A 57,671-nucleotide genomic window follows, 5' to 3' on the forward strand; every position below is an offset into this window, starting at 1 on the left:
TTCAATTACTTTTCCAAATGCAGTATAAGCGCCATCTAAGTGAGGAGCTGCCTTATGCATGATAAAAAACTGTGAGCCTGCGGAATCCGGGTGCATTGCTCTTGCCATGGAAAGAACTCCCTCTGAATGCTTTAATGTATTGGAAATACCATTCTGGCTGAATTCTCCTTTAATGGAATATCCGGGACCGCCGGTTCCGGTTCCCTGGGGGCATCCGCCCTGAATCATAAAGCCGTTGATCACTCTGTGGAAAATCAGTCCGTCATAGTAGCCTTTTTTAACAAGACTGATAAAATTATTCACTGTATTCGGTGCGATTTCCGGGTAAAGCTCTGCTTTTATCACATCACCGTTCTCCATTGTAATTGTAATAACAGGATTTTTCATGTTTTTTCCCTTTCTTGTATAAAGTTTAACATATGTGTGTATTTTATCAAATCCTTAAGTTTTTGTCTAGCTGTTCATACTTTGTTTCAAATTCATTCAAAAAGCTTTTACACAAACAACATGATTTCTTCACGTTTCATGGATATAATAAAAATGTAATTAAATAAGCTTATAAGATTTTTTTCATAATACATGAGCTGATAAGATTATTATCAGCTCTCCTCCCTTTTTTTATCACTAATATTGAAGGAACTGCCGTCAGACAGTTCCTTTTTTGTATCTGCAGCATTTATCCCAGATTCACCGGCTGTATAATGCCCGTATTTTTATCAAAAAGCCCAGCAGCACACACCTGAAGACTGTCATAGGTTTTAAAATAATACTCACAGGATGCTGTATTCATAAATGCAGTATACTTTGTATAATCATAAGAACCACTGCCTGTCACCACTGCCCCTTTAGGAATCGTCACGCCTTCCATGATGTGAAAGCAGGATACTACTGCCTCCCTCCGGTTTAGCGGCATCGGGAGAAAAGATTTGAAATACGCGGTCCGCACGAAACGGTCCGGAGAGGTATAACCTCCCGGAAGTGCCCTGGTTCCACCTGCCTGGCCAAATGGAGTAAGCCTCACACCACTCCAGCACGCTTTATCCATCTGATGTGGAGACGCCTCCATATAATTCCTTAAATTGGTCATATGCCATGGGAAGTCCGGACTGTTTGCCAGAACGCCAACAGGATTATTGATAACTGCAATCCCTGCCTCTGTCTGCTCAACTACTGCACAGTCACCAGTCCGGTCAACTGCAATCCAGTGGAGAGGTGCCGCGGTGCCGGTAACAGGGTCCTCCATTCCAATTATGGTTACCTGATTAACCAGTTTTTTTAAATCTTTTACAGAGGTACAGGCTCCCAATATATAATGAAGGAATTCAAAAGAAGCAACCGGAGTTGGATCCTTTGGGGTTATCCGATCTTTATATTTTGCATACCCAGCAAAATAAAGAGCTGCAGCAGCAAATCCTCTCTCATTTACTCCGTCGAAAAAGCCCAAAAGCCCATCTGTCTCCTGACCAATCCCAATAAATCGGTAATAATCCCTCATCTGAATTCCGGTCAGCGCATTGGTCCATAGATAGTCTGAAGGGACTATAAAAAGGTGTGGTTCGATTTCATATGAAAAATCCATATTCCTGCCGAAAAACACTTCTCCCTCTTTCGTCTGTAATGTCATAGCCGTGCACATAAATTTTCCCCTGGTTTTGGTTATTAAAATATATATATGGCTTACAGGCTGATTTATGATGGTACGGCCCTGATTGCTTCTTTTAATTCGTCAATACGCTCCACTGGTTTTAAACAGGTCCCATTTTTACAGAGGTAAAACTGGCTTTTTACGGAATCTGCAGGGTAGTCTTTTGTAAATGGAGCAATGAGTGACAACCGTTCTTCGTTCTCCGGAGTTTTGAGTATAAGATCAATTCCCGCTAAAACCTCTTTTTTTAAGCTGAGAAGTTCTCTCTCTATTCCCCTTTCCGGAGATACTGCAACAATCTGTGCGGCTGGATAGAGAACCATCTGAAATGCCAGCAGGCAAAAACAGTGGTTTGCAGGGCTGCGTTCTGCTTCTTTTCCCAGCCAACTTAGCTGCTTATTTAAAATCTCCTGCCATTTTATCTCACCGGTTAAGTGGTAAAGCTTACCAATAACATAAGCAGCAACGGAATTTCCAGATGGCAGTGCTCCGTCATAAAGCTCCTTGGGTCGGCTGATCAGCTTTTCCCCGTCATGTGCATACATATAGAGTCCTCCATTTTTATCATCAAAAAAAAGAGGAATCATCTTCTCACAGATTTTTACCGCTTTTTCAAGGTATGAAACCTCAAAACATGCCTGGTACATCTCTAAAAGACCAAATGCATAAAATGCATAATCATCCAGCTGCCCATCATGTCCGGCTTCTTTGTCCCGGTAACGGATAAACAGCCTGCCGTCCTTGTCTGTGAGCTTTTCTTCTATAAAAATCTGGGCATTTCTGGCAGCCTGTAAATATTCGTCCTCTTCAAGAAGCTGATACGCTTTTGCCATGCCTGCAATCATAAGTCCATTCCAGGAGGTCAGAATTTTATCATCCTTATGAAGTACGGTTCTTAGCAGCCGGTAATCATAGAGTATACTGCACAGCCTGCTTATTTTCTCACCCTTTTTCTCGTATTCTTCATTTTGTATAAGATTTGGAATGTTTTTTCCTTCAAAATTGCCCTCTGCTGTAACTCCAAACCACTGGCAGAAGAATGGCGCATCTTCTTTTAATACTTTTATGATTTCATCTTTTCCAAATACATAAAACTTTCCTTCCACGCCTTCACTGTCAGCATCCTCTCCGCAATAAAATCCCCCTTCTTTATCTACAAGAGATTCCATTACATAACCGAGAATTCCTCTGGCTGCTTCTTTGTAAAATGACTCACCGGTAAGCCCGTAAGCTTCCAGATAGGCATAAGAAAGAAGTGCATTGTCATACAGCATTTTTTCAAAATGGGGAACCAGCCATTTTTCATCGGTGGAATAACGGGAAAAACCGCCGCCAATATGATCATAGATCCCACCCCTGTACATATGTCTTAAGGTTGATTCACATATCGTGCGAACTGTCTGGTCCTGTTCAAAAAAGGAATGACGCAACAGAAATATCAGATTATGAGCCATGGGGAATTTGGGTGCACCGCCAAAACCGCCCCAGGTTTCATCATAGGAGCTCTTCAGCTGTTGTACCGCAGTGAAAAACAGTTTTCTGTCGGGTTTAAAATCATCTGACCCGCTGTCTTTTTCTTCATTTAAGTAGCGTGTGATTTCCTCTCCTGCCTGAAATACCTTATTCCTGTCATTATGCCATAGCCCGCTAATGGCATTTAAGACCTCTATCAGCCCGGTATTCCCCCATCTTGTATGTTTGGGTAAATAAGTGGCAGCATAAAAGGGCTTCTGGTCCGGAGTCATAATGATGGTAAGCGGCCAGCCGCCTGATCCTGTGAGTGCCTGACAAACCGACATATATACAGAATCAATATCAGGACGTTCCTCACGGTCCACTTTAATTGAAACATAATTTTCATTTAAAACGTCGGCTGCCTCCTGATCTTCAAAGGATTCGTGAGCCATGACATGGCACCAGTGACAGGTAGAATAGCCGATAGATAAGAATATGGGTTTTTCTTCTTTCTTTGCTTTTGTAAATGCCTCTTCACACCACGGATACCAGTTAACCGGATTGTATGCGTGCTGTAGAAGATATGGACTTTTTTCATGTATTAATCTATTGTGTATCTTGATAGTTGTCATAGTGCTTCACCTCCTTAAATAAAAATACAACCTTATTATACCCAAACAAAAAGAGGCTATGTAAGCACATAGCCCTGTTATTCAGAAATCGCCATGGTTTTCACTTATATAAGCTAATAAGGTCATTCACGCATATTTCTTCATTTGTAATTTCAATTATATTATTGCTTAAGAATCCATCCAATGATTGGATTGTTTTATCGGTAATTGAGATTTTCCATTTTTTGCTTAAATCTTTTTTAAAACTAATATAAATTTCATTTTTTATTGGTTCATATACTATTGAACACAGAGTATTCTCCTGACTAGTTTTACTTAAAACTTCAAAGGCTTCATTTATTCCAAAGCTATGAATATTATTATCAATATATTCATGAGCACAAATATATCGATCTGCACCTATACCATACACTTTATTATATTTTACTTCCTTAAAATCCCCATTTGGAAAATTAGTCATAATAATAAAATCCTTATGAATTGGCGTTACTATATTTGTTTCATTACCTTCTTCCAGAATAAATGCATCACCAGTTTTATCAGCGATAATAGTATGTAGCCCTAAATCGGGGAATAATGGATTTCTAGGATACGAGAGTACTCTTTTATTAAGAATTTCAAAAAATTCAGATGCTTTTCTTGTTTTCTTTAGCGCCTCATCAAAAGAGTCAAAAGCAAACCAATCATTTTCGTCACAATTTGATTTAAAACCAGGACTATATTCTACTGCTTGAGTACAGATAAAAAGACCCTCACTATTAAAACCAGCGATATCCCTGTATTTGTTATCCATTAAGCTTGAAAAGTAAAATAAGTTTATATCATTATAACTATAGACTTTTAGTTTTAAATCAATATCATCAGTATCGAAATTCATACCGTAAATAGCCTTTTCTTTACTGTATACTGCAAAACTTGTACACATTTTGGAACCTCCTCTTAATATGTAATTTTGTCATAATATGCTTAGAGTACCATTGGCTTCACCACTTTCTTAATCTTCTGTCCATATGATATCACCAGTCATCTCAATCGTTCAACCTACAACATTTTTCTGAATCAAAATTGTACCACTAGTTTTGCAGCCGATGGAAAAGAATATGAGTTTTCCCATATTATACACTACTGCGGAACTCTCACTTCCTTCATAAGAAATATAAGCGCAATTATATTAGGAACTGCCATAAGCCCATTCCAGATATCGGAAAATTCCCAGACTGTTTCAAGCTTCGCCAGGCATCCCACAAATACCGCGCACAGATAAAGAACAGTATAGATCTTTCCTCTTAATATCCGCTGCAGCAGATAGAGACAATTTCGTTTTTTCAGACTTTCTGCCAGATAGCCCGCTGCCTGCTTTCCAAGATAGTACCAGGCTATGATGGTGGCAAATGCAAACACCAGCATGGAGCCGGAGACCACATATTCTCCAAGACCGCCCAGACGTTTAGAAAAGCTGTACGCAGTGAGTGCTGCACCGTCATAACCGGATCCGGCTGCATCTCCTTCTGTCATACATAGTATGACAAATGCTGTCATGGTACAGATAATAACGGTATCAAAAAACACTTCAAACATCGCCCACATTCCCTGTTTTTCCGGTGTCGTATTCTCCGCTGCTCCGTGTAAAACCGCCATGCTGCCAAGGCCCGCTTCATTGGAAAAGACTCCGCGGGAAATGCCGTATTGAAGACTTTTGCTGATTCCAAATCCGGCAGCTCCTGAAAAAACGGAAACAGGCCGGAACGCATCCTTAAAAATAATTTGAAAAATATATGGAATTTTATCATAACAGGACATAATAACAACCATGGAAAACAACATATAAATTCCGGAAGCCAAAGGTATCATTCGTTCCGATACGAAGGCGATCCGGCTGATTCCTCCTAAAACGACGAGTAAAACCAGGCCGGTCAGTAAAATTCCGGCTAACGCAGTTGGAACCTGAAAGGAATATTTCATTGTTTCCGCAATGGAATTGGACTGGACCATACTTCCCATACCAAGTGATACCATGATGCAGAGAAAGCTGTATATCATTCCCAGTACCGGTAGCTTTAATCCTCTTTCCAGATAGACCATGGGACCGCAGATCCATGCCCCATTCTGATCCCTGTAGCGGTAGCGGATACCTAACATTGTCTCCGCATACCCTGTCATCATACCGATGCCCGCAGATACCCACATCCAGAAGATAGCTCCCGGACCTCCCGCTGTAAGTGCAGTAGCTACACCAACGATATTGCCAGTTCCTATGGTAGCTGCCAAAGCAGTGCAGGCCGTCTGAAATTTCGTTACATCTCCTTTCTCCTCATCCTCTTCTTCCTGTATACTACCGATAGTCTGTTTCCACCAATAGGTTAGTTTTCTGATTTGAAAAAAACCAGTTTTTACCGTATAAAAGATTCCGATTCCCAGAAACAGGACCAAAAGCCAGGGGCCCCATACCAGTTCATGTATGTAATGAATCATTCCTATTACTCCTTTATTGTCCTCTTTATCACATATTCCATCTGGGAGGATTGTATGAAAATTTCCATTCATTTTTATACAAATTTAATTTTACTATGATATAATCTTATTATGTGATGTACTATTTACAACAAATACGAGGTGAACAATATGCCGGGTTTTACCACCCACTACTTATTAGGTGTCAAGGCGTACAATACTATGCCGGGTACTCCGTTAAAACGAATTATTTCCAAATACCGCTGGCTCTATCAGCTCGGTCTCCAGGGTCCGGATATATTTTTCTATAATATCCCTATTCTCCGACACAGGGATTACCGCAACGTAGGCTCCTATATGCATGAAAATCATGTGAACAGCTTCTTCGTTAACAGCTTGAACCACATTGCTTCCATCGAGTCCAGGCAGCAGAGAGAACAGGCCATCGCATATATGAGTGGCTACTTCTGTCATTATATCGGAGACTCCATCTGCCACCCCTATGTATACGGAAGAATTGAATACGATATTAAGAATTCCGGAAATTATTATCATGGGCTTCATGCCATGCTGGAGAATGATATTGATGCATTATTATTAATGATCTATAAAAAGAAAAAGCCATCCCAGTTTAATCAGGCAGCTACCATCTGCTTAAATGGCCAGGAGATGCAGTTTATCTCCGGCTTTTTATCAACCTGTATTAATGATACCTACTATCCACTGAATTACCGCAATAATTATCAGGTTACCCCCCGCATGGTATCACGCTCCATCCTTGCGATGCGTTTAGGCTGCCGGACACTGGCTGACCCGAACAGCCGTAAGAAGAACAGCATTGAATTTGTGGAATCCCTGTTCCTTAAAACGCCTGTTGCATCACGGAAACTGGTTACTGATATTACCTCTGATCCTGTGATCACATTTAATCTGAATCATGAGACCTGGTGTAACCCCTGGGACCGGAGACTTGCCTCCAAAGCGTCTTTCCCTGAACTGTTTCATCAGTCTATGGCAAAATGCGGGAATGTATTTTTCCGGTTAAACGAAGAATTGACCTCTCCGGTTCCATTAAACAGCCTGGATCATAACAAACTTCTGCGAGAGCTGGGAAATTATTCCTATCACAGCGGACTTGCCGTAGATTAAAAAAAGCATGGAACATAGCGCCTGACGCGTTTTGTTCCATGCTTTTTTAACTGTTTTTACTTAGAAGCCTGTGTCTCCTCCGCTTCTGTTTCTGTTTCACTCTCATCTGCTTGCTCTGTATCGTCAGCTGCCGTTGTTTCCATCACAACCGCACCTTCTTTCGGTACAATTTTTTCGTCAGAACCTTTTGGAATATCCATATCAACCAGCCAGTACTGCTTCTTATTCATAGTATAATCCGGCATTACAATCAAATGCAGATCATATTGTTTAAAAAAACCTCCATATGAGGTCTCACTTGATCTCTCATAGCTGAAATCCTGATCAGCCGCTACATCATTCAAATATCGCACCGCTGCATTTGCAAATGTAACCGCTTCTTCCGGAGTCGTTCCTTCTTTAACAACCAATGTTAAATCAAGACTCTTTTCCTTTGGCTCCATGCTGTAGTTGACACTGAGAGCCATAGGATAGGCCTCATTATCCACAAACTCTTCATCCATATCATTTCCAATCTGAGTCCAGTCCAGTACAATTCCCTGCTGTGTTTCAAAAACAGGCTCCGCAGGACCACCTCCAGCAAGAATATGGCTCTGGGTACAGCCAGTTAAAAGTATGGCTGATACGGCAAATATCATTAGCACTTTGTTCCTCATCATAATATCCTCCTTAATGAACATCACCATTATATCCGATCCAGACTTTTTTTTGTAGTGCTTTCAGCAAAAAGTCAGAAAATCTTCACAAATTCATCAGACTTTTTGCTGGCATTAACGGCTTATTTTTCCTAAGATTCCATGTAATATATCAAATTATTTTTTTATGCCTGTACTTAATTTTAAAGTCATAATTTTATATGATTCAGCCTTGCATTTTTGTATAGTCCGTGGTATTATGTTCAATAATGAGTTTTAAATATATTTTTTGAACTTCGAAGGAGCCATAAGATGAACAACAAAGAGAATTTATCATTGATAAAGAAACTAGATATTATGACTACCCTGGTACCGTTTGCAGGGATTGTTTTATTATGCATTTTATTTCTTACATACCCCAAAGCCTCCGGAGCGGTATTAACCTCTATACGTTCCTTTCTGGGAGATGAGCTTGGCAGCTACTACCTGATTATCGGGCTGATTACGTTTTTCTGCTCCCTCTATATGGCATTTTCCCGATATGGAGCAATCAGGCTGGGAGAGTGTGAGAAACCTCTGTATTCTAATTTTAGATGGGGAGCCATGATGTTTACGGCAGGGCTTGCTGCCGATATCCTGTTCTATTCCCTTTGTGAATGGCTGCTTTATGCAGGGGAACCTCACATGAAGGAACTAGGCTCCGTACAGGACTGGGCTTCCACCTATCCTCTCTTTCACTGGGGTCCTATTCCATGGAGTTTTTATCTCGTTCTTGCTGTTGCCTTTGGTTTTATGCTTCATGTTAAAAAACGGACGAAGCAAAAATATTCTGAGGCATGCCGGCCAATCCTTGGTAAACTGGTAGACGGACCTGCTGGAAAACTGATTGATCTAATTGCTGTTTTTGCTTTGCTGGCTGGGACTGCCACTACGTTTTCCCTGGCAACGCCTCTGCTTTCCATGGCAGTCAGCCGGGTAACCGGGCTGCCCGAATCCAGATTTCTTACCATCGGAATACTGGTTATCATCTGTGCTGTATATACTGTTACGGTATATTTCGGAATGAAGGGAATTTCAAAGCTTGCTGAATCCTGTACTTATTTATTCTTCGGACTTCTGCTTTACGTTCTTATAGGCGGCGGACAGGCAAGATATACCATTGAAACAGGAATCACAGCAATTGGAAACCTTACCCAGAATTTCATCGGCCTGTCCACTTGGACTGATGCACTGCGGACTTCATCCTTTCCCCAGAACTGGACGATCTTTTACTGGGCATATTGGATGGTATGGTGTGTGGCCACTCCGTTTTTCATCGGTACCATCAGCAAGGGTCGCACGATTAAGCAGACGGTTCTGGGCGGTTATTTCTTTGGTCTTTCCGGAACCTTCACTTCCTTTATTATATTAGGAAATTACAGCCTTGCACTGCAGACGAAAGGAATCCTTGATGTCCTGGGAATCTATCAGTCAACCCAGAATCTTTATCAGACCATACTGGCAATCCTTGAAACGCTTCCTTACTATAAGATGGGCCTGGTGCTTCTGGCTGTTACCATGATTGCGTTTTATGCAACGTCCTTCGATGCACTGACACTGGTTGCTTCTTCCTATTCCTATCGGGAGCTGCCTGACAACGAAGAACCCCATAAGCACGTGAAGCTGTTTTGGGCCATTCTTCTGATGTTATTTCCAATTGCACTTATTTTCTCAGAAAATTCAATGGCAAACTTACAGACGGTATCTATAATCGCTGCGTTTCCCATCGGCATTATCATACTTCTTATTATCTTCAGCTTCTTTCGGGATGCGAAGGAATATTTAAATCAATCCTGAAAAGGGAGTGTTGCAAAATAATGGTAAATCTTTATAATCTCATATCAGGAGCAATGCAAAATTCCTCCAATATGTAGCTAAACAGATGAAACGATTCATTTATGAGAATCAAGCCTCCCATTTCTAATGGAATAAACAGTTGAAGTCTACCTTTTTTTATAATGATTATTATTTGCAACTCGGTCAACTACTTTTTTTATAAAGTTAAATATCCTTGCCCCAACATAAACACATATATAAACGATTACAAAATCCATGAGTAAATGTGATAAATCAATATTCATAGAACGGATAAATGATATTTTCATATCATCAAAATAAATATACCTATATGGAAAACCAAACGCCTTTTCATATCTATCATTAAAAGACCAATAGTAAGGAAAAAATATTGTTGAAACAATTAAGAAAATAGCAGAAACCTTTGTGTATAATTTATTCATAATCTTTGTCCTCATATAATATATTTAATAGACTCTACTAAACGTTAGCAGAGTCTATTAATTTTGTATATTCGCTTTTAAAAAGTATTGTAATCGTTAAAAGTATTTATCTCCCATTATCAGTTTCTATCAAAGGATATGTATAACCACTCTATCTGAATCTTTTCCTTTCGCTCTTGTTGTTTGCTTAATAGTCCGTTTTTGCTGTTCCAAATCATTTTTATATCTAATGTTAGAATTATTTATATCTTGCACCTTTTTATTATAAACCTTTGATAAGTAATTATAAATCTCATCATCTGACATTGAGGAATAAAAAATCAAATCCTTTTGTGAAAGAATATCTGTGCTAAATACAAGTTTAGGTTTAGTGAAACATGGCTTTATAGTCATTGTACCATCATCCGAAAATTTATAATCAGTTACACTTTTAGTCGCTGTTTCATTAAATCTCTTAATTTGGTTTTCAACTCTACGTTGTATACTCTGTTCAGAAGCAAAAGTATCTGCACCAAAATTCCATATTTCCTTGTTTGAGTTCAATATAGTGTTGCAGCAGCCATTTTCTCTATTCATAAATCTGAATTTCCGTGCTGGAGTGAGTGGGCACCTGTTTTTCCGCAGGTGGAAGTTTTTTATAATCTCCGTAAATCCAGGTAAGAACTTCATGCCACCCCTTTGGCGCCATCAATTTCGTATCTTCAAACTCCAGGTCCACGGTTTCCTCACACCATTCTTTCTTTAACGTCACATATAAATAATCAGGCTGATAATTACTGTAATAGCGCAGACCGCTTTTTCCCTTCCGGTCTTTGACAGCCGCCCAGTACTGAAGCTTTCTTAAAACGTTCATGGGAATCAGCTTACCTGTCAATGCCAGAATGCCTACGCATATTCCGTTTAACAGACTGTATTTTTTTAAATCAACCTTATATCTGTGACCCATGGCAAGACCATATATCACAGTATGAAGCAATAAAGTGACGGTTGATGACAATTTGTTTTGGGGCAGCTCATCTATGGTAAATAAATCCACCCAAAGATGATTTAATCTGCCTTCATAATACTTCATTTCATCTGTATTGTCATGGGTTCTGCTTTTCTTATAGATAATTCTGGCTGTAAAATCATAAAAGGCCTTCCCTCCCCGCAGATCCTTTGGTTCGAGAAGCTCCATATCATCCGGAAGTTCCGATCTCACTACCTGCAGAAAGGTCTGATAATCAGGACGTGTAAATGCCACATCTGCATCGTCATCCCACGGAATAAATCCCTTATGCCTTACAGCACCCAGAAGAGTTCCTGAATCCAGTAAGTATTGAATCCCATGCTTCCTGCAAATCCGGTCTATCTCTTTTAGAATCTTCAGGTTTGCCTGATGCACCTTTGTCAGATCATACTCCTTCATAATTCCTCCATTCTGACTGAGACAGAAAAACGATGCCTAAGCCTGCTGGTTTAAGCCTTCCTTTATGGTTTTTGCCATATAGTCAATCATGTCATCTGTCATGCCCGGATAAACACCAATCCAGAAGGTATCCTCCATAATCCGGTCCGTATTCTTTAAATGACCCACAATCCTGTATCCACTGCCTGACTCCCGCATCTGATTGAAGCAGGGATGCTTGGTTAAATTTCCTGCAAAGAGCATTCTGGTCTGAACACCTTTTGATTCCACGTACTGAACCAGCTGGTTCCTGTCAACGCCTTCTTTACATGTTATAAGAAATCCAAACCAGCTTGGTTTTGAGCCAGGACAGGGTTCTGGAAGAATCAGCTTGTCCTGTGTATCTTTCAGCGCTTCGTAAAGACGGCTGAAGTTATGGCGTCTGCGTTCCACAAAGGATGGGAATTTTTCAATCTGCGCACAGCCAATAGAAGCCTGCATATCCGTCGCCTTTAAATTATAACCAAAATGAGAATAAACGTACTTGTGGTCATACCCAAGCGGTAACTCTCCATACTGGCGGTCAAAGCGGTGCCCGCACAAATTGTCCGTTCCGGAAGGGCATACGCAGTCACGGCCCCAATCACGGAAGGAACGGATAATCCGGTTTAACAGGGAATCGTTGGTGTATACAGCACCACCCTCTCCCATTGTCATATGGTGAGGCGGGTAAAAACTGGAGGTTCCAATATCTCCGATGGTTCCCGAAAAACGCTCTTCCCCATCTATTGTATAAACGGTACCAAGTGCGTCGCAGTTGTCTTCCACAAGCCATAAATTATATTTATCGCAGAACGCTTTAACTGCAGATAAATCGTATGGATTACCCAGGGTATGAGCGATCATAACTGCCTTTGTCTTATCAGAACGCGCCGCTTCTAACATCGTCACATCAATATTGTACTGGGGAATGGTCACATCAACAAAAACCGGTACTGCACCATATTGAATTACTGGATTCACCGTAGTGGGGAATCCGGCTGCTACAGTAATCACTTCATCTCCTCTTTTGATCTGACGCTCCTTTAAAAGCGGAGAAGTAAGTGCCATAAATGCAAGTAAATTGGCTGAGGATCCTGAATTAACCAGAGAACAGAACCTTACATTTAAATATTTAGAAAATTTCTTTTCAAATTCATCCGTATAGCGGCCGGAGGTAAGCCAGAACTCCAAAGAGCTGTCTACCAGATTGACCATTTCCTTACTGTCATATACTCTGGAAGCATAGGGGATTCTGTCACCATCTTCAAAAGGTTTCTTCTGATTGTGATAAGTATCACAGTATTCCTTTACAAGTGCCAGAATTTCTTCCCTTGCTTCTTTTTCTGTTTTATTATTGATCATAGAATAAATTTCCTCTCTTACACTATTAATTAAAGAATTCGCCAATCTGCCGGTCCATCACAGTTATCATATCCGATCCGGCCAGATACTCTCTGGTCCATTCCACAGTCTTATTAACAGCTTCCTTCACTCCATATCTGGGAGTCCAGCCGAACACCCTCTTTATCTTCGAGCAGTCCAGCTTTAAAAAGTTCGCTTCATGGGGGCCTTCATCCGGTTTAGCGGACCATGTAATCCCCTGTCCCCATGCCTCGCAGAACAGATTGGTTAATTCGCCGGTTGTAACACAATCCTTATCATCAGGACCAACATTATAGTATCCCTGGTAAGAGGAATCCTCATACTGTTTCATGGCGATGGTCATATAAACAGCCAACGGCTCTAAAACATGCTGATAAGGTCTTGTGGAATCAGGATTTCTTAAAATAATTTCCTGATTTTTAATGGCAGAACGGATACAGTCCGGAATGATTCTGTCATTAGCAAAATCTCCGCCTCCTATGACGTTGCCAGCCCTTGAAGTGGAAATCGCCGTTCCTCTGCCGGAAAAAAAAGATTTGGCATAACTGTGAGTCACCAGCTCAGAACAGGATTTACTGTTGGAGTAAGGATCATAGCCATCCAAAGGATCACTTTCCCGGTAACCGTATTCCCATTCCTTATTCTCATATACCTTGTCAGTTGTTACATTAAGAAAAGACCGGACGGTCTCGGTAAGTCGGACGCACTCTAAGAGATTGACCGTACCCATCACATTGGTCTCATAAGTGTAAACCGGGTCTTTATAGGAATCTCTTACAATGGGCTGCGCCGCCAGATGAAATACAATTTCCGGTTTTGTATCCTGAAAAACATTTTTTAAATGTTCTAGATCCCTGATATCCCCAATTACAGAATTCATCTGCCCGGATAACCCTGCTACTTCAAACAGAGCAGGATCGGTTGGTGACTGAAGTGAATAACCGGTTACCTTAGCACCAGCTTTTAACAGCATACGGCTAAGCCACGCTCCTTTAAAACCGGTATGCCCGGTAAGAAGTACTCTCTTTCCATTATAAAATTCAGAAAATTCCTTCCATCGGTCCTTTGTTCTGTTCTCCATATTAATTCTCCCATATCTTCCAGGGCGCATTCCCTGACTGCCATAAATCTTCTAGTTTTTTCATCTCTCTCTGGGTGTCCATACATTGCCAGAAACCGGTATGGTGGAAGCTCATGAGCTGCCCTTCTTCTGCCAGTCTCTGCAAAGGTCTCTGCTCCAGTACTGTGGAATCGTCTTCCAGATAAGAGAAAATCTCCGGATTGAGTACCATAAAGCCACCGTTGATCAGGCTTGCATCTGTCTCATCCTTTTCTCTGAATGAACGGACAACATCCCCCTCATCAATGTCTAACACACCCTTTAGCTGGGCAATGTTAACCGTTGTCATGGTTGCTGTCTTTCCATGATTTTCATGGAACTTTAAAAGCTCATTTAAATCCACATCACAGACCCCGTCACCGTAGGTAAGCATAAAGGGTTCGTCTCCGATGTAGGGCTGAATACGTTTCACCCGCCCTCCAGTCATGGTGTTCAGTCCCGTATCCACAAGTGTCACCTTCCACGGTTCTGAATAATTATTATGTACCTCCATGCTGTTGTTGGCAAGATCAAATGTTACATCTGAGGTATGCAGAAAATAATCTGCAAAAAATTCTTTTACCACGTACTGCTTGTATCCCAGACAGATCACAAAATCATGGAATCCAAATTGGGAATAATATTTCATTATATGCCATAAAATTGGCTTTTCACCTATTTCAATCATTGGCTTTGGTTTTAAATGGCTCTCTTCACTGATTCTGGTCCCAAAACCTCCTGCTAATAATACCACCTTCATTGCACTGCTTCCTCCTGACATTCCTTTATTCATATTCGTGATAAGCCTTACGGTAAAAATGCATCAGCACCTTAACAACCGGTTCCGGCCACATCTTTCTAAACATCTCCGTCTCTTCCTTTAAACGGCTGTTGTCTTCTATCGCCGCCTTTGTCGCCGCCGCCTCATGAACCCGGTAGGAAAGAAGCGGTCTCTCCACACAAATAAAGCGGCCGGGCAGCTTAGACAGCTTAAAGAGCGTATCCCAGTCCAGGGCAAAATGATAAGGGGAGGTAAAAAGAGGTTCCCCCAGTTGTTCTTTATTATATGCACAGGCAGGACAGCAGATGGAATTTCCAAAAAGCAGGGCACTTTTTTTTACCCAGGATAAATGACTGATAGAGCGCAGGCGCAAAGGCAGACGCAAAATCCGTTTAATCAATTCAACCGGCTCAAGTACTGAAGGCCTGTCCTTTTTTAATACGGTATAACCGCCTGTAAACAAAGTCATGTCCGGATACATTCTGTAACAATCCAGAAGCTTCTTCACATAATCCTTCTGATAAAGATCATCCTGATGGGCGATTGTTACAAATACGGCGTCTGCCATGTAATAGGCGAAATTCCAGTCATCCCTAATGTTGCTTTTTTCATGCCTGATAAAAAGAGAAATCCCATACTTGTCTGCCAGTCCACTTATATAGGAACTGGGCGTTGAAGTACATAGTATAACATCGGATTCCGTACTCTGGGTCATAATAGATCGGATACAGGATTCCAAATAAGGAGAATCCCTGTAAGCGCAGATTGCAAATGCATGTGGTTTCATTATTTACCTCTAAGAATCAATTGTTTTAGTCTGGGTATGATTATATCATAAAAACAATCAAACTTACTACCAAATTCATTATTTTGAAAGAAATTACCTGTTGCCTATTCTAAACTTTTTATAAAATTAGCACTCACCTGTTGACAGTGCTGAAAATGCGTGTTATATTACACATATAACAATTAAACATTTTTTTTGAGGAAAGGAGATATGACCTATGATGATGCCTAGTATTTTTGGAGATAACTTATTGAGTAACTGGATGGATTTTCCGTTTGACCGTTCCTTTTTCGGAACGAAAGAAACTATGAAAACAGATGTACGGGAAGTTGATAACGGCTATGAACTGGATATCGATCTTCCAGGTTTTAAAAAAGAGGATATCAAAGCCCGTCTTTCAGAGGGTTATTTAACTATAACTGCTGCAAAAGCAGAGAACAAAGAGGAAAAGGACCAGAATGGCCGCTATATCCGCAGAGAACGTTATTCCGGTAGCATGAGCCGCAGTTTCTATGTTGGGAATGGTCTGAAAGAAGAAGATATCCATGCTAAATTTGAGAATGGAATTCTTAAGCTGTCTGTTCCCAAAAACAAGAAAAATGAGATTGAGCAAAATAATTACATCTCCATTGAAGGCTAAAGAGGTATTGAGGGCTGTTGTAACACTGACAATCAAGTTAGTGTTACAACAGCCCTCTTATTTTAAGTATTAAATCACTTCTATATAGGCCTCAACAAGCTTTAACGTCTGCTCCATTCCTTTTACATGCGTCCGTTCTGTTCCATGGGAAGCATGTACCCCCTGTCCAATCAATGCAGCCCTGATGTTGTGACCTCCGCGTATTGCAGCTCCTGCATCTGAACCATAATGAGGGAACACATCTACTGCGTAGTCTATATTCTTTTCTTTTGCAAGAGCGATGAGGCGGTTTGTCATCTCGTAATCATAGGGTCCGGATGAATCAAGGGCGCAGATCGATACCTTACGTTCATCTCCTGATAAATCATCTCCAAGTGCTCCCATATCCACAGCAATAAATTCTTCAATATCCTCCGGTATCCAACTGGCACCAAAACCAACCTCTTCATAGTTGCTGATCACAATCTTTAAAGTCTTTCTGGGTTTTATTCCAGATTCTTTTATATCCTTTAAAACGCCTAAAAGAACTGCGACTGAAGCTTTGTCATCTAAATGACGGGATTTGATATAGCCGCTGTTGGTATGTACAAACATGGGATCAAAGCTCAAGTAATCACCAGGAGCAATCTCCAGCTTTCTTACATCTTCTTCGCTGTCAACCATCTCATCCAGACGTACTTCCATATTCTTTGGTTTTCTCTCCAAAGTTCTGGCATCGTCATAGGTATGAACTGACGGCTCCCTGGTCAGAATCGTACCGGTATAGGTCTTCCCGGTTCTGGTATGGACTTTGCAATACATGCCTTCTATCGACTCCATCATAAATCCGCCCACAGGAATTATAATGAGCATTCCCTTTGAGGTAATAGATCGCACCATGGCTCCCAGGGTATCAACATGAGCGGATAAGCCTAAAACCGCCTTCTCTTCTCCCGGAACTTCAATGATTAAGCCGCCTTTTTTATTATAACAGGTGTCATATCCAAACCCTGCTGCCTCCTCCTCTACTGCTTTTTGCACTTGTCTGGTATAGCCGCTGGGACTTGGGATATTCACAATTTTTTCCAATATGGTTGTTACATAAGTCATGGTTTCCATAATATCTGCCTTCTTTTCTTGTTTTTTCTATTTTAGCAGATCTATAAAAGGAAATCTACTTAAGAATAAGGAAAAAGGCTGCAAAGCCCAGACGGATTAACCGTATCTGGCTTTACAGCCTGTATTCATTGTTTATTATACTTCAAATATCAGATCGCCGTAGCTTGGAAGCGGCCAGAAATCCTTATCCACAATCATCTCCAGCTTATCTGCCGGATCACGAAGTGCTGCCATAGCAGGAACTACTTCGTTGTGGTAAGCAGCAGCCTGCTCTTTGTTCTCTCCGATTGCTGCACACTTGTCAGCGATATCAACCAAAGCGGAAAGTGCTACCTTCATATCAGACAGATATGCGCTTACCTCAGTCAAAAGCTCTTCCTGTACGCTGGTATCTGCAGTCGGACATGCTGTTTTTACCTTACTAAGAGAATCTGCAAGAACTGTTGTATATTTTATAACTGACGGAATGAGCTGTTTGCCAGCCATATCAATCATAGTTCTTGCTTCAATATTAATAGCCTTTGAATAGGACTCATATTCAATCTCAACGCGGGATTCCAACTCAGCCTTAGTAAATACCTTGAACTCCTCAAACATGCTGATAGATGCGTCGGTGGTAAGTGCAGGAATTGCATCAACCATTGATTTAATATTAGGAAGTCCTCTTCTCTCAGCTTCTACTACCCATGCATCTGAATAACCATTGCCGTTGAAAATTACTCTCCTATGTGCTGCCAGCTGCTCTTTAATCATATCATGTACAGCCGTATCAAAGTCTTCTGCTTTCTCAAGTATATCTGCTGCTTCCTTAAATGCCTCTGCTGTAATGGTATTTAATACAACGTTAGGTGATGAGATGGAATCAGAAGAACCTACCATACGGAATTCAAATTTATTGCCTGTAAATGCAAATGGTGAAGTTCTGTTTCTGTCAGTTGCATCTTTGAATAAGTCTGGCAGCGTCTTAACGCCTGTCTTTAGCGTACCGCCGGACTTGGAGTGAGTTGCCTCACCTGTGCTGCAAAGCTGGTCTACTACATCCTCCAACTGCTCGCCGATGAAAACGGAGATGATTGCAGGCGGTGCCTCGTTTGCACCCAGTCTGTGATCGTTACCAACATCTGCTGCAGACTGACGGAGAAGTTCTGCATGCTTATCAACTGCCTTTAAGATACAGGATAATACCAGTAAGAACTGAATATTTTCATGTGGTGTCTCTCCAGGGTTTAATAAGTTAATGCCGTCATCACTGGTTAAGGACCAGTTGTTGTGCTTACCGGAACCATTCACGCCTGCAAATGGTTTCTCATGAAGCAGACAGTTTAATCCGTGACGGCCTGCCACCTTCTTTAAAGTCTCCATAACCAGCTGATTGTGATCAACTGCTACGTTGGACTGTTCATAAATTGGTGCCAGCTCATGCTGTGCAGGTGCAACTTCATTATGCTGGGTTTTTGCAGGTACTCCAAGTTTCCAGAGTTCTTCATTTACTTCCTTCATATACGCTGCAATTCTTTCACGAATGGAACCAAAGTAATGGTCTTCCAGTTCCTGACCCTTTGGAGGCATTGCACCGAATAAGGTTCTTCCGGAGTAAATTAAATCTTTTCTCTGTAAATATTTTTCATGATCAACCAGGAAATATTCCTGTTCCGGTCCAACAGAAGGTGTTACTCTCTTGGATGTGGTATTACCAAACAGTCTTAAGATTCTTAAAGCCTGCTCATCAACTGCTTCCATTGATCTTAAGAGAGGAGTCTTTTTATCGAGCGCTTCTCCTGTATAAGAGCAGAAGGCAGTTGGAATGCAAAGAGTTACGCCGATGGCATCTTCTCTTAAAAATGCTGGAGAGGTGCAATCCCATGCAGTATATCCTCTTGCTTCAAAAGTTGCTCTTAACCCACCGGAAGGGAAGGAGGAGGCATCAGGCTCGCCTTTTACAAGTTCTTTTCCGGAAAACTCCATGATAACCTTTCCTTCTGATGTAGGAGAGGAGATGAAGGAATCATGCTTCTCGGCAGTAATGCCTGTAAGCGGCTGGAACCAGTGTGTATAGTGAGTAGCGCCTCTCTCAATTGCCCAATCTTTCATTGCGTGAGCTACAACATCAGCAATAGAAGGATCCAGTTCTGCACCGTCTTCAATGGTTTTCTTTAATTTTTTGAATACGCTTTTTGGCAGACGCTCTCTCATAACGGTCTCGTTAAAAACATTCTTACCGAACAGCTCGGCTACATTCACAACTTCGCTCATAAATTATCCATCCTCTCATATTAATTTCCACTTAATAAAATTAAGTCTAATTGTTTTTTTTAGTCTCCTCATTATCTGAATATGCGCATAAATCAGAAAAGGCGCCCTCCTGTCATAAGGAGAACGCCATCGTTCTTAATTAAAATAAACCATTTTCCTAAAAAAATCAAGTACTTTTAGAAAAAAATATTAATTTTAATATGTTTTCTATGCTTTTCCAATGGAACCGAATAATTCCATCTTTTCTTTTACAGTTGCCTTAATGGCTTCTGTACCTGGCGCAAGAAGCTTACGTGGATCAAATCCCTTACCCTCTAAATCTTTGCCTGCTTCAATATATTTACGGGTCGCTTCTGCAAATGTAAGCTGACATTCTGTATTCACATTGATCTTAGCTACGCCAAGGCTGATAGCCTTTTTAATCTGATCTTCCGGAATGCCTGTCCCTCCGTGAAGAACCAGAGGCATATCGCCTACTTTATCTTTTACAGCTGCAAGAGTATCAAAGCTTAAGCCTGCCCAGTTTGCCGGATATTTGCCGTGAATATTTCCAATTCCTGCTGCCAGCATGGTTACGCCTAAATCAGCGATCTGCTTGCACTCATTCGGATCTGCACACTCACCCATACCAACTACGCCGTCTTCCTCGCCGCCGATGGAACCAACTTCCGCTTCAATGGAAATGCCCTTTTCATTGCAAACCTTTACAAGCTCTGTTGTCTTTTCCACATTCTCTGCGATTGGGTAATGGGAACCATCAAACATAATTGATGAGAAACCAGCCTCAATGCACTTATAACAACCTTCATAAGAACCGTGATCCAGATGAAGTGCTACCGGTACGCTGATCTTTAATTCTTCGATCATGGCCTTAACCATAGCTGTTACCGTTTTATAACCTGTCATGTATTTGCCAGCGCCTTCGGAAACTCCCAGAATAACCGGAGATTTCAGTTCTTCGGCTGTCAGTAAAACAGCTTTTGTCCACTCAAGGTTGTTGATGTTGAACTGTCCAACAGCGTATTTTCCATCTCTTGCTTTTTCAAGCATCTCTTTTGCTGAAACTAACATATCACAGACCTCCATATTTTTTATTGACTTACATTTTTTCATTATATACCATTTCCCGATATTTGGAAAGGCTATTTTTTACAAGATTGTATTTTTTATAACAAAGTTACATTTACTTTCAGGAACTTTACGTTAATCTAAAAAGCCCATAACAGCCTCTTTCATTGAATCCCGGCTGCACTCGGTCTGATGAAGAACCGGTGCGGTGCGGATCTCTTCAACTGCCTGCGGTATATCAGTTCCTGATACCTCTGATAAACGATCAATAATCTTAAATTCATCTTCTTCAGATTTCTTACCTTCCAAAGCTTCTAGAACATTTCCGGAAAACTTATATGGACTGGCTGTGGAGGCAATAACTGTTCTGGTCTCATCTTTTGTCCGTTCTTTATACTGATGATAAACAGAGGCAGCAACGCCTGTATGAGTATCAATCAGATATCCGGTGCAGTCAAACAGCGCTTTTATTGTTCTTTGATTTTCTGCTTCTCCTGCAAATCCACCAACAAAGTCTTCCATAAACTTTCTCATATCCGGTGTAACCGTATAGCTGCCGGTTTCCCCCAGCTCTTTCATAAGTTCTGCATTTTTCTTAGCATTGCATCCGGTGCTTAAATAAATGAGACGTTCTAAGTTACTGGATATCAGGATATCCATGGAAGGAGAACTGGTAAGAATGAATTCCCTGTTTCTGTCATAGGTCCCTGACTGGAAGAAATCATAAAGGACTTTGTTCTCATTGGAAGCACAGATTAATTTATCAATAGGCACTCCCATCTGTTTTGCAAGATAAGCGGCTAAAATATTACCAAAGTTACCAGTCGGAACAACCACATTAATCCGCTCTCCCTCTGATATCTCTTCCCCTGAAAGCAGTTTTCCATACGCATACACATAATATACCACCTGCGGCACAAGTCTTCCGATGTTAATGGAATTGGCAGAAGAAAGCTGATATCCCATCTCCTCCAGCTGAGCAGCAAAGTCCCTGTCACCAAAGATTTTTTTCACACCAGTCTGCGCATCGTCAAAGTTCCCGTGTATTGCCGCAACATGGGTATTCTTACCCTTCTGGGTTACCATCTGAAGTTCCTGGACACGGCTCACTCCGTTTTTTGGATAAAAGACGATGATCTCGGTTCCTTCTACGTCCGCAAAACCAGCCATGGCTGCTTTTCCCGTATCGCCTGAGGTAGCAGTCAGTATCACAATCTTATTCTTTACCTGATTCTTCTTTGCAGCAACAGTCATCAGATGAGGAAGTATGGAAAGCGCCATATCTTTAAATGCTATGGTACTGCCATGGTATAGTTCCAGATAGTATGCACCGTCTGCTTTTGAAATCGGAGCAATCTCTTCGGTATCAAACTTGCTGTCATATGCACAGTTTATACAAGTTTTTAATTCCTCCTCTGTATAATCGGTAAGGAACAGCTTCATAACTTCATAAGCAGTTTCCTGATATGTCAATGTAGAAAGTTCTTTCATGGTCTTGTCAAGCCTGGGGATAAAGCATGGCATAAACAATCCGCCGTCTGCTGCCAGCCCTTTTAAAATCGCCTGGGAAGCCGTCACATTGGCCTCTCTGCCTCTGGTACTCTGATAGGATAATTCCATGGTATCGCGTTCCTTTCCTGCTCTCTCTTAATAAGTATGAATCAAAAAAACCTTGCCAGCATTGTAGCACACTTTAATCCCAGGTGCAAGAAAAAACAGCAAAAAAGTTTTCTTATTGCGGACATATGTTTTTGTGCAATGGACACTCTTTGAAGTTTGCAACTCCTGTGATGATGTGATAAGATACTGTGAGAACTACAGAAAGGAGAGCTGTTTCATTGAACTATTCATATATTGTAAAGGGCAGTTTTATTAACCGGCCCAACCGTTTCATAGCTTATGTTCAGATATTAACAGGAGAATCAAAGGGAAATACCGTGGTATGTCACGTAAAAAATACAGGCCGGTGCAAAGAGCTTTTACTGCCGGGTGCCACAGTACTCCTTCAGTATCATCCGGAAGCTTCTGTCCTCGGCAGAAAAACAGAATATTCTCTGATCGGGGTCTTTAAAATGAGGGAAGGGGATACTCTGTTAATCAATATGGATTCCCAGGCTCCCAATCTGGCCGCATATGAGTGGCTCCTTGGCTGTGGATCTGTCTGTGAAATCAAAAGAGAAGTCACCTATGGTCAGTCTCGTTTTGACCTGGCTTTCCAGTTAATTGAAAAAGAAGAATCTGGAAATATAAGACATATCCCCGCATTCATGGAGGTAAAAGGCGTAACTTTAGAGGAACATAACCGCGCTCTTTTTCCGGATGCCCCCACAATCCGGGGAATCAAGCATATTGAAGAGCTGATTCATGCTAAAAAAGACGGATATGAAGCGTATCTTCTCTTTCTAATCCAGATGAAGGGAATGACGGGCTTCTCTCCCAATGAAAGAACCCAGCCGGAACTGAAAAAAGCGCTGCAAAAAGCCGATGCAGCAGGAGTCCATATCCTGGCATATGACTGTCAGGTTACGGAAAACTCAATGACTGTAGATCAGCCGGTTCCTGTTTATTTAGACTGACCAGATCTTTATCCCTCACTCCAGATAAAAATCCGGAGTGCGGGACAAAAGCTCTCCACGGTCAACAATCCGGTAAACCCTGTCTTCCTTTCTTATTACACCGTCCCTGCAAAGCGTATTTATAATACGAAATGTCTGACGGTAACTTGCTCCAATGGACTTAGCCGTGTCTGCCAGCGTTTCCAGAAAAAATCCTTCCTGCTCCGTAAACAGAATATACGCACACAGCCGTTCTTCACAGGAATGAAGAGCTGTAATCACACTCTTCTTAGAACTTCTTAACAGCTTTGACGCCAGTTCTCTTCCTATATCATTGACAAAAAGAAGATTTTGTTTTAGTTTTTCTTCGTATTTTCTATATGGAAGCCCAATGCAGATAAACTCAGTTACAGCACGGATGGTGGCATTTGCTATATGCGAACCCGTCATTAACTCCACATCTCCTATAATCCCTTCAGAGATATAATAGCAAAGCAGAAAATCTTTTCCATCTGCAGACGCAGAGCAGACTTTTGCTTTTCCTGAAACCACCAGAAGGAAATATTCCATATCCCTGCCTTCCTGCAGAATTAGTTCCCCCGGCATAAACCGAAGTACAACGGAATCGTCAAGATCCATGTCTGACAAATGAAAATGTGAAATCAGACGTTTTATCCGCTGCTCTGTGATATTCATCTTCATTGGCCTCCTTATCTTTTTTTGAAAGTATGACATATGTCATACTGCTTTGTCAACGGGCTGTGGTATCCTTAAAACCGAAAACGGAGGTAATATTATGTATAATTTTCTCTCACTGCTTGCCGGCACAGTCATAACTTTCATGATTGCTGTCAATGGAGGTCTTACCGCACAGTACGGTGTATTTGGAGCAGCTGTTATCATTCATGTGGTTGGGGTCTTATTTGCATTTTTTCTGCTTAAGATTCTTCCTTCCCAAAGCCGTAAAAAGGCCGAAAAAATTCCATATTGGCTGTACACCGGAGGAATGATCGGTGTGCTGACTACTGCATTCAGCAATTTTGCTTTTGGAAAAATCAGTATAACAGGAATAATTGCCTTAGGACTTCTGGGACAGGCAATCGCTTCCCTTGTTATAGATTGGCTGGGTCTCTTTGGAATGACGGCATATCCGCCCAAAAAGCATACACTGGCCGGGCTGGTACTGGCCTTTCTTGGCATTGCCGTCATGCTGAGCCACTCTTTCTATGGAACAGCTTTTCCGGTTCTTATTTCTCTTTTAAGCGGAATTACTGTGGTACTCTCCCGTACCGTCAATGCAGGCTTATCGAAACGGACCGGAGCTTTAAAAGGATCCTTTATCAATCATCTGGCAGGTCTTCCCGTAACACTGATCCTGCTCTTCCTTTTAGGAAGAAAAGAACCCATATTTGATAATTTTATTCCTTCAGCCCACATCTGGATCTACTTTGGAGGAATCCTGGGAGTTGTCACAGTTCTTCTTTTTAATGTGACAGTCCCCAAAATACCTGCCTTCCGGCTTACACTTTTAACCTTTTCCGGACAGATTTTTACTGGAATATTGCTGGATCTGATCACACGGAAAGGTTTTTCTGCGATTACCTTTTGGGGCGGTCTTCTGGTAGCCGCAGGTGTCGGAATTACCATGGCAGGAGAACAAATTTCTTTGCTTCTTTTAAATAAATCTTCTGTCTCCGGTAAAGCCAACTTATAAGTCAAAACAGGATAGAAGCTAAAAAGCTGCGTTGTATACAGACTTTTCTGCTTCTATCCTGTTATTCTCCTGAATCTTTCTGTTAAAATTTTCTTCCCCCGCCCCCCATGGTGCGTCCGGAAGATGTATGGGTGGTGCTTCTGCCGCCGGAAGACATTCCTCCACCGGATCCTCCGTTTCCTCCATTATTGCGTGGTACTATGACATGGGTAATGGTCTTGTTAATTAAGTTATCATTTTGAGCGGAGTAGCTGAATTCACAGTTAGCTCTGTAAGCCAATAGTGCAACTCTGGCTCTTCCTCTCTCTTTTTTCATGGAATACTGGCTGGTGACACCGCCACAGACTGCCGCTGCCGCCGCTGCCGCTGCCAGTATAGCCAATGCAGCTTCGTACCACTCTATGCTGCGGTAAACACTGATTTTCCCCGTTTCCTTGTCGTAGTTATACTGGCCTCCCGGTATCCCTGCCCGGTAGTATTTAATCACTCCGTCAAGGTATATTCTGGCACAGGCTGCGTACTCGCCTCCGCTGATCGCTTCATATGCATCGTCCAGGATCGCATTCCACCTTTTATCCGTCAGAAAACGGTTCATCTTACCAACAGGCAGAATATACATCTCCCGGTTATCCATATCGATCAGAAACAGCACGCCCCGGTAGTCACTTCCTTTTCCGAATTTTCTCTCAATATAGAAATTCTCTGCATAATCTTTGGCAGATTTACCTCCGGTATCCTGGGTTGTTGCTATCACCACATCCATATTCATCTCTTGCTGCATGGACTGTATGGTGCTCTCAAATTCCTCTTTCTCTTTTGTTGTAAAAAGATCTGCATCATCAAACACTCTTGACTGGGCCGCATACACCCCTGTGATGCCTCCAATGGAAATAAGTACAAAAAACAGAAGCAGAAATACTGCTGATAATACTCTTTTTATCCTCATACAAAATACCCCGCAAGCAGCAGCAAAAGACACACTGGAACGAACACTTTGGCAAACAGAAGCATCAGCTTTCCTTTGTCAACCGGAAGCTCACCGCATACCTTTCCGGTCTGTCCGTTGATGGTAAAATAATAGATCCGGTCTCTGGCCTCATCTCTGTACGTAAGTGTCCATACCGGAAGCAGTGCATATTCCCAGCTTTCATCCTCCAGCTGGATATCCTGATTCCGGACTCGAACCGAATCATATGAGGTAATGCTGTTACGGAGTGTATCTTCCGCAAAGTTTCTGATTTCCATCTTTACCTCATCTGTAAATTCCTGCTCCTCCATATCCCGTCGTTCTGCCACAAAACCTGAAAGATATCCCATGGTGAAAGGCTTTAATTTGTCGGTCTCAAAAGGCAGAACTCCTTCCGCCAGCTTACGGTTTGCTTTCTTTAGTGCATTGCGCGGTACATATCTTACAGACATGTCACCGGAACGCAGAACTTCATATGTCTGCGTTTCAGTATATCTTCTGTCACCGCTGACCCAGACCCTCACCCGGTCCGCACTTGCCTCCAGGCTCCCTTTTGTAAGGCAGCTGTAAAGAAGATATGGAAAATAGACACCTGTGATTTTTTCAATCTGCTCCTCACTGTAAAATGCCTTGGGAACATAGCGTTTCTTCTTCATCCAGTCCCGGAAGATTCCCACTGCCTCTTTCTTATCAAGAGAAAAGGGAATAACATAATCCGGGTGGAATTCCCCGCTCAGTTTACCAGATAAAATGACCGGATTATGACAGTAATAACAAAAGGATGCTGCAGTAGTGTCGTCGGTTACAATTTCAGCTCCGCAGCTGGGACAGTTATACAATAAAGTCTCTCCCTTTGATTCCTTTTCCTCATTCAGGAGGGCATTTTCAGCAAATTCAGATAAACAGTATTCACAGGCATATTTCTGCTTTTGAGGATTAAACTTTAACGGTCCCCCGCAATTAGGGCACTTATAGGAGATCGCCGCACTCATGGTCTTGGTTTTCCGCATTCAGAACAGAATTTTCCAGTATTAACAGTTCCACACCCACAGGTCCATGGGCCTTCCGTTTTTTTGTTTCCGCATTCCGGACAGAATTTTCCAGTGTTAACACTGCCGCAGCTGCAGGTCCATGTCTCCTGTGCAGCTGCCGGTTTCGCCGGCTGATTCATCTGCATCTGGCTGATATTGGCTGCAGACGCAGCACCCATAAAACCGCCTGCTGTATTCATTCCCATGCCCATGCCCATAAATCCGGCCATAGCGCCGTTTGCATTGCTTCCGGCTGCCTCTAATCCTCTGGCTGCAGCTCCCTGAACATAGCCTTCCCGCACGCCGGGATCGCTTAACATGGCTCCTTGATTTCGCATCTGGATCAGAGCCTTGGATTCTTCATCATAGGAGATGCTTGCAATTCCCACAGACTGTATTTCCATTCCTCTGCCGGCTCTCCACTGGTCATCCAGCACATCCGCCATATACTGTCCCAGTTCTCTTCCTTTAGAAGCTACGTAGGAGATGCGGATTCCATCTGCTGACATCTGATTGATGGAAGACTGAAGTGCTTCTAAAAATTCCGATAAATACTGTCCATTGATATCGTTAACCTCAACATGGTCTGTATTCTTTGGTACAGCCTCTGCATAAAATAAGAAAGGATCCGTTACTTTAATGGAATAAGTGCCATGAGCTCTCAAAAACAGCTCTGCATTATAAAACTGATCAAAATAATTAATTGGATTGGGTGTTCCAAACTTAATCCCCTTGATTTCCTGAAGATTAATAAAGTAAACTCTCTGTGATGTAGGTGTCTGGCCTCCGAAACGCACACGGTCAAAGGATTCACTGATGGCTTCTTTTAGCTGTCCGTTAAAAAGGGACGGCATGGATGAATTCTTTACAGTAAAATAGCCTGGCTCTCCTGTATAGTCAATGACCTTTCCTCCATCAACCAGAAGCATAAACTGATTCGGATAAACATGAATGACAGACCCGTCAGATACTGTATTATCTGTACTCTTTGAATTAGATCCTTTGCGAACCTTTACCCCGCTGGTAAATACGGTCTGATCTCCCATACTGCCTGCCTCTATTACTTCAAGCCACTGGTCTGCCAGTGACCCTCCGATTGCTGAAGTCAATGCTTTCACAATTCCCATTCCGATTCCTCCTTTAGAGTTTTATTTCATATTATACTGCGCAGATGATATCCTGGCTATCCCTGTCCGCGCATCATGGCAATTTCTTTTGCATAACCAGGTAAATCATTGGGAGTTTCCAGATAAAACGGAAGATTCTTAAGGCTGGGATGCTCCACAACCCTTTTCAAGGCATCAAACCCAATCATCCCCTGCCCGATTGCCGCATGGCGGTCCTTATGGGAGCCAAGTGGATTCAGGCTGTCATTCAAGTGAATCGCTTTCAGTCTGGGCAGCCCGATAATCCGGTCAAATTCATTGAGAACTCCATCTAAATCTCCGGCAATATCATAACCTGCATCCCATACATGACAGGTATCCAGACAGACTCCCATGCATTCCTTTAACTGAATCTGATCCAGAATCTCCCGCAGTTCATTAAATGTTCTGCCCACTTCACTTCCCTTACCTGACATGGTCTCTAACAGAACCGTAGTATTCTGATCCGGTTTTAAAATCTGGTTGAGCATATGGGAAATATAACCAATCCCTGTTTCCGTTCCCTGACCGGTATGGCTTCCCGGATGAAAATTATAACAGTTGCCCGGAATGTACTCCATCCGTTCCAGATCATCCTTCATGGTATCTCTGGCCAGTATTCTTAAGCCTTCATCTGCAGAACAGGCATTGAGTGTATAGGGAGCATGAGCCAGAATCCGGTTGATCCCATGTTCCTTTGCAAAGGAAAGAAACCGTCCGATATCCACCGGATCAATCTTTTTGGCCTTCGTTCCTCTTGGATTCCTAGTAAAAAACTGAAATGTATCCGCACCGATCTTCACAGCCTCTTTTCCCATGGCGAGAAACCCTTTGGAAGAAGACAGATGACAGCCAATTGTAAGCATAAAAATCTCCTTTTTACTTTTTTCTGATTCTCTTTCGTTTTGACTGACTGATTCCTTTTATTGCAATAAAGATAAATATAGCAGCCAGCAAAATCTGAATTAAAATGCTAAGAAGCACCCAGTTATTCATGATGAAGTTATCGGGATGAGGTCCAAACCAGTTATTTAAGCTGTTAAGCACCTGACTATCTCCTGCCTGACGATTGATCATAACATAAAAAGTAGCCACCGGATTTAATAGAAGCAGATACAGGAATGCACCGGAATTGGCCTGGTCCGCCACTCCGTTTATACTGGAGACATAGGAGCTGTTCACATTCAGCCTTGCCAGGGACAGCATGAATATATTCACTGCATAAGTTCCGGCTCCGATAAAAACCAGCACTCCATAGCTGACCACAGTGGCAATGGTAGACCGTTTAAACAGGGACGAAAAACAAATTCCCATACTTCCGCATAAAAGTGCCACTGCCAGATAGCATAAGAGCAGAAGAAACACATCGTAAATCATCACTCCGCCATAGACGAACGAAACTGCCAGTAATGGAAAGCTGGATACCACCATCAGAAACATGGTGCTGAATGAAGATAAAAGTTTTCCCCAGATAATTTCTGACGGCTTCATGGTTGTGGTCAGCAATATATCTAGTGTCTGGCGTTCTCTTTCCCCGCTTATACTTCCCGCAGTAAGTGCTGGCATGATAAACATTAGCATGACAAATTCCACAACTGCAACAAATACATACAGATTAGTAAAGGAAGAGTACTGGATATCAGCCGTCAGCTTCACCCGCTCTACTACGGAATACATATTCAGCAATATTACCAGAGCCAGTATGGAATTAAAAATCACCAGAGTCATAGCCAGCCGGAAACTTCTTGCGCTGACCATAGTCTCCCTCTTATAAACCGGATTCATTTTCATATACAAGCACCGCCTTTTCTTTATCAGGATCTGTAATCTGCATAAATAATGATTCCAGGCTTCCCTGTTCCCTGCAAAATCCATGAACCAGCACTTCCGCATCAATCAACTGCTGAAGCAAAAGAGCTTCATCCTGCTGGTCTCCAATAAAATTCACGCGGATATCTCCTTCCTTCACTGCGATTGTCTGCACGCAGGGTTGGCTTTTTAAGATAGTAAGTGCCTTTTCCTTACTTCCAAGAATGGAAATAATAAGAGGATTGGTGGCATTTACCCGTTTTAAAATCTCTTCCATACTTCCGCTTAAAACCATCTTTCCCTGATCTATAATTCCGATATCCGTACACAGCTCAGACAGCTCAGATAAAACATGGGAACTGATAAAGACCGTCTTCCCCTGCTCTCTCAGTTCTTTTAAGATCTCCTTAAATTCATAGCGGGTCCTTGGGTCCAGACCAGATGCCGGCTCATCAAGAACCAGCAGCGGCGGATCATGAATCAGTGCTCTTGCCAGACATAAGCGCTGCTTCATCCCTCTGGATAAGCTGTCTACATAGAAATCTGATTTATCCTCCAGCCCCACCTGTTCTAAAAGTGTCATATAACGGCTTCTGGCCTTTAAGCCATCCAGTCCATAACAGGAGGCAAAAAACTCCATGTATTCATTGACCTTCAGATTATCATATACCCCAAAAAAGTCTGGTACATAACCGATTTTCTCTTTCAGGTGGTTTAAACCTTCTGACACATCTCTCCCGTCAATCAGTACCTGCCCGCTGTCAGCAAACAGAAGTCCTGTCATGATTTTAATCGCAGTCGTCTTTCCTGCCCCGTTGGGGCCTACAAAACCATAAAGGGAGCCTTTGGGAATTACAAAATCCAGACCATTTAAGGCATGAAATTTTCCGAATTTCTTTTTCAACTCTTTTATTTCTAACATCATTTATCCCTTCCCAGAACCATCAGCATGGGCAGCGTGACATACCAGTTATTTTCAACGGTATCCTCACAGACGTACTTGACTGTCAGGGTATTACCCGGCGACAGATAAGGGGTCAGTTCCTTTGCTGTATATTCTGTTTTTTCTGGATCCATGGAATCGTAATTGCCGGTATTATGATTATAAAAATAGGTTTTACCCTTAAATATATTGGTATAATTAGTACTCTGATTATTTAAAAATTCATCGGAAGGATTTTCAAATATAAGCTTCTCCACATTTAAATCATTTCCCAAAGAATATTCCAGAGCAACCGGATCCACTCCGTAAATAGCATTGGAGTCTGAATAATACTGTCCGCTTACCGCTACAGGCGTTTTCATCAGTGCGGACCGGTATGTTTCCCCATTCTTATTAGATTTTACATTAATTGTTGAGGTAAACATGGTCACTCCATAGGTTTCATATTCTCTGTTAACCAGAAACTGGCTGTCTTTCTGGTCCTTGCTGAATGCTACAATCCGCGCTTCCTGGTTGTAAAAGGAAGAATATTTATCAAGGTAAAAACTCAGTATATTGGTTCTGGACAGAGCAAGCATATAATCCGGATCTTCAATATCTGCCTTGGAATACTGATAACTTCCCGTAACACGGGCAGACACCTGAAAAGAATTATTAATGGGATAATTGATGACAGGTGACCCATCAAGCTTTTTTGTCTCTCCAGGCTTTAATTCATCAATGACTACCATCTTTCCATACATGAGAATGCCTGCCTTTTCCACTGAGAATGGATATTCATTGGTAATGGTGCCATAAACACTGCCTTTAAACAGCGTGATATTCCCCCAAAGGCCCTTCCTGTCCTCATTGAGGGTCCGCTTCGATAGTGTATAGTATTTAGGACTAAATGCAGCAGCGTTCTGTACGGAAACTCTCGTGCCGTCTTCGCCATAGCCTATCCGGACATTATAATCTTCATTTCCGGAAAATTTCGGTACCGGTTCCCTTTCATAGGACTTGCTTCTGGTTATGGGAAGAAGATTATAGGACGGGTCCAGAAGTATGGAGTACGCTCTGTTATAGGGCGTTCTCATATTGATATACGTGTATTCATCTTCAAAATTTTCTGAGTCATCATAAATTGTTGCATAAGTAAAAAAGGTATCCCGAAACCGTGTCTTTCCACCCATCAGATAAACCACAATTGTGAATAAAAGGGATACTCCAACAATGGCAGTTCGGTAATAACGCCGCCCATCCTTCCGCTTTAAAAACAGATAGGTTCCTGGTCCAACAAGTGCAATATAGGTCAATATAACGATGGTATAGAACGCAAGCCCTGGCAGCTTATCTACATCTCCTGTATTAAGCATATTCTGAACAGCCCAAAACTGGCTGGAATTACCATTATATAAATAAGAAGATAAATTATTTAACCTGGTTTCTCCTAATAAAGCTGTAAAAAGCTTATCAACGTAAGAACGCTGGGTCTCACAGAATGGTGCGATGTCCACAAAATCATAGGCAGCAACTCCCACAACGCCTTTTCCTCTGATTGCCGCGGTCAGAACAGGAAACTGGTCATTTGACAGAACACCGGTTCCCCCTTTTAAGGAAATATCGGCACAGACCAGGTTCATAAAGGAGTCTCCGGGGCCATTAGTCGCATACTCCACGCCCATATCCACTGATTTCATTGCAGGCACTTCATAATCATCATTCAGAAGATCCGACCGGAAAGCATACAATGTATCATCGGCACGGGCACCGGTTCCAAAAAGAAGGGTACCACCCTCCTTCACCCACTCCATAATGGCGCATATCTGGTCTTTTGAAAGCTTTCTGGTATCATAATCCGTTATAACAAGAACATCCAGAAGATCCAGACCAATTACATGATCCGGAATCTGATCCGTCTGCATCTGGAATGTTCTGATCTTCACTGCACTGTAATTGACGCCCACTCCATCCATATAAGAGAGCTTATCAGGCTTGTCGGAAAGAATCCCTGCATAAAGCTCTGCTACATCTGTGGGAACATTCATCTTTAAACGTTTGCGTATCAGTTCCGTACCATGGGAATCTAAAAGCTTAACATATAAAATATCTGCTCTTCCTACCGGAACATCAAGCGATTCCTTTACAGAGCCCATAGCGTCTAATGAAATGGGGTAATCATACTGATAGATATTATAGTCGGATTCCATTGCCTCCACACGCACAGTACCGTGAAAGGCGGAACCGGCCTGGCTTTTCAATGTAAAATTAACAGGTATATAGCGGTCTGCCTTGGCATTCCCATCGTATCCATACGAAACCTCCATACCGATATCGGAATAATTCTCACCGGTGTATTCCTGAGAATAGGAGTTTTCTTTCTTGTCTCCACCCTCCGAGCCATTTGAGGTCATGCCGAAAGCAGGCAGCAAAGTGCTGCCTGCCAACGTGAGCGCCATGGCACAAATCAGGGATATCTGTCTGACTTTCATTTTGTCACCCTATCTTTCCAAAGTTCTCTTTATTCACATCAAAATCCGTTTTCAGCTTTACCGTAAATACCGTTCCTGACAGGTCACTGGTCACCTGAATGCTTCCGCCATGCATATCCACGATATTCTTGGAAATGGCAAGACCCAGTCCGGTTCCTCCTGTATTGGTGGAACGGGACTGCTCCACACGGTAAAACTTATTAAAGATCAGAGGAAGCTCTTCTTCCGGTATCACATAACCGTAGTTTACCACCTGGATCGATACAAGTTCTTCAGTTCCATGTACCTTTACCAGGATCCGTTTTCCGTCTGCTCCGTATTTGATTGCATTATTAATGAGATTATCAAACAGACGGGCCAGAAGATTGGCATCTGCTGAGACGATCTGGGCAGGGACATTACTTTGCAGCTCATAAGAGAGATTTTTGTCCATAAAACTGGGATAAAACTCTTCCAGGAGCTGACTTAACAGCTTTATGACATCCACCTTTGTTACATTCATGGATATCTTTCCGTAGTTTAGTTTTGTAAATCCAAATAAATCCTCAATCAGCTTTTCCAGCCGCTTTGTCTTTACGTATGCAATCCCTATGTACCTTTTCTGTATTTCCTGGTCAATCTCTCCCTCCTTTGAAAGGAGCTCCAGATATCCGATAATGGAAGTTAACGGAGTCCGTAAGTCATGGGCAATGTTGGTAATCAGTTCGTTCTTGGTACGCTCTGCCTCCCGTTCCTTATCCATTAAATCCCTTAAATCTTCCACCATCTTATTTAAACTTGCAGCCATGACGGAAAATTCGTCATCTCCTTCAATGCCTACCGTGATGTTTAAATCTCCTTTTGAAATTCTCTGCATGGCATCGGAAATTTTTCCGATATAACGCATGGATTTCTCCTGGAGAAGGAGAAAAGTAACTGCGAATATACCGATTCCAAACACAACGTAAATGAGTATTACTACCACATCAAATGTGGTGAGCATCTCAAGAAATGCATTATCGTCCTGAGTACTCCTCACATAGGATGCAATGAGGGATACGTTGGTCACCAAAAATATCTCGATCAGAACCGTGACTATGGCGCTGTAAAATATATTGGCAATAACCCGGGTATGGAAACGGCGATTGATATCATTTTTCAATTTTGTATCCTACCCCCCAAACAGTTGTGATGATCTTGTTCTGTCTGGTGTCTTCCTTCATCTTACCTCTCAGACGCCTGATATGTACCATTACCGTGTTATTGGCTTCGTAAACCTTCTCGTTCCATACCTTTTCAAATATCTCATCTGTACTGAACACTCTTCCAGGATTGGAGGCCAGCAGATACAGAATGTCAAATTCAATAGGAGTAAGCTTTATCTCCTCCCCATATACTGTCACCTTATGATTATCCTTATTAATGGTCAATCCTCTGATTCCTATCTCATTCTTTGCCGATTCGTTAACCGCACTGTTGGGATTAAGCTGGGTATAACGGCGCAGCTGAGATTTGACTCTGGCAGTCAGTTCCAGCGGATTAAAGGGTTTTGTCACATAATCATCTGCTCCTGTCCCAAGTCCTAAAATCTTATCTAAATCTGTTGATTTGGCACTCAGCATAATGATCGGAATGTTGTTGGTTTCCCGTATCTTCTTGCACATAGAAAGACCGTCCATCCCAGGCATCATAATGTCTAAGAGCACCAGATGAATCTGATTCTTATTAAGAACCTCCAGTCCCTCTTCTGCATTGTATGCCTTGTATACTTTATATCCGTCACTGACCAGATAAATCTCCACCAGATCCGCAATCTCTTTCTCGTCATCCACAACCAGAATGCTTATTGTCTCGGACATTGAAAAATACCTCCCTTGTCGTTATGTAAGCGGCGATCTCAAGTTGAAAAAGAAAAAGCCTGCATCCATTCTACCACAAGAAAGGTATCTTTGCCTTACTATTTTCTTACAAAAAAGCTATAAAACGGTAAATCAGGAACACCTTGTCAACCCTGGCTTTCCGTCGGAATAAACACTCTGCTGCCTGACGGATCCAGTCTGCCAAGCTCCGCTCTGACAGAATGAGTGACCTCCTCACAGAACCGCTCCTGGCTGTTAATCAGTGTCTTTCCTCTCTTATCTGGTTTTTCCCATGTCCCATCCGGCTTTAGAATATGCGATTTTACATTATCCTCCAGCTGTATTTTCAGGACATGCAGAATTCGCTCCATCAATTTGCTGTCTTCCACAGGAAACATGATCTCTACCCGTTTATCCAGATTTCTCGGCATCCAGTCAGCACTTCCAAGATAAAGCTCCGGACTTCCATCATTTTCAAAATAGAAGATTCTGGCATGTTCCAGGAAATTTCCGACGATGGAACGCACCGTGATATTTTCACTCATACCAGGGACGCCCGCTTTTATGCTGCAGATTCCTCTTACAATCAGCTGTATGTTCACGCCTGCACAGGAAGCTTCATACAATGCAGCGATCACCTCTTTATCGCACAGAGAGTTCATCTTGGCTATGATGCGGGCCGGCTTACCGGTAGAAGCATTTCTCGTTTCCCTCCTTATCATCTTTAAAAACCTGACCCGCAGCCAGATCGGCGCCACTACAAGCTTATTCCAGTGTAGGGGCTCCGAATACCCGGAAAGCATGTTAAACACTGCAGTCGCATCTTCCCCAATCTGTGGATTGCAGGTCATCAGACCCAGATCCGTATACAGCTTTGCAGTGGAATCATTATAGTTTCCAGTACCCAGATGGACATAGCGGCGTATGCCATCCTCTTCCCGCCGGACCACCAGCGTAATCTTACTGTGCGTTTTCAGTCCCACCAGTCCATAGATTACGTGACAGCCGGCTTTTTCCAGTTTTTTTGCCCAGTTGATGTTATTTTCCTCGTCGAAACGTGCTTTTAATTCCACCAGCACGGAAACCTGCTTGCGGTTATCCGCAGCCTCTAAAAGAGCTGCAATAATGGGGGAATTGCCGCTGACCCGGTAAAGCGTCTGTTTGATGGCAAGAACCTCAGGATCCTTGGCTGCGCTCTTAACAAACTGCACCACAGGATCAAACGTCTGATATGGATGGTGAAGCAAAATATCTCCCTTGCGGATATTAGAAAAAACATCATCTTCATTCATCAGTTCAGGCACCTGCTGGGGAATGTATGGAACTTCCTTCAGATGATCAAACCCCTTTAACCCATACATCTTCATGAGGAATGTAAGATCCAGAGGCCCTGCGATCTCAAAGATATCATCGGAACTGATACTCAGCTCACGTTTTAAGATCTTTAGCAGGCGTTTATCCATTTTCTCTTCCACCTCAAGACGGATGGCCTCTCCCCACTGGCGCTTTTTCAGCTGCTTCTGAATCTCCTCCAGAAGATCAACGGCTTCCTCTTCATCAATGGTAAGATCCGCATTTCTCATGACCCGGAACGGATGAGAGGTTATTACGTTGTAGTTTAAAAACAGGCTTTCCATGTTCCGCTCAATGATCTGTTCCAAAAGAATGAAAGACCGCTCTCCTGATTCACTTGCTGGAAGCTCCACAATTCTTGGGAGAACACTGGGAACCTGAACCATGGCAAACTCAAACTCCTCTTCACCGCTTTTCTTTTTTAACAATGCCGCGATGTTTAGAGATTTATTGCGGATTAAAGGAAACGGTCTGGAGGAATCCACTGCCATTGGAGTCAGAACCGGATAAACATCTCTCACAAAATACGTATCTGCAAATATTCCTTCCTCCCTGCTTAAATCTTCATGTCTGGAAATAACACGCAGACCATTCTGCTTAAGAGCAGGAAGAAGCGAACGGTTATAGGTAGAATACTGCACGGAAACAAGCTCATGCGTCTGTTCACTGATGCGCTCCAGCTGCTCATCCGGTTTCATTCCGGCAATATCAGGCTTTGTATATTTTGCATGAACCATATCCTTTAATGAGGCAACACGTACCATATAGAATTCGTCTAAGTTGGAGGCTGTGATACTTAAAAACTTCAGCCGTTCAAATAGCGGCAGGCTTTTATCTCTTGCCTCACTTAATACCCGGTAATCAAACTCGATCCAGCTCAGTTCACGATTTACATAATTATCCGGATTGTAATATATTTCATTGATGTCTGCCATCAGGATAACCTCCTCTTCTGCCTGAGTACAGGCCTGATACCAAATATCTCTTCAAAAAAATCTGCTTTTTGATTAAATGATATCGCTTCCAGTGTCATATCTCCTTCATAAGATGTTGTAATTACAAGTCTGCCCTCCTTTACTATCATTCGGTTATTTGACAATTTCTGTTTATGGCTCCGGTCCATAGAATTGGCAAGTCTTAAAATAGCCGTAAGCTTGGCAATCAGGATGGTGATGTCTTCAAGAGACAGCTCTCCTTTTGTATTGCGGAATAGTTCCTCATTAAGCTGTACCCTGTTATAATCAAATTCCACTCCATTGTACCGTACCACATTGGCGATGATTTCCCGTTCCATATGGGATAAACCTATGATTTCAGTTGACATAATGATGTTATAAGCGGATTCACTGGGCTTTCTCATACTGATAAATTTGCCGCATGCATGAAGAATTGCTGCAATCTGTAATAGAAGCCTCTCCCGTTTTCCCATACCATGATACTTTTTCATACTGTCAAAGATCACAAGAACATACTTTTCCATATGATCCGTATGAGGTCCGTGGCATTTATAGCGCTTTGCCATGTTCCTTGAGGCAGCGAGAATGTCCTCTGAGAAATCGTGATTAAATTTTACTGTCTTTGCTTCTTCAGCGTATTCTGCAGCAATGCTGTCACATAACCGGATACCGGGAATCCAGAACATCTCCGCTCCCGTAAGCTCAAGAACACGTTTGAATATAATGGCCGCAGGAACTAAAAGTGCGGCATATTCCGCATTGACACCAAACCGCTCCTGAATCTGATCTAACGACATCAGCTTAATCTTATCGTAGAAAATAATAAATTCTTCTGCAGTAATCCATTCTACCGGTTTTCCGCCATGGCTGCCCCTGGACAGATAAAGGATGCTTTCTCCAATACCGATGAGGTTCTTAATTTCCCGGTCTTTTAAATAAACCTTTCGGAATGTATTTAACTCATTGTCCACCATCTCTTCAATCAGAGTGTTCTGCATCTGAGTGCTCACCTGCATATCTCCCATCATCTCCCGGATCCGTAATACTCCAAGCATCAGATTCTGGGTGGAAATGAGAGCATCCTTATCAAATAAAGAAACCTGCATGCTGCCGAATCCCACATCTACGATGGCGGTTCCCTTCTGTATAATTTTACTGAACTCCGCATCTTTAGAGGCAATCGCCTTATAACTGATAAAACGCTGCTCGGAGTTACTGATAATCTGCACCTCAATGCCGGTTCTTACCCTGATCTGATCCAGTACAATCTGGCTGTTTTTAGCTTCCCGAAGTGCACTTGTGGCATAGGCACGGTATCCTGTCACTTTATAGGACTGCATAATATCTGCAAAGTCTTTGATTACTTTGCACATCTCATCTACTAACTCATAGCGGATTTTCCCATTCTTATAGGTATCCCTTCCAAGGGCGATAACGTGGCGGACATGATCAATCTTGCGGATTCCTGTTTTAGGGGAAATCTCATAGATGCCAAGTTCAAGTTCAAAAGATCCCACATCAATAGCGGCAAATAAACGCACTGCCATACTTGTCCTCCTCCCTGCCCTCTTCGGGACAGTTTTCTATTATTCTATCTTAAATTTTTACCATTTGTGTCAAATATCGGTAAAATTTTCGAAAAGTTTAACTATTTTCCTGTTTTCCCAAAAGATAGGTAATAAACTGATTTGCTGTCCTGCCAGACAGGCCGCCGTGATTCAGTTCCCAGATATTCGCCCTCTGGTAAAGTTCTTCCAATGGCATGGAGATCTGACTGCGGTCTGCCAGCTGCCTGACAATTTCTTTGAATTCTGCTGGTTCCGGGGCTCCATAGTAAATAGTTACGCCAAAGCGGGCAACTAAAGAGAGCTTTTCCTGGACGGTATCATTATTATGTAATTCATCATCCAGTTGTCTCTTGTCGCTGAACTTCTCACGGATTAAGTGACGGCGGTTTGAGGTTGCATAGATTAAGACGTTGCCTGGCTTCTTTGCAAGTCCTCCTTCTATAATTGCCTTCAAATATTTATATTCCAGCTCGGTATCTTCAAAAGATAAATCATCCATATAGATGATAAATTTATAATTTCTGTCTTTGATCTGTTCCTGTATTTTTGAAAGTGTATGAAACTGATGCTTATATACTTCAATGATGCGGAGTCCTTTGTCATAATATTCATTTAAAATTGCTTTGATGCTAGATGATTTTCCGGTTCCGCTGTCACCGAACAGCAAAACGTTGTTTGCCGCCCTGCCATTTAAGAAAGCTTCTGTGTTTTCAATCAGCTTCTCCTTCTGCCGTTGGTATCCCACGAGATCCGACAAATAGATATGATCCATACTGGTAATCGGGATGATCTGCGGATCCGTGTCTGTCTCCTCCACACGAAAAGCCTTATTTAAACCAAATTTCCCCACGCCAAAATTCTTATAAAATTCAGTAATAATATTACCAAAGGTCCGGATATCTGGTGATTCCTTCAGTTTCACTGCAAGGGTCACAATCTGATCTCTGATTCGTCTGTTATAAATTTTACTGTTTCCGTCATTGGCATGGTAATCAGAAAGTGCCGCCCAGATTCTTCCTTCTTCCCCGGTATCCAGCTTTCGGATATCCTGATCAAACAGCTCTTTCATAATCTGAAAATCATGGGCAGCAAGTTCATTTAATGTCCCCTTTACCGGACCGGTTATTTCGCAGGACGTGCTGTAAGCGTTCTCGTGGTCTGCCAGACATAATGCTAAAAAACAATGCCAGAGATTCCCCTCAAAGCCATAGGAAGCCGCCAGCTCGATAAGCTGACCGGCACAGGCGAAGGATTCCGGCATTGTTTCTTTCATATGCTCTGCTTGGGGCGCCAGCTGGCTTAACATCTGGTCAAAAAGCTTCTGGTATTTTAAACCTCGGTATAAAATCAGTTCTTTCAATATCATAATACCTCCATGTGTAAATTGAAGTCCGGCCTGTCTCCAGGCCGAACCTCATAATAAACATCAGTAATTTCCCAGGACTCTCATATTGCGTCCCTCTTCTGATATACCTTTTAACGCATTCTGAATCGGGGGATCGCTTAAATTCCCTTCCATGTCCACAAAGAACCGGTATTCCCAGTTTCTTCCTGGAATCGGCCTTGACTCAATCATGATCATGCTGATTCCGTTATAGATCATATTGCTCAGTATATTATAAAGAGTACCGCTCTTATGAGGCAGTTCAAAGCTGATACTGACTTTTTGTGCATCCTCCCGGTATATCCTCTGGTTTGACAGGATAATAAACCGCGTGGTGTTAAGCTTATTATGATTGATGGATGATTCAAGGATTTTCAGCCCATAGAGTCTGGCAGCAATCTCACTTGCGACTGCAGCCTGAGAGGGATTGCCTTCTTCAATGACCTTTTTGGCAGCCACAGCAGTATTCTCCACACTGATCTGCTTCCAGTCTCTGTTGGCATTTAAAAATTCCGAACACTGCATCAGGGCCTGCGGGTGGGAAAATACAGTACGGATATCCTCCTGTCTGGAATCCTGTAACCCTAACAATGCATGATTTACAGTAAGAAATGTCTCAGCAACAATGTAATTACTGTACTTCATCAACAGGTCATAGTTATCACTCACCGCTCCGGCAGAGGAATTCTCAATGGGTAGCACTGCATAATCGGCACGGCCGGACTCCACTTCTTTCATGGCATCCTCAAAGGTTCCCACGTGATAAACGCTGGCATCAGAACCAAAATACTGGAGCGCAGCTGCATGGCTGTATGCACCTTCTACTCCCTGATAAACCACCCGTACATCTGAAGAGGGAATGGTTTTCACCGGCTGGAAGGTTTCCTCTCCCTTCAGCCCATGTTCCGCCATCAGCTTATACTGATAGTGGCGGCTGATTGTCATCATCTGGGTAAACAGTTCGCTGACTGCCTGTTTCATGAAACCGCCATCAACCATACCGGTGACGGAATCAATTTTTTGCATTTCTCTTTCCTTATCATAAACCGGTTTTCCGGTTTCAATCTTAAATTCAGCTACCTCACCGCTCAGTCTCATTCTTTTTTCGAACAGTTCTACAATTTCACGGTCAATCCCGTCAAGCTGCGTCCGGATCTCCAGCAAGTCTAATTTTTTCATATGTCCATTCCTTCGTCTTATCTGTTTGTCTTCTTTACCGAATTCCCTGCAGGGAACGTTCCGTTTTAAGCATATCTTCAATCTGCTTCTTTACATAGGCCCCCGGAAACTTTTTAAGTTCCGGTTCCAGCTCCTTTATAAAGAAGGGATCTCCAAATTCAATGGTCACCCGGGAAGGACGTATAAACGGAAGGTGATTCTCGAAAACCTCTGCAGTTCCGGTCATAGCAACTGGAACCACCGGGCATCCGCTCTTTTCTGCTATTTTTAAGCTGCCTTCCTTAAATGGAAGAAGCTCCAGGATATCTTCCTGTTTGTTTCTTGTTCCTTCCGGAAATATCCAGACAGATATTCCATTCTTTACCTGCTCAATCCCCTGAAGAATGGTTTTTAACCCTTCTTTTAAATTCTTTCTGTCCAGGAACAAACAATTGACATATTTCATCCAGGTGGAAAGAAGGGGAATACGTTCCATCTCCTTTTTGGCCACAAAACCAACCAGACCAGGAACCGTCGTATATCCTACAAGAATATCAAAATAGCTTCTGTGATTTCCAACGTATAAGACTGCCTGGTCTTTTGGCAGCTTTTCTTTTCCTTTTACCGTAATTTTTACACCTGCCAGGAACAGGATGATCCTAAAAATCCAACGGACTTTAGAAATGCTTTGTTCATCACGCAGACGGCGGTTCTTATTACCGGTCAGAAATTGTACTATCAGGACCGGAATACTTAAGATCAGATAAAAAATAACTGTTGCTGCTACAAGAATAAATCGAATCATTGGTCTAGTCCTCCATTCCATCTATTATATAGAATGGTTTCTTTAATTACAATACTACCTGCCTTTCTTTTTTGTGATTTGTTCGAACAATAATCCCGCAGCAAACCAAAGAGGAGCAAAATCAAGGCGGATCAATCCGTCGATGTTGGTGCTTCTGCCTGTATAATCCCACGGGCACATTCCCCTGCCCCGCAAAAGGGTTCCGGATAGATACTCCGCCACAAAGATCAGCACCATATAGAGAAATCCGTGACGGATAGCAATATCTGTTCTCGCTGTTGTCATACCGGCTCCCGGCGTAACCCAGCGGTCAATCAATGCTCCGATGGGCGCCAGCAATGCCCCACAGCCATAAATAGGAAACATGAGAAGAGATGTCTGCCCCATCAGACGCCAGTCATGGCGTAAAATTGATTCTGTTGAGGTAAAAATAACCTCCAGGCACCAGCCTGCAACCCCGCATTTACAAAAATCCAGGGGTAATTGTTTTAAGTTTAATTGTGATAGTATCTTCATAAGGTTCATTATGTGCCGGATATGGAGATATTATGTTGTGCTGTAATAGAATTCTATAAAAGGGGTGAAAGAAGCCGGCTGCCCTGTTCCTTTACCCTGATAAAGATACTTCTTGCTTCATATCTTTCCGGCGTGATCTCCTGGCATACCTTTAAATCCTCAAGAAAGCGTTCTTCTAACTTCCTGGTGGTTTCCTCATCATAGATCACTGCATTGACTTCAAAATTCAGTTCGAAACTGCGGATATCCATATTGGCAGTTCCATAGGAGCTGACCCTGCCGTCTGTCATAACCCCTTTCGAATGCAAAAAACCGTTATCATAGGTATAGCATCTGGCGCCTTCAGAAAGAAGATCTCCCACATAAGAGTAGGTAGCCCAGTAAACAAAGGGGTGATCAGGCTTACACGGAATCATAAGCCTGACATCCACACCGGATCTGGAAGCAACCTTAAGAGCCGACAGCACCGCATCATCGGGTACGAAATAAGGGGTCTGGATATAAATATGATGCTTTGCTTTTGAAAACAAGCGGATATAATTATCCCGGATCTGTCTGCTTCTGGCATCCGGCCCGCTGGCGATAATCTGAATCCCCAGTTTCCGTTCCGTCTGATTCATATCCATCACTCCCAGACTGTCCAGGCAGAATTCGTTTCCATCTTCACAAAAATATGTCATATTTTTAAACAAATTCTCTCCCACTGCATAGTTCCAGTCCAGTGCAAAACGGATCTGGAGACTTAAAACAGAGCCTCCCTGAAGCTTTAGATGTGTATCCCGCCAGTATCCAAATTTGGGATCTTTTGAAATATACTCTCTTCCGATATTAAAACCGCCCACATACCCAACGCGGTTATCAATGACAACAATCTTGCGGTGATTTCTATAGTTAATACGCAGATGCAGCCTTCCCAATACCGGAGGAAAAAAAATCCCAACCCGGACACCGTTTGCTTTTAATCTCTCCCATTTTGATTTGCGCATGAACCGTCCGCCCATACCGTCACAAAGGATCCGGACTTCCACGCCCGCTTTTGCCCGTTCTGTTAATATGGGAATAATGGAATCAAACAGCTCATCGTCCTTTATAATATAATATTGAAGATGAATAAACCGGTTTGCCTTAGACAGTTCCTCCCTGAGATCCTGGAACTTTTTCTCCCCGTCAGTAAAAATCTCCACGGTATTGTCAACCGTTAAAACAGAACCTGACGTTTCTAAATTGAAAACGACGAGGTCAGAGTAATCCCTTTCCAGAGAAGTATTAAGACCCATATCGTGGCTTTTTAAAAACTCTTCCTGGTTCCTGGCTGAGAAACGCATACGGTCCTCCACTTCCTTAACCCGGAACATCTTCCCTTTCCTCATATCCTGCCCCAGCACGAGATAAAAGAGGAAACCAAATACCGGGATAAAATACAAGGCTAAAAGCCAGGTCCAGACTGCCTTGGGATCCCTCCTCTGAAAAAAAACAATAATAACAGAGAGTACCAGGTTTATATAGATTAAATGCTCCATCAGCCAATTCCAGACCGCTATGGTCTGATTCCAGACAGATCCCATGTCAAATCCCCCCTTCTCCTTCTGCCCTGTTCTTCTCGGGCAGAATTCTTATACACATGAAACAGTTTTCCATTTTTAATCTCTTTCATTCTAATTATTTTATGGTCCGATTCCTGCAAATAGTCACAAATCTATTTTTCCAAAAAAGGTCCCCGCAGCTGCGACGACCCTTCTGTATCCAATACAATTACAAAAACTGATTTTTTATTTTGTCATACCGATAGTCAATGGAAGCCAGAGACCCGGTAATCTCTTTTTCCTCTATTCCCAGACTCAGACAAAGTTCATTTAAAGATGGGTAAAAATCTCTCAGCTGCGTATTAATATAACTGAGCAGCATAACCGGATCCTTTGGTATATTAGCCATATTTTTTCTCCTCTATCTGTTTGTCCCTCATTTTATCACAGTTTTCTTCAATTTTCAAGAAATCCACTGTACGAATGGGAAAAGAAATGCTACAATCGGTTCATAATTCATCAGGAGGTATTTTTCATGAAAAAAATAATGATGCTGGGAACCGGTGGTACCATCGCATGCAAAAGAGGAGAATCCGGACTGAAGCCCCTTCTGACTTCCAATGAACTCCTTTCCTATGTTCCCGATGCGGCAGATTACTGTCACGTGGACAGTCTGCAGATATTCAGTATAGACAGCACCAATATGCAGCCGAAGCACTGGCTGGAGATTGCAAAAGCAATCGAAGATCATTACGATAACTATGACGGTTTTGTTATCTGCCACGGTACCGATACCATGGCTTACACAGCCGCAGCCCTTTCTTATCTTGTACAGAATTCTCCAAAACCTATCGTTATTACCGGTGCCCAGAAACCTATTGATATGGAAAATACCGATGCAAGAACCAATTTATCGGACAGTCTCCGCTTTGCAAGCGACGACAAGGCTCACGATGTAAATATTGTTTTTGACGGAAAAGTGATCTCAGGAACAAGAGGGAAAAAAGAGAGGACCAAAAGCTACAACGCATTTTCCAGCATTAATTTCCCCTATATCGCCACAATACAGGATGGTCATGTAATCTTCTATCTGGATGACAAAAAACACCGCTCCGGCAACCCTGTATTTTTCCATAAACTTAATTTTAACGTTGCACTGTTAAAGCTGATTCCTTCCATGGGGGCAGACATTCTGGATTATATGGCAGAGCATTACGATGCCGTTATCATTGAATCCTTTGGTGTAGGAGGACTTCCTTCCTATGATACCGGTGATTTTTACAAGGCAATTGAGAAATGGATCTCTCTTGGAAAAACGGTGGTTATGACCACTCAGGTGACGAATGAAGGCAGCAATATGTCTGTTTATGAAGTAGGGCACTACATAAAGAAAGAGTTCGGACTGTTAGAAGCATACGATATGACTCTGGAAGCCACCGTAACCAAGCTTATGTGGATTATGGGACAGACAAAAGACCCGAAGGAAATACGGGATACTTTTTATCATACGGTTAACAGGGATATACTCTGGTCCGTATCATAATCTAATGCAATCAGAAAAGGGAGCCACGGCTCCCTTTTCTATTCTTATTCCAGATAGGCTATTAAATTTGCCCCATCTTCTGAAACATCGATTACAATTTCACTGCCTGCATGTATCTCATCTCCCAGGATTACCCTTGCTGCAAGTGTCTCCACATGCTTTTGAAGATAACGCTTTAACGGTCTGGCACCATACACCGGATCATATCCCTGCTCCACTACAAACTCACGGGCCTGGTCTGTGAGTTCAATCCTGATCTCACGATCCTGAAGTCTCTGGTTTAAATCCTTCATAAGCAAACCAACAATACCGGAAATATTACTCTTATCCAATGGTTTAAACAGAATAATTTCATCGAGGCGGTTTAAAAATTCCGGTCTGAAATGAGATCTTAAATCTCCCATGACCATATCCTCCGCCTCTTTTCTGATATTTCCTTCTTCGTCAATACCAGTCAGAAGATACTGGGATCCAATGTTGGAAGTCATAATAATAATGGTATTTTTAAAGTCGACGGTTTTACCTGTGGAATCGGTAATCCGTCCGTCATCGAGAACCTGCAAAAGTACATTAAACACATCAGGATGGGCTTTTTCAACTTCATCAAACAGCACCACAGAATATGGCTTTCTGCGTACTGCTTCTGTAAGCTGGCCACCCTCATCGTATCCCACATATCCTGGCGGAGCTCCGATCAGTCTTGATACCGAGTGCTTTTCCATATATTCACTCATATCAATTCGGACTATGTTATTATCATCATCAAACAGGCTATCTGCAAGTGCTTTTGCAAGTTCTGTTTTTCCCACTCCTGTCGGCCCCAGAAAAAGAAAGGAACCGATTGGCTTTGTTGGATCCTTGATTCCTGCCTTTGATCTGATGATTGCTTCAGTCACCTTCAAAACGGCTTCTTCCTGTCCAATGACCCTCTTATGAAGCTCCTGATCCAGATGAAGGGTTTTGTTTCTCTCACTCTCTGTCAGCCGGGCAACCGGTATTCCTGTCCATTTGGATACAATCCTGGCAATCTCATCTTCTGTAACACTCTCACGCACCAGACTTAAATCCTGATTTTTCACCCGCTCCTCTTCCTTCGCAAGCTCCTTCTGAAGCTGGGGCAGCCTTCCATACTGAAGCTCTGCTGCACGGTTTAAATCATATTTCTGCTGGGCTGTCTGGATTTCCCTGTTTAAGCTTTCAATCTCTTCTCTTAAAGATGAAAGACGTTCTACCGACGCCTTTTCATTCTCCCACTGCGCCTTCTGAGATGCAAATTCATCATGAAGCTCTGCCAGTTCTCTCTGCAGTTCCGCCAGACGGTCCTGGCTTAACCTGTCTGTTTCCTTCTTTAACGCCGCCTCTTCAATCTCCATCTGCATAATTCGTCTTGACAGCTCGTCAAGCTCAAAGGGCATGGAATCCAGCTCTGTCTTTATCATGGCACAGGCCTCATCAACTAAGTCAATGGCTTTATCCGGAAGAAAACGTTCGCTGATATAACGGTCGGAGAGAGTCGCCGCTGATACCAGAGCGGAGTCTGTGATCTTCACCCCATGATAAACTTCATATCGCTCTTTCAAACCTCTTAATATGGAAATCGTATCCTCTACGGTAGGTTCCTCCACCATAACCGGCTGGAATCTCCGCTCCAGAGCCTGATCCTTTTCAATATACTGACGGTATTCGTCCAGAGTTGTTGCGCCAATACAATGAAGCTCTCCTCTGGCAAGCATGGGTTTTAACATATTACCAGCATCCATGGAGCCTTCCGTTTTTCCTGCTCCCACAATGGTATGAAGTTCATCAATAAAGAGGACAATCTGTCCGTCGCTTTTTTTAACCTCATCAAGAACTGCCTTTAACCGCTCTTCAAATTCCCCCCGGTACTTTGCACCTGCCAGTAAAGCGCCCATATCAAGCGCAAACAGCTTCTTATCCTTTAAGCCATCAGGTACATCTCCTCTGACAATTCTCTGGGCAAGCCCCTCCACAACCGCTGTCTTCCCCACACCGGGTTCTCCGATTAAAACCGGATTGTTCTTTGTCTTTCTGGAAAGGATCCGGATTACATTGCGGATTTCACTGTCTCTTCCGATTACAGGGTCAAGCTTCTGGTCTCTGGCCCTTTCTACCATGTCATACCCATACTTGGTCAGGGTATCGTAGGTAGCTTCCGGATTGTCGCTTACCACCCGCTGGTTACCCCGCACTGTGGATAATGCTGCTAAAAAATTTTCTCTGGTAATTCCATAACTGCGAAACATCTCTTTTAATGCTCTTGAGGGCTGTTTTAACATGGCAAGGAATAAATGCTCTACGGAAACATACTGATCTCCCATTCCCTTCGCCTCATCCTCGGCACTGATTAAAACTTTATTTAAATCATTGCTGATGTAGAGCTGACCTCCGCTGACTTTCGGAAGGTTTTGGATTGCCCCTGCAGCTTCCGAAAGAAACTGCTCCTTTTGAATATTCATCTTGGTAACCAATTTGGAAATCAGACTATCTTCTAAGGTGAGAAGACTGTAGAGCAAATGCTCCTGTTCAATCTGCTGATTTCCATACTCATAGGCAAGCTTTTCACAATTCTGAACAGCCTCCATGGACTTCTGTGTAAATTTATTAATGTTCACGGCAATTTCCTCCTTATCCGGCTCATTACAAGTATTGCATTGTTTGTTCTATATGTAATATAACAAACGCAAGCGACCATGTCAAGATACTTTTACCGAAAAAAATCAGATTTATAAATAATATCTTACGGTTTCCTTTCCCTCATTGTTTTTTTCCAGACCTTCGCTTATAATCGACTCATACAATTCCTGGATAAATTGGAAGGAGGAGAATATGTCTGACAGACCCCGCTTTTATCGCGCTAATGCCATTCACCTAGCTGCCGCCATGCTTTTATCCGTTTGGTTTGCTGCATTTGGCACGCACATTCTGGTAAGCTATGCCCATACAAAAGATGAATCGATTTATATCTCCGGGAACTGGGTGAAGGATGAAGCCGGCTGGCGTTACTTCAATCAGTGGAATTCAAAATATCCTGCTGGACAATGGATCGAATATCAGGGTAATTCCTATTATTTTAAGGACAATGGTTATATGGCTACTGGCTGGCATTATTTAAATAACCATTGGTATTACTTTAATCCTGAAGAGGGAAGTACACAGGGCGCCATGGTGACCGGCTGGATTCACGACTCTCATTATAATAGCACCTTTTATACCAACCAGATAGGCATCATGGTGACCGGTTGGCATAAGATTGACGCAAACTGGTATTATTTTAACCCGGGTCCGGATGGCATTGCAGGACAGATGGCAGTCAGCCGGGTGATTGAAGGCTCTTATGTGAATGCAGATGGTAAGATGAATGAAGAAATAGAGTAGGGAAATAATTGCCAAGAATTATTTCCCTACTCTATTACCTTCTTATTAATCATCTAATTACTGAAGCTCGTAGCTTTTTTCCATCTGTACCTTTCCTGACTTTTGTCTGAATGTTGAATAAATAAAGAATAAAGTAATTAATACAACCGTAACAATGACTAATGTTGGTGTCAGATTACGCAGTGATAATCCGATTACAAATAAAGTCACACAAAGGCAGAATGTCATTATTGCATAAAATGCTGGTTTTGAAATCTTAAAGTATCTGTTTTCCCAGGCATCAGGAATACGTTTTGGAAGACAAATTACAGCTACAATTGCAACAACATCTGAAATACGGCTGATGAGAATTGAATTGCTTGTAATTGTACTGATACTGAAGTTTAACAGTACCGGAACAACCGAAATAATATAAATAACTGTAAGTAAAATATAAGGAGCTCCTAAGCTGTTTGTTACTGCCATCTTCTTTGAAAACCATCCATCTCTTGCCATCTGATGGAATGGACGGGAAAAAACAGTAAAGGATGAATTCAGAGTTGTAGCAAGTGCCATGATTGGTCCACCAATGATAAATGCATAATACAATGGACGGGAAAGAATCTGACCAGCTGCAAGTGTCAGTGGTTTTCCAGCGACCTGATCGATTGGAAGAACGCCAGAAGCAACAATTGCAATCAATACGTATACAACAAGAATAACTCCACTGGCTGCAGTAATTGCAAAAGGAACATCACGGCGTGGATTTTTAGCTTCCTTACTAAAAGCAACAATAAATGACTGACCTGTACAGGAGAAAACTAATAATAAAGTTCCATTAAAAAATCCGCTGGCACCATCTGTAAAAAATTCCGGTGATGAGAAATCAAATGTTCCAGGACGTAAGTTAAAAAGGCCAACTACAATGAACACAGCCAGACCAACTAAAAGGCAGACAGACATAACATTCTGAATCTTTGCCATGAATTTAACGCCTAACATATTCGCAATCCAGAATAATGTGATTGCAATAACTGCAGTTAGTTTGATATTGACACTTGGAATTAAGGCATTTAAATAAGTTCCAAGGCCCAGTCCAAACATACCGCAGGCAAAACTGTTCAAAGTAAAGGCCATTCCATACATTCCGCCCCAGCGCTCACCAAGAATCGTTGCAACAAATGTGTAGTTTCCACCATTTACACGAATCATACTGCTTAACATAATATATGGAAATATAATGCATAATCCAAGAACAACAGCAAATATATAGGCAAGCCATATGGATCGGCCAGTTACACCGATTGCCTGTCCTACTAATGTTACAACACCGGCACCAATTACCTGTCCTACTGCTAATGACAATAATTCTCTAAAGCCAAGAGTTCCTTTACCAGATGTATTTTCCATATTTTTCTCCTTATTTAATTGTCACGATTTCGGCTGTTTCAATTGCTCGTTTCGACAATTCCTGCCCAATACCTGGTAATTCAGGTAACTCAAAGTATCCTTTTACTGGCTGATAGTTGTATTCACACTGCTGAATTGTACCGCTTGTAGTGTTGGCAATATGATGCTCATGAATAATGAAGTTTGGAATAGCCGCCTCCAGATGAAGAGCAATTGCAACACTGATCGGGCTTGAACATACATGACACTGAACACCTACATCATAAATATGAGCCATATCAGCTATCTTCTTACACTCTGTAATACCACCGCAGTTTCCGATATCTGGCTGAATCATAGATAAGCATCCGTTTTCAAAGAACGGGAGGAATCCCCATCTTGTATATGTTCTCTCCCCAGTAGTTAATGGAATGCTTGTATTCTCAGAAATTTTCTTCATAACTCCAGGATTCAATGGTGTACATCCTTCTTCCAGGAACATAATATCATACTGCTCAGCCATCTTAGCAAACTGAATGGCAGTGTTAGCGTCAGTCATTGCATGGTTTTCGATCATAATATCAATATCTGGTCCGACAGTTTTACGAACAGCAGATAATCTCTCCTCTGCCAGTCTCATAGTCTCTCTGCTTAGATGACCAGTTGTATCTAAATGAGTAAGAATTTTTCCCTGCCGGTCAAAACGAAGGAAATTAATCTTGATTGCCTCATATCCCTCTTCTACAGCCTTTACTGCTGCCTCACAGTAGAGAGAAGCATCTCCACCTGGTATCTGTGCAGGATTGAACCTATCAATTCCCCAGCCAAACTGAAGCTGACTTGCATAAGTTCTTAATTTGCTGCGCTGCTTTCCTCCAAGTAACTGGTACAGTGGAAGATTTGCAGCTTTTCCTTTAATATCCCAAAGCGCTGTATCGATGGCACTGATTGCAGCCATCATGATAGCTCCATTTCCCTGACCCCAGAAAGACAATTTAAAAAGTTTTTCCCAAATCACCTCATTAGCCAGTGGATCCATACCAATAATCAATGGGCCAAAATCTTTTAACAGCTCATATGCGCCTCTTGCTCCCGTTCCAATTGCAACTGCTGCCTCGCCTAAACCGTAGAATCCTTCATCTGTGTTAATCCGACAGATGACTGGACGTGACCCACCACATCCATTGTCTTTTTCCAGGGCCATAACATCCATACTGGTGATTTTCATAATTTTCTTCTCCTTTACATGTGTTTTTATGTATAATTGTAAGTTGTATGACAACTTACATGTTACAACTGCATTTTATGTTTGTCAATAAGTACATTGAATCCCATTGAAATTCCGTTAAAAATGCACTATTTAACTACATACTTTTTTAGCACTTTGACGAAAACTTATAGAAGAAGAATCACTTGCTTTTCTTGACAATCATATTTAATGCCGATATACTTTAATCAGTCAATAAGATATGGAGTATAAACTAATGGAAAATTTGCCAAAAATAGCAAGAAAAAGTGTATCAGATCAGGTCTTTGACCTGTTAAAAGACTATATTATACAAGGTAAGTTCAAAGTAGGGGAAAAAATCCCATCAGAGAATGAACTTACAAAAATGCTGGGAGTAAGCCGCCCTTCTATCAAAGCTGCTGTAGAACGATTGCGCGCAATGGGACTTATAGATATCCGCGTTGGAGATGGCAGCTATGTAAAGCAATTTAGTACCGCTGAATATATTGCAAACTATGCAGATTTTATTATGGATGAACAGAATATATCAGAAATTGTGGAGATTCGCCGAGCTTTAGAATTGGAAAGTCTGTCACTTGCGATTAAAAAAGCTGAGCCGTATGATATCGAACAATTAAAACATATATGTGACAATCTGGTAGATGCATTTAAACGTAAAGATTATGCAAAAGGTGCTTCCTATGATTTTGAATTTCATCTTCAGATTTGCAGATGCTCAAAAAATAAATATTTTCCAATGATGTATGAACTAATTGGAAGTCTGATTTATAAACAGATTGAGCTTTTTTCAAGCAATATATATAAAAAATATTCTTCCTCTATTCTGATTGATGATCACGTAAAAATGTACCAGGCTATAAAAGAAAAAGATTTCACACTATGCCATCAACTTTTTACAAACATGATAGATATAAATACACATATGGATTAACAAATTTTAAAAGGACAGTGCCGTCTAGGAAACGGACACTGCCCTTTTTTCAATTCCGCGAAACCTGAGTGCAAATACTGCTGCACGGAAAAACCAGTCAATAAACATTCCATACCAGACTCCCATGACGCCCAGCTTCATGACCTGTACAAAAAAATAGGCTGACGCGATTCGAAAGAGCCACATGGAGAATACAGAAACAGCCATTGTAAATTTAGCATCCATGGAGGCACGCAGGGAATATGGAACGGTAAAGGCCAATGGCCACACGATCATCGCATAGCTGTGTGCCTTTATCATCTCAACGGATATTCTGGACGCTTCCTGGGAAAGTCTGTATATGGAAACAAGCTGTCCGGAAAACAAGATCATAGCAACACACAGGATCAGTAGAATAGCGTAGTTGACCATGACTAAACGTCTGGTATAATGCTTTGCCTGTTTTCTTTCACCAGCGCCAACGCACTGACCCACTATGGTAATCAGTCCCAGACCAATGGCAGTTCCTGGAAGATAAAGCAAAGTTACAAGATTAGAAGCTACTGCATAGCTGGCAATCGCAGCAGTTCCCAGTGACGAAACCAGGCTTTGCAGTGCGATCTTTCCAAACTGAAACATACCATTTTCCAATCCATTGGGAATACCTACAGACAGAATATTCTTTATCATATGAAAATCAGGTTTTAACTCTTCAAGATGTTTGATTCTCACTGTATTATCAGGACTTTGAATCAGATAAAACATCATAACTGCGGCTACAATACGGCTTGTAAGTGTCGGGATTGCAACACCGGTCACCCCCATATGCAGACCAAACACACAGATTGCATTGCCAACGATGTTAATCGTATTCATTACTATGGATACCACCATGGATACCTTTGAGTTGCCCATGGAGCGGAACAGCGCCGCACAGGAATTATAAACTGCCATAAAGGGGTAGGACAGTGCTGTGATCCGAAAGTATATCACTGCATCATTCATCACCCTCGATTCTACATTGCCAAATATGGACGCAAGAAGAAGCCTGTTACCAACCAATGCAATGACAGACACTGCCAGTGATAATACGGTAGTCACACCAATAAGCTGGCCTGCTGCCTTGCATGCGTTCTCCGACTGCTTTTTGCCCAGATACTGAGCGGAAACAACAGCACCGCCGGTAGCCAGGGCAGCCAGGATCTGTAGAATCAGTATACTGATGGAATCCACCAAAGATACACCGGATACAGCCGCCTCGCCAACCGCAGCAACCATGATCACATCTGCCATACCCACCAAAACTGCCAGGATCTGCTCCACGATTAAGGGAGCCAGCAGCCGGATCAAATCTTTTCTATTAAACATATCAGTATCCTCATTCGTCCTTTTCAAAGGGATAACGTATCCCCCATTGTCTTCTGAGCTCGTCCATGACTTTCATAACATGAAGAGTCGTCTGGTGAGGCATCTGCGTGCACTGGGTCAGGCCCTGCTCTATGGCCGCTTTGCTGGCCAGAACCTGATATTCATATCCGGTTATCTGCTGTGGCCTTTCATAGGTTTCCACCAGCTTCCGATCCTTATCGAATACACAAATTGATTCAAAATTATTAATGTTTTCCACAACCAGGAATCCTTTAGTTCCATAAATAATTCCCTGACGGTCAGAAAGTACCTGAACCGAGCTGTTGAGTACTGCCATTTTTCCACCAGGATAAAGAAGCGTAATGCTGTTTTGGGCATCCACCCCTGTATCTGTCTTTACCACGCTGGATGTGATATCTGTAACCTTATCACCGAAGACAAGAGATGCAAAATTAAGGGTATAAACGCCCACATCTAAGAGCGCTCCCCCTGCAAGTTCCGGCATAACAATCCGGGGCTTATCTGCGACCAGATAGGCGAGATTGGCAGTAAGTGTCATTGGTTCTCCAATAATTCCGGAATTAAGTACCTCTTTTAATGTTTCAGCCATAGGCATATAACGCACCCACATGGCTTCCGTAATCATCAGATTTTTCTCTTTTGCCAGATCAATCATCTCTTTTGCCTGGGGGTAATTTGCTGCAAATGATTTCTCACATAAAACATGCTTCCCATGTTCCAGGCACAGTCTGGCATTGCTGCAGTGTTCTGAATGGGGGGTTGCTATATAAATCAGCTGAATCTCAGAATCAGCCGCCAGTTCTTCATAAGAGCCATAAGCTTTTTTTATTGAAAAACGAGCTGCAAATTCTTCAGCCTTTTCCAGGCTCCGCGAAGCAGCTCCATACAAACAGACTTCCGGCATCTGAGTCATGGTCTCAGCCAGTATTGAAGCGATTCTGCCGGTCCCCATAATTCCTATTTTCATAACTTCCATAATATATCCTCCAGCTGATTATTGTTGTTCTCATAGTATAACACATGCTTTCTGCCCGTACAATATCATTGCTCCTCCATCTCTAAAACAAGCTCCATAAACGTTTTCATTTCCCTGCTGAGCCATTTGTCCTTATGGTATACAATCTGTCTCCATGTTCGTAAATAAAATTCCTTCATGGAAAGTGCAGTCAGATTCCCAAGCTCCATCTCTTTTCTTATAGTAAACTCAGGAAGAAATGAGATTCCTTCATTCTGCTTAAGAAGCTTTATAATAAATTCCGTATTTCCAATCTCCAGAAAGGGATGAAGCTTTTTATCATCTGAAGCCAGATACTGCTCCAGAATAAACCGGTAGCTGGCATCCTTTTCCGTCAGTATCAGCGGCTGGGTAATAACCTGGTCTATGGTAAGTCCGGTTTCCTTTGCAAAGATATGATCCTTAGACGCGGCAAATATGATATCTTCCGGTTTTTCCAGTATCTTAATCCATTTGGCATCGTACAGCCTGCGGTCCAGAAAATACACCATATCAATCTGGTTGCTGTTCATCCGGTTTAACAGAGTTCCCGGTGAATCCACAATAATATTGATATTTACCTTGGGATACCGGTGGTGATACTCCCTGATCAGCGGAGGGAACAGTGTAGAACAGATGGATTCAATCGTACCGATCACCAGACTGCCCGTCAGTTCTGACGACTGGCTTAAAACATTACGGGCGCAGGTCAGATTCCGCATCACTTCTGATGCATACTGGTAGAACATCTCTCCCTCGTGCGTCAAAGTAGTCTGTTTCCCGATTCGGTCAAATAAATGTACGTTTAATTCTTTTTCCAGCTGCTTAATCTGAACGGTAACTGCAGCCTGGGAGTATTTCAGTTTCTCTGCCGCCCTGCAGAAACTCTTTAAATCAGCCACTTCTAAGAATGTTCGTATTTCACGAAGTTCCATAATCTTCCTTTCAATGTTTAAAATTTTTAAACATATTCATAAAAACATTAAATTTTACATATGGTTGTATTTATGGTACATTAAAGTCACTCAGAAATCAAGTCAAAGGGTAAGTAGTTCAGGATACGATCAGAAAGGACTTAATGAAGTATGGAAAAGGCAAATTGTAAATACCGCGCCTACGTGCAGATACTGAAGGAAGAACTGGTTCCGGCCATGGGCTGTACGGAACCGATTGCTTTGGCTTACGCTGCAGCGGTAGCAAAAAAAACTCTTGGGGGTATGCCTGATAAGGTGATTGTAGGTGCCAGCGGAAGTATTATTAAGAATGTGAAATCCGTAATTGTTCCCAATACCGGACATTTAAAAGGCATACCGGCAGCTGTAGCTGCAGGAATTGTGGCCGGAGATCCGGAGAAAGAGCTGGAAGTAATCTCTTCTGTTACACCGGTACAGATCCTTGAGATGAAAAAATTTATGGAGGAGACTGAGATTGGGGTTGTGCATATTGATAATGGAATTACCTTTGATATTCTTATCACGCTGCACAAAGGACCCTCCATATGCAAAGTCCGCATAGCCAATTACCATACTAATATTGTCCTGATTGAGAAAGACGGCGAGATCTTAAAACAACTGGATGCAGTTGGAGAGGAAGAGTCCCTCACTGACCGGAGCTTACTCAATATGGAGGATATCTGGGATTTTATTAATACGGTTGACACTGCAGACATCAAAGAAACGCTGGACCGCCAGATTAAGTACAACTGGGCCATTGCCGAGGAAGGACTTGTGAATGACTACGGCGCCAATATCGGTAAGGTACTCCTAAAGAGTGCCGGAAGAGACTTATCCCTGAAAGCAAAGGCCATGGCTGCAGCAGGTTCCGACGCCCGCATGAATGGCTGTGAACTTCCTGTCATTATCAACTCCGGAAGCGGAAATCAGGGAATAACCGTTTCTGTTCCGGTCATTGTCTATGCAGAGGAATTGGGCGTCAGCAAAGATACCATGTACCGCGCTCTTGCTTTATCCAACTTAACTTCCATTCATCAGAAAACTCCCATTGGAAGATTGTCCGCTTACTGCGGAGCAGTTAATGCCGGGGCCGGGGCCGGAGCGGGAATCGCCTATCTGTACGGGGGCGGCTATGAGGAGGTCATACATACAGTTGTTAATGCACTGGCCATTGTTTCCGGAATTGTATGCGATGGGGCTAAGGCTTCCTGTGCGGCGAAGATTGCCTCCTCCATCGAGGCGGGAATCTTTGGATACAGCATGTACAGCCAGGGACAGCAGTTTCTGGATGGGGACGGCATTGTCAGAAAAGGCGTAGAGGCTACGCTGAAAAACGTTGGGAGATTGGG

General features: G+C 42.3%; 50 protein-coding genes (2 of these 50 running past the window's edge). 9 read left to right on the forward strand and 41 right to left on the reverse strand.

Annotated features, from left to right (window positions below; genetic code table 11):
• The 5 genes from RZO55_RS13435 to RZO55_RS13455 all read right to left on the reverse strand — a co-directional run.
• Positions 1–387, reverse strand: the 5' portion of a protein-coding gene (locus RZO55_RS13435; RefSeq protein ID WP_318064784.1) for a peptidylprolyl isomerase. Its footprint begins 132 nt before the window's first position; the window shows 387 of its 519 coding nt (coding positions 1–387); the start codon lies at positions 385–387; its stop codon lies off the left edge, out of view.
• 289 nt (positions 388–676) lie between these two features.
• Positions 677–1,624, reverse strand: coding sequence for a choloylglycine hydrolase family protein (locus RZO55_RS13440; RefSeq protein WP_336624294.1), 948 nt, complete (start codon positions 1,622–1,624; stop codon positions 677–679).
• Between the two features lie 65 nt (positions 1,625–1,689).
• Positions 1,690–3,732 (reverse strand): thioredoxin domain-containing protein, encoded by a 2,043-nt coding sequence (locus RZO55_RS13445; RefSeq protein ID WP_318064786.1) that lies wholly within the window; start codon positions 3,730–3,732, stop codon positions 1,690–1,692.
• Between the two features lie 100 nt (positions 3,733–3,832).
• Positions 3,833–4,657 (reverse strand): Ntn hydrolase family protein, encoded by an 825-nt coding sequence (locus RZO55_RS13450; RefSeq protein WP_318064787.1) that lies wholly within the window; start codon positions 4,655–4,657, stop codon positions 3,833–3,835.
• A gap of 197 nt (positions 4,658–4,854) precedes the next feature.
• Positions 4,855–6,204 (reverse strand): alanine/glycine:cation symporter family protein, encoded by a 1,350-nt coding sequence (locus RZO55_RS13455; RefSeq protein WP_318064788.1) that lies wholly within the window; start codon positions 6,202–6,204, stop codon positions 4,855–4,857.
• 150 nt (positions 6,205–6,354) lie between these two features.
• On the opposite strand from RZO55_RS13455, the gene RZO55_RS13460 reads away from it, so the two are divergent.
• Positions 6,355–7,332, forward strand: coding sequence for a zinc dependent phospholipase C family protein (locus RZO55_RS13460; RefSeq protein ID WP_318064789.1), 978 nt, complete (start codon positions 6,355–6,357; stop codon positions 7,330–7,332).
• Positions 7,333–7,388: 56 nt separating this feature from the next.
• Here the strand turns inward: RZO55_RS13460 and RZO55_RS13465 are convergent, their stop codons facing one another.
• A complete protein-coding gene (locus tag RZO55_RS13465; protein WP_318064790.1) occupies positions 7,389–7,991 on the reverse strand; it encodes a hypothetical protein in 603 nt (200 codons plus the stop codon).
• Between the two features lie 288 nt (positions 7,992–8,279).
• Between RZO55_RS13465 and RZO55_RS13470 the strand changes: the two genes are divergently transcribed.
• A complete protein-coding gene (locus RZO55_RS13470) occupies positions 8,280–9,803 on the forward strand; it encodes a BCCT family transporter (RefSeq protein ID WP_318064791.1) in 1,524 nt (507 codons plus the stop codon).
• Positions 9,804–9,949: 146 nt separating this feature from the next.
• On the opposite strand, the gene RZO55_RS13475 is transcribed toward RZO55_RS13470, so the two are convergent.
• From RZO55_RS13475 to RZO55_RS13505, 7 genes are all read right to left on the reverse strand, one after another.
• The gene (locus RZO55_RS13475; protein ID WP_318064792.1) at positions 9,950–10,246 is read right to left on the reverse strand and encodes a hypothetical protein; all 297 of its coding nucleotides are present in this window, start codon (positions 10,244–10,246) and stop codon (positions 9,950–9,952) included.
• Between the two features lie 129 nt (positions 10,247–10,375).
• On the reverse strand, positions 10,376–10,822 hold the full coding sequence (locus RZO55_RS13480) for a hypothetical protein (protein ID WP_318064793.1): 447 nt from the start codon (positions 10,820–10,822) through the stop codon (positions 10,376–10,378).
• Entirely contained in the window at positions 10,815–11,654 is an 840-nt protein-coding gene (locus tag RZO55_RS13485; protein ID WP_318064794.1) for a LicD family protein, read from the reverse strand. Before RZO55_RS13485 ends, RZO55_RS13480 begins: the two co-directional genes overlap by 8 nt.
• A gap of 36 nt (positions 11,655–11,690) precedes the next feature.
• Positions 11,691–13,037: a lipopolysaccharide biosynthesis protein RfbH gene (gene rfbH / locus RZO55_RS13490; protein WP_318064795.1), complete on the reverse strand. Its 1,347-nt coding sequence runs from the start codon at positions 13,035–13,037 to the stop codon at positions 11,691–11,693.
• 25 nt (positions 13,038–13,062) lie between these two features.
• Positions 13,063–14,139, reverse strand: a complete 1,077-nt coding sequence (gene rfbG, locus RZO55_RS13495; RefSeq protein ID WP_318064796.1) for a CDP-glucose 4,6-dehydratase — start codon at positions 14,137–14,139, stop codon at positions 13,063–13,065.
• Position 14,140: 1 nt separating this feature from the next.
• The gene (gene rfbF / locus RZO55_RS13500; protein ID WP_318064797.1) at positions 14,141–14,917 is read right to left on the reverse strand and encodes a glucose-1-phosphate cytidylyltransferase; all 777 of its coding nucleotides are present in this window, start codon (positions 14,915–14,917) and stop codon (positions 14,141–14,143) included.
• Between the two features lie 25 nt (positions 14,918–14,942).
• Positions 14,943–15,725 carry a glycosyltransferase family A protein gene (locus RZO55_RS13505; protein WP_336624295.1) on the reverse strand — a complete coding sequence of 261 codons (783 nt, stop codon included), beginning with the start codon at positions 15,723–15,725 and terminating at the stop codon, positions 14,943–14,945.
• Positions 15,726–15,942: 217 nt separating this feature from the next.
• Between RZO55_RS13505 and RZO55_RS13510 the strand changes: the two genes are divergently transcribed.
• Complete coding sequence (locus RZO55_RS13510) at positions 15,943–16,365, forward strand: Hsp20/alpha crystallin family protein (RefSeq protein WP_318064798.1); 423 nt, start codon at positions 15,943–15,945, stop codon at positions 16,363–16,365.
• Between the two features lie 69 nt (positions 16,366–16,434).
• On the opposite strand, the gene RZO55_RS13515 is transcribed toward RZO55_RS13510, so the two are convergent.
• The 4 genes from RZO55_RS13515 to thrC form a co-directional block, all read right to left on the reverse strand.
• Positions 16,435–17,463: a M42 family metallopeptidase gene (locus tag RZO55_RS13515; RefSeq protein ID WP_318064799.1), complete on the reverse strand. Its 1,029-nt coding sequence runs from the start codon at positions 17,461–17,463 to the stop codon at positions 16,435–16,437.
• A 135-nt stretch (positions 17,464–17,598) separates the two neighbouring features.
• Positions 17,599–19,716, reverse strand: coding sequence for a glutamine synthetase III family protein (locus RZO55_RS13520; RefSeq protein WP_318064800.1), 2,118 nt, complete (start codon positions 19,714–19,716; stop codon positions 17,599–17,601).
• 207 nt (positions 19,717–19,923) lie between these two features.
• Positions 19,924–20,787: a class II fructose-1,6-bisphosphate aldolase gene (fba, locus tag RZO55_RS13525; RefSeq protein ID WP_318064801.1), complete on the reverse strand. Its 864-nt coding sequence runs from the start codon at positions 20,785–20,787 to the stop codon at positions 19,924–19,926.
• Positions 20,788–20,919: 132 nt separating this feature from the next.
• Positions 20,920–22,404: a threonine synthase gene (gene thrC, locus RZO55_RS13530; RefSeq protein WP_318064802.1), complete on the reverse strand. Its 1,485-nt coding sequence runs from the start codon at positions 22,402–22,404 to the stop codon at positions 20,920–20,922.
• Between the two features lie 218 nt (positions 22,405–22,622).
• On the opposite strand from thrC, the gene sfsA reads away from it, so the two are divergent.
• Complete coding sequence (gene sfsA, locus RZO55_RS13535; protein WP_318064803.1) at positions 22,623–23,360, forward strand: DNA/RNA nuclease SfsA; 738 nt, start codon at positions 22,623–22,625, stop codon at positions 23,358–23,360.
• A 15-nt stretch (positions 23,361–23,375) separates the two neighbouring features.
• Here the strand turns inward: sfsA and RZO55_RS13540 are convergent, their stop codons facing one another.
• The gene (locus tag RZO55_RS13540) at positions 23,376–24,035 is read right to left on the reverse strand and encodes a cyclic nucleotide-binding domain-containing protein (RefSeq protein WP_318064804.1); all 660 of its coding nucleotides are present in this window, start codon (positions 24,033–24,035) and stop codon (positions 23,376–23,378) included.
• Positions 24,036–24,135: 100 nt separating this feature from the next.
• Between RZO55_RS13540 and RZO55_RS13545 the strand changes: the two genes are divergently transcribed.
• Complete coding sequence (locus RZO55_RS13545) at positions 24,136–25,053, forward strand: DMT family transporter (RefSeq protein WP_318064805.1); 918 nt, start codon at positions 24,136–24,138, stop codon at positions 25,051–25,053.
• A gap of 82 nt (positions 25,054–25,135) precedes the next feature.
• Here RZO55_RS13545 and RZO55_RS13550 read toward each other — a convergent pair whose 3' ends face one another.
• The 17 genes from RZO55_RS13550 to RZO55_RS13630 all read right to left on the reverse strand — a co-directional run bounded on the left by RZO55_RS13550 (position 25,136) and on the right by RZO55_RS13630 (position 44,929).
• A complete protein-coding gene (locus RZO55_RS13550) occupies positions 25,136–25,999 on the reverse strand; it encodes a TPM domain-containing protein (RefSeq protein ID WP_318064806.1) in 864 nt (287 codons plus the stop codon).
• On the reverse strand, positions 25,996–27,030 hold the full coding sequence (locus RZO55_RS13555; RefSeq protein WP_336624296.1) for a zinc ribbon domain-containing protein: 1,035 nt from the start codon (positions 27,028–27,030) through the stop codon (positions 25,996–25,998). The genes RZO55_RS13550 and RZO55_RS13555 overlap by 4 nt, the downstream gene beginning before the upstream one ends.
• Positions 27,009–28,178, reverse strand: coding sequence for an SPFH domain-containing protein (locus RZO55_RS13560; protein ID WP_318064807.1), 1,170 nt, complete (start codon positions 28,176–28,178; stop codon positions 27,009–27,011). Before RZO55_RS13560 ends, RZO55_RS13555 begins: the two co-directional genes overlap by 22 nt.
• Positions 28,179–28,234: 56 nt before the next feature.
• Positions 28,235–29,062 (reverse strand): deoxyribonuclease IV, encoded by an 828-nt coding sequence (locus RZO55_RS13565; RefSeq protein WP_318064808.1) that lies wholly within the window; start codon positions 29,060–29,062, stop codon positions 28,235–28,237.
• Between the two features lie 13 nt (positions 29,063–29,075).
• Positions 29,076–29,987, reverse strand: a complete 912-nt coding sequence (locus RZO55_RS13570) for an ABC transporter permease (RefSeq protein ID WP_318064809.1) — start codon at positions 29,985–29,987, stop codon at positions 29,076–29,078.
• A complete protein-coding gene (locus RZO55_RS13575) occupies positions 29,965–30,930 on the reverse strand; it encodes an ABC transporter ATP-binding protein (RefSeq protein ID WP_439100053.1) in 966 nt (321 codons plus the stop codon). The genes RZO55_RS13570 and RZO55_RS13575 overlap by 23 nt, the downstream gene beginning before the upstream one ends.
• Positions 30,927–33,419, reverse strand: coding sequence for a DUF8725 domain-containing protein (locus tag RZO55_RS13580; RefSeq protein WP_318064810.1), 2,493 nt, complete (start codon positions 33,417–33,419; stop codon positions 30,927–30,929). The genes RZO55_RS13575 and RZO55_RS13580 overlap by 4 nt, the downstream gene beginning before the upstream one ends.
• A gap of 4 nt (positions 33,420–33,423) precedes the next feature.
• Positions 33,424–34,560, reverse strand: a complete 1,137-nt coding sequence (locus RZO55_RS13585; protein WP_318064811.1) for a sensor histidine kinase — start codon at positions 34,558–34,560, stop codon at positions 33,424–33,426.
• Positions 34,550–35,257, reverse strand: a complete 708-nt coding sequence (locus RZO55_RS13590) for a response regulator transcription factor (protein WP_318064812.1) — start codon at positions 35,255–35,257, stop codon at positions 34,550–34,552. Before RZO55_RS13590 ends, RZO55_RS13585 begins: the two co-directional genes overlap by 11 nt.
• Positions 35,258–35,403: 146 nt before the next feature.
• Positions 35,404–37,545, reverse strand: coding sequence for an RNA degradosome polyphosphate kinase (locus RZO55_RS13595; RefSeq protein WP_318064813.1), 2,142 nt, complete (start codon positions 37,543–37,545; stop codon positions 35,404–35,406).
• Positions 37,545–39,113: a Ppx/GppA phosphatase family protein gene (locus RZO55_RS13600; protein WP_318064814.1), complete on the reverse strand. Its 1,569-nt coding sequence runs from the start codon at positions 39,111–39,113 to the stop codon at positions 37,545–37,547. The genes RZO55_RS13595 and RZO55_RS13600 overlap by 1 nt, the downstream gene beginning before the upstream one ends.
• Before the next feature lie 97 nt (positions 39,114–39,210).
• On the reverse strand, positions 39,211–40,500 hold the full coding sequence (locus RZO55_RS13605) for an ATP-binding protein (protein ID WP_318064815.1): 1,290 nt from the start codon (positions 40,498–40,500) through the stop codon (positions 39,211–39,213).
• Between the two features lie 60 nt (positions 40,501–40,560).
• Positions 40,561–41,697 carry a prephenate dehydratase gene (gene pheA / locus RZO55_RS13610; RefSeq protein WP_318064816.1) on the reverse strand — a complete coding sequence of 379 codons (1,137 nt, stop codon included), beginning with the start codon at positions 41,695–41,697 and terminating at the stop codon, positions 40,561–40,563.
• Positions 41,698–41,731: 34 nt separating this feature from the next.
• The gene (locus tag RZO55_RS13615; protein WP_318064817.1) at positions 41,732–42,481 is read right to left on the reverse strand and encodes a lysophospholipid acyltransferase family protein; all 750 of its coding nucleotides are present in this window, start codon (positions 42,479–42,481) and stop codon (positions 41,732–41,734) included.
• A gap of 54 nt (positions 42,482–42,535) precedes the next feature.
• Complete coding sequence (locus RZO55_RS13620; RefSeq protein ID WP_336624297.1) at positions 42,536–42,997, reverse strand: putative ABC transporter permease; 462 nt, start codon at positions 42,995–42,997, stop codon at positions 42,536–42,538.
• A 53-nt stretch (positions 42,998–43,050) separates the two neighbouring features.
• The gene (cls, locus tag RZO55_RS13625; protein ID WP_318064819.1) at positions 43,051–44,562 is read right to left on the reverse strand and encodes a cardiolipin synthase; all 1,512 of its coding nucleotides are present in this window, start codon (positions 44,560–44,562) and stop codon (positions 43,051–43,053) included.
• Between the two features lie 187 nt (positions 44,563–44,749).
• Positions 44,750–44,929, reverse strand: coding sequence for a DUF4250 domain-containing protein (locus RZO55_RS13630; RefSeq protein ID WP_318064820.1), 180 nt, complete (start codon positions 44,927–44,929; stop codon positions 44,750–44,752).
• A gap of 126 nt (positions 44,930–45,055) precedes the next feature.
• Between RZO55_RS13630 and RZO55_RS13635 the strand changes: the two genes are divergently transcribed.
• Positions 45,056–46,063, forward strand: a complete 1,008-nt coding sequence (locus RZO55_RS13635) for an asparaginase (protein WP_318064821.1) — start codon at positions 45,056–45,058, stop codon at positions 46,061–46,063.
• 44 nt (positions 46,064–46,107) lie between these two features.
• Here RZO55_RS13635 and clpB read toward each other — a convergent pair whose 3' ends face one another.
• Positions 46,108–48,696 (reverse strand): ATP-dependent chaperone ClpB, encoded by a 2,589-nt coding sequence (gene clpB, locus RZO55_RS13640; protein WP_318064822.1) that lies wholly within the window; start codon positions 48,694–48,696, stop codon positions 46,108–46,110.
• Positions 48,697–48,910: 214 nt separating this feature from the next.
• Here clpB and RZO55_RS13645 point away from each other — a divergent pair, with 214 nt between their 5' ends.
• Positions 48,911–49,459: a glucan-binding protein gene (locus RZO55_RS13645; protein WP_318064823.1), complete on the forward strand. Its 549-nt coding sequence runs from the start codon at positions 48,911–48,913 to the stop codon at positions 49,457–49,459.
• A 57-nt stretch (positions 49,460–49,516) separates the two neighbouring features.
• Here RZO55_RS13645 and RZO55_RS13650 read toward each other — a convergent pair whose 3' ends face one another.
• Together RZO55_RS13650 and RZO55_RS13655 are read right to left on the reverse strand one after the other, a co-directional pair.
• Positions 49,517–50,848: an APC family permease gene (locus tag RZO55_RS13650; RefSeq protein WP_318064824.1), complete on the reverse strand. Its 1,332-nt coding sequence runs from the start codon at positions 50,846–50,848 to the stop codon at positions 49,517–49,519.
• Positions 50,849–50,858: 10 nt separating this feature from the next.
• Complete coding sequence (locus RZO55_RS13655; RefSeq protein WP_318064825.1) at positions 50,859–52,055, reverse strand: mandelate racemase/muconate lactonizing enzyme family protein; 1,197 nt, start codon at positions 52,053–52,055, stop codon at positions 50,859–50,861.
• 256 nt (positions 52,056–52,311) lie between these two features.
• On the opposite strand from RZO55_RS13655, the gene RZO55_RS13660 reads away from it, so the two are divergent.
• Complete coding sequence (locus RZO55_RS13660; protein WP_318064826.1) at positions 52,312–53,007, forward strand: FadR/GntR family transcriptional regulator; 696 nt, start codon at positions 52,312–52,314, stop codon at positions 53,005–53,007.
• A gap of 24 nt (positions 53,008–53,031) precedes the next feature.
• On the opposite strand, the gene RZO55_RS13665 is transcribed toward RZO55_RS13660, so the two are convergent.
• The 3 genes from RZO55_RS13665 to RZO55_RS13675 form a co-directional block, all read right to left on the reverse strand.
• Positions 53,032–54,354 carry an MATE family efflux transporter gene (locus tag RZO55_RS13665; RefSeq protein WP_318064827.1) on the reverse strand — a complete coding sequence of 441 codons (1,323 nt, stop codon included), beginning with the start codon at positions 54,352–54,354 and terminating at the stop codon, positions 53,032–53,034.
• 10 nt (positions 54,355–54,364) lie between these two features.
• Entirely contained in the window at positions 54,365–55,351 is a 987-nt protein-coding gene (locus tag RZO55_RS13670) for a Gfo/Idh/MocA family protein (protein ID WP_336624298.1), read from the reverse strand.
• A 65-nt stretch (positions 55,352–55,416) separates the two neighbouring features.
• Positions 55,417–56,304, reverse strand: a complete 888-nt coding sequence (locus RZO55_RS13675; RefSeq protein ID WP_318064828.1) for a LysR family transcriptional regulator — start codon at positions 56,302–56,304, stop codon at positions 55,417–55,419.
• A 150-nt stretch (positions 56,305–56,454) separates the two neighbouring features.
• Between RZO55_RS13675 and RZO55_RS13680 the strand changes: the two genes are divergently transcribed.
• Positions 56,455–57,671: the 5' portion of an L-cysteine desulfidase family protein gene (locus RZO55_RS13680; protein ID WP_318064829.1), read on the forward strand. Its footprint extends 58 nt past the window's final position; 1,217 of the gene's 1,275 nt are visible here — the first part of the coding sequence; it begins with the start codon at positions 56,455–56,457; its stop codon lies beyond the right edge, outside the window.

This window comes from Clostridium boliviensis (assembly GCF_033342255.1).
Taxonomy (GTDB): domain Bacteria; phylum Bacillota; class Clostridia; order Lachnospirales; family Lachnospiraceae; genus Lacrimispora; species Lacrimispora boliviensis.

What these genes read in the sequence shown, in the direction of transcription:
- RZO55_RS13475 (WP_318064792.1), bottom strand. Translation starts at nt 10,246, where the DNA reads ATGAATAAATTATACACAAAGGTTTCTGCTATTTTCTTAATTGTTTCA.
- RZO55_RS13630 (WP_318064820.1), bottom strand. Translation starts at nt 44,929, where the DNA reads ATGGCTAATATACCAAAGGATCCGGTTATGCTGCTCAGTTATATTAAT.
- RZO55_RS13580 (WP_318064810.1), bottom strand. Translation starts at nt 33,419, where the DNA reads ATGAAAGTCAGACAGATATCCCTGATTTGTGCCATGGCGCTCACGTTG.
- RZO55_RS13590 (WP_318064812.1), bottom strand. Translation starts at nt 35,257, where the DNA reads ATGTCCGAGACAATAAGCATTCTGGTTGTGGATGACGAGAAAGAGATT.
- RZO55_RS13575 (WP_439100053.1), bottom strand. Translation starts at nt 30,930, where the DNA reads ATGATGTTAGAAATAAAAGAGTTGAAAAAGAAATTCGGAAAATTTCAT.
- RZO55_RS13505 (WP_336624295.1), bottom strand. Translation starts at nt 15,725, where the DNA reads ATGAAACCACATGCATTTGCAATCTGCGCTTACAGGGATTCTCCTTAT.
- rfbF (WP_318064797.1), bottom strand. Translation starts at nt 14,917, where the DNA reads ATGAAGGTGGTATTATTAGCAGGAGGTTTTGGGACCAGAATCAGTGAA.
- RZO55_RS13550 (WP_318064806.1), bottom strand. Translation starts at nt 25,999, where the DNA reads ATGAGGATAAAAAGAGTATTATCAGCAGTATTTCTGCTTCTGTTTTTT.
- RZO55_RS13465 (WP_318064790.1), bottom strand. Translation starts at nt 7,991, where the DNA reads ATGATGAGGAACAAAGTGCTAATGATATTTGCCGTATCAGCCATACTT.
- RZO55_RS13485 (WP_318064794.1), bottom strand. Translation starts at nt 11,654, where the DNA reads ATGAAGGAGTATGATCTGACAAAGGTGCATCAGGCAAACCTGAAGATT.
- RZO55_RS13600 (WP_318064814.1), bottom strand. Translation starts at nt 39,113, where the DNA reads ATGGCAGTGCGTTTATTTGCCGCTATTGATGTGGGATCTTTTGAACTT.
- RZO55_RS13595 (WP_318064813.1), bottom strand. Translation starts at nt 37,545, where the DNA reads ATGGCAGACATCAATGAAATATATTACAATCCGGATAATTATGTAAAT.
- thrC (WP_318064802.1), bottom strand. Translation starts at nt 22,404, where the DNA reads ATGGAATTATCCTATCAGAGTACCAGAGGCAGAGAGGCCAATGTGACG.
- RZO55_RS13660 (WP_318064826.1), top strand. Translation starts at nt 52,312, where the DNA reads ATGGAAAATTTGCCAAAAATAGCAAGAAAAAGTGTATCAGATCAGGTC.
- rfbH (WP_318064795.1), bottom strand. Translation starts at nt 13,037, where the DNA reads ATGATCAATAATAAAACAGAAAAAGAAGCAAGGGAAGAAATTCTGGCA.
- rfbG (WP_318064796.1), bottom strand. Translation starts at nt 14,139, where the DNA reads ATGGAGAACAGAACAAAGGACCGATGGAAGGAATTTTCTGAATTTTAT.
- RZO55_RS13460 (WP_318064789.1), top strand. Translation starts at nt 6,355, where the DNA reads ATGCCGGGTTTTACCACCCACTACTTATTAGGTGTCAAGGCGTACAAT.
- RZO55_RS13615 (WP_318064817.1), bottom strand. Translation starts at nt 42,481, where the DNA reads ATGATTCGATTTATTCTTGTAGCAGCAACAGTTATTTTTTATCTGATC.
- RZO55_RS13510 (WP_318064798.1), top strand. Translation starts at nt 15,943, where the DNA reads ATGATGATGCCTAGTATTTTTGGAGATAACTTATTGAGTAACTGGATG.
- RZO55_RS13440 (WP_336624294.1), bottom strand. Translation starts at nt 1,624, where the DNA reads ATGACATTACAGACGAAAGAGGGAGAAGTGTTTTTCGGCAGGAATATG.
- cls (WP_318064819.1), bottom strand. Translation starts at nt 44,562, where the DNA reads ATGGGATCTGTCTGGAATCAGACCATAGCGGTCTGGAATTGGCTGATG.
- RZO55_RS13470 (WP_318064791.1), top strand. Translation starts at nt 8,280, where the DNA reads ATGAACAACAAAGAGAATTTATCATTGATAAAGAAACTAGATATTATG.
- RZO55_RS13675 (WP_318064828.1), bottom strand. Translation starts at nt 56,304, where the DNA reads ATGGAACTTCGTGAAATACGAACATTCTTAGAAGTGGCTGATTTAAAG.
- RZO55_RS13670 (WP_336624298.1), bottom strand. Translation starts at nt 55,351, where the DNA reads ATGGAAGTTATGAAAATAGGAATTATGGGGACCGGCAGAATCGCTTCA.
- RZO55_RS13540 (WP_318064804.1), bottom strand. Translation starts at nt 24,035, where the DNA reads ATGAATATCACAGAGCAGCGGATAAAACGTCTGATTTCACATTTTCAT.
- fba (WP_318064801.1), bottom strand. Translation starts at nt 20,787, where the DNA reads ATGTTAGTTTCAGCAAAAGAGATGCTTGAAAAAGCAAGAGATGGAAAA.
- RZO55_RS13555 (WP_336624296.1), bottom strand. Translation starts at nt 27,030, where the DNA reads ATGCGGAAAACCAAGACCATGAGTGCGGCGATCTCCTATAAGTGCCCT.
- RZO55_RS13655 (WP_318064825.1), bottom strand. Translation starts at nt 52,055, where the DNA reads ATGAAAATCACCAGTATGGATGTTATGGCCCTGGAAAAAGACAATGGA.
- RZO55_RS13520 (WP_318064800.1), bottom strand. Translation starts at nt 19,716, where the DNA reads ATGAGCGAAGTTGTGAATGTAGCCGAGCTGTTCGGTAAGAATGTTTTT.
- RZO55_RS13620 (WP_336624297.1), bottom strand. Translation starts at nt 42,997, where the DNA reads ATGAAGATACTATCACAATTAAACTTAAAACAATTACCCCTGGATTTT.
- pheA (WP_318064816.1), bottom strand. Translation starts at nt 41,697, where the DNA reads ATGAAAAAATTAGACTTGCTGGAGATCCGGACGCAGCTTGACGGGATT.
- RZO55_RS13480 (WP_318064793.1), bottom strand. Translation starts at nt 10,822, where the DNA reads ATGAATAGAGAAAATGGCTGCTGCAACACTATATTGAACTCAAACAAG.
- RZO55_RS13650 (WP_318064824.1), bottom strand. Translation starts at nt 50,848, where the DNA reads ATGGAAAATACATCTGGTAAAGGAACTCTTGGCTTTAGAGAATTATTG.
- RZO55_RS13445 (WP_318064786.1), bottom strand. Translation starts at nt 3,732, where the DNA reads ATGACAACTATCAAGATACACAATAGATTAATACATGAAAAAAGTCCA.
- RZO55_RS13570 (WP_318064809.1), bottom strand. Translation starts at nt 29,987, where the DNA reads ATGAAAATGAATCCGGTTTATAAGAGGGAGACTATGGTCAGCGCAAGA.
- RZO55_RS13565 (WP_318064808.1), bottom strand. Translation starts at nt 29,062, where the DNA reads ATGCTTACAATTGGCTGTCATCTGTCTTCTTCCAAAGGGTTTCTCGCC.
- RZO55_RS13605 (WP_318064815.1), bottom strand. Translation starts at nt 40,500, where the DNA reads ATGATATTGAAAGAACTGATTTTATACCGAGGTTTAAAATACCAGAAG.
- RZO55_RS13560 (WP_318064807.1), bottom strand. Translation starts at nt 28,178, where the DNA reads ATGGGAATTGTGAAAGCATTGACTTCAGCAATCGGAGGGTCACTGGCA.
- RZO55_RS13515 (WP_318064799.1), bottom strand. Translation starts at nt 17,463, where the DNA reads ATGGAAACCATGACTTATGTAACAACCATATTGGAAAAAATTGTGAAT.
- RZO55_RS13645 (WP_318064823.1), top strand. Translation starts at nt 48,911, where the DNA reads ATGTCTGACAGACCCCGCTTTTATCGCGCTAATGCCATTCACCTAGCT.
- RZO55_RS13450 (WP_318064787.1), bottom strand. Translation starts at nt 4,657, where the DNA reads ATGTGTACAAGTTTTGCAGTATACAGTAAAGAAAAGGCTATTTACGGT.
- RZO55_RS13455 (WP_318064788.1), bottom strand. Translation starts at nt 6,204, where the DNA reads ATGATTCATTACATACATGAACTGGTATGGGGCCCCTGGCTTTTGGTC.
- RZO55_RS13635 (WP_318064821.1), top strand. Translation starts at nt 45,056, where the DNA reads ATGAAAAAAATAATGATGCTGGGAACCGGTGGTACCATCGCATGCAAA.
- RZO55_RS13545 (WP_318064805.1), top strand. Translation starts at nt 24,136, where the DNA reads ATGTATAATTTTCTCTCACTGCTTGCCGGCACAGTCATAACTTTCATG.
- RZO55_RS13665 (WP_318064827.1), bottom strand. Translation starts at nt 54,354, where the DNA reads ATGTTTAATAGAAAAGATTTGATCCGGCTGCTGGCTCCCTTAATCGTG.